Here is a 43605-nt window from a genome sequence, read left to right as displayed (position 1 = left end):
CTGCCGCGGCAGCGACGTGGCGAGTCACCACGTGCCGGCTATGCGCAACAGTGGGAACGCGCGGGCGTGGATGCTCGGCTCGACCCATGCGCCGCCGGGTGGGCAGCCTCGATGCGTTTGCTCGGTGCATCGGCGTCAAGGTATGAAGTCGAACCCTCTTCCGGTAGTGGGTCTTCCCGTTCTGACGACTACGGCCGCAATGGTGGCTGTAGAGCGCGGACTCCGGTATCGCCCCGCACCCGGCGTGTGACACATGAAAGCTGCCGCCGTTCGGCGAGGAGAAGACTCGATTCGATTCGTCCGACAGGCGTTTTCGCCGGTCCTTCACCATGCCCGATTCTCGGACCCGGTTGTCGAAGATGAGCCGACATTCGCCGGTCATCTTCCACACCGTCGTATCGGTTGACACAGCCATCCTGGTGTCGACGTAGTACCGGGTGGGCCGCTCGGGAATCGCCATGGGGCTGGCAGATTCGTGCGTACCTGCCAGCCCCATGGCGTCGTCGACATCAGATCGCGCCCCTGGACGCGGCGAACACTCACCAGGGCACCGATCTCGTGCTCGAACAATTGTCAATACCTGTGGATGGAGCTATTCGACTTTCAGTCGCCACTGCGTCTCTCCGTCGTGGCATTGGTCGGTGAGCTTGAGCACGGCGGCGGTGGCAACGGCGGCCGATGCCTGGTGGGTGGGGTGGATATGGGCGATCACGGTCTGGACTGGTTGGCGTCTGAGCCAGGCGATGAGTCCACGGATGGCTTCGGTGGCGATTCCTCAGCGTTGCCAGGGGTCCTCACGACCCAGGCGATCTCGGCGGTAGGTCCGTGGATGGTGGAGCTGACCGGTGTCTGGGCGGTTCCGACGAGGCTGTCCTCGTTGCGAAGGCTGACGACCCAGTTGCACAATGAGACCGAGGGATCGGGTGAGCTGGCGACCAGACGTTGGTAGCGGGGCAATGCCATTCGATGGCCAGCATGAGTACCGCCAGCCCCACTGGGCCGAGGGCCATCGACCGGCGTCAGGGACATGCCCCGCAGAGGGCCGATCAATGAGCTTCCGGCGACGACCCTCGATTCCGACGAGGCAGCACATCTACCTCGAAGGAGATTGCTGGTGTTCGCTGGCTGGGACTGGGGAACCCTCACCCACGACGTGACCGTGATCGACGATGCCGGAGGCAAAGTCGAGCGGTTCGCCGTGCCACACACCGAGGCCGGAATCGCTACGGCCATGCAACGGCTGGCCTGCCATGGTGACCCGGCGCGGCTGCCGGTGACGATCGAAACCACCCGAGGGCTGGTTGTGGACCGGCTTTGGCGGCCGGGCATCCGATCATCCCGGTGCATCCCAACGCTTTCCATGCCGCCAGGCCACGATGGGCGCCGCCAGGGCGAAGAACGATCCGGGTGATTCGTTCAAACTGGCCGACTACTCGCGCACCGACATCCATCGCCTGCCCGCGCTTGCAGCGACCCGTGGAATTGCAGGCACTGGTCCCTCAGCGCGCCGATCACCACGCGACTGCGCGTCAGGGCAGTCAACCAGTTGGCTGCGTTGCTGGATGCGCATTGGCCAGGCGGCAAAGCGATTTTCGCGCGGCTGCATTCGGCGATCGCCCTGGACTTCCTTGATCGCTACTCGACCGCCGGGATCGGCCGCCACGCTCACCGCGGGCCGGATCGGGGCGTTCTGCCGTCGTCGCGGTTACAGCGGACGTCGTTCCGGCGCCGAGCTGCTGGCCCGGCTGCAGGAGGCACCAACTGCGGCCAGTCGACTCCCCAACCCGGTTATCGCGCGACAGTCCGCGCACAGGCCGCACTCGTGCGCTCGATCCAGGCCGGCCTCGATCAGATCGACGCAACGATCGCCGAGGCTGTGAACCGGCATCCCTACGCTCAACTGCTGGCCGATCTGCCGCGAGTCGGGGGGCTCAACCTGGCCCAGATCATCGGCGAGGTCTGTCCGATCCTTGGAGCACGCCAACAGCTTCGACCAACTCGCCGCCGAAACCGGCCTCGTCCCGGTCACCCGAGCCTCTGGGAAATCCCACACCGTCGCGTTCCGCCACGCTGTCAACCATGGGGCCCGGCCAGCTTTGGTTGCCTGGTCGTTTCTGAACCTATGAAACCTGCCGAAGTAGCGGGCTACGACCCATTTCTTCGGTTTCGCGGGGTGGCTGCGGCGAGCCCACCGGTGGGTGAGCGTCCACAAGTGGCTGTCCAGCGAGCTGAATGTCTTGCTGGACACCGCGCAGCCCATGGCAACGCGGCACCAACGAGAACATCAACAAACCGCTACCCCAGTACCTACCGAAGGGCACCAACATCGGCACCTACAGCCAGGCCGACCCCAATGCGATCGCCGACCGCCTCAACAATCGGCCACGCAAGTGGCTCGGCTATCGCACGGCCGCCGAGTGCGTTGCGTTGACAGGTTGAATCTAAGCTGCATTCGTTCATGAACCTTTCGAGAATCGGGCCGATGATGGCCAGCGCATACGGGTGGGTCAACTCGAGGTGACGTGCGTCGATGACCGTGTTGTGAATGTCGCCTGTGATATATGGTCGCCACGTCTGTGCGACAGCGTCGTGGTCGACGCGGTCTTTTCCTGCGGTGAAGAAAACCAGGTCTCCGTCGAAGACTGCCGGCCGATAAGCGTCGGCGATGCCGCTCGCGGTCTCGAAGCTCGCCATCACCCGATCGGTCTGTTCGGCGGTGAACAGTCCGGTTCCGGTCACTTGGTCACGAATGACGGCCCACGCTTGCTCGTGGGTGTCTACTTCCACCTCGTCGCCGAGGTCGAACAGCTCCCGCCAGCCGCCGAGCAGGTCGGCCATCAGTTGTCCCGGCGCAGCGTCGTCCGCAGTGGTGATCGTCGAGGCGACCAGCGACTCCGATGAGCCACCGGCGCTGTCCATCATGGCCAGCATGCCGACCTGCTCACCATCGCGCTGGAGCAGTATCGCCATGGCATGCGCGATTGCACCGCCCAACGACCATCCGAGCAGGTGATACGGCCCGGTCGGCTGTACTCGGCGAATCTCGGCCGCATAGCGTTCGGCCAGTTCGTCCACGGAATCCGCACGTGGTTCGCCCGCTACGACGTGGGGGTCCTGCAAGCCATAGATCGGCCGATCCTTGTTCAGATGTTCGACCACGCCGCCATAGAACCACGCCAACCCGCCTGCGGGGTGCACACCGAATATCGGAGGCATCGGGCCGCTCGCACGCAACGGAAGCAACACTTGCAGCCCGGAGACGCCATCCGCGTGGTCGGCTTTGGCCGCCAGCGCCTTCGGCGTCGCATCGTCGAACATCCACGGCAATGCGATGATCACACCCCGAGCACGCAGCTCGGTCACCACCATCGTAGCCAGCAGCGAATTGCCGCCCAAATCGAAGAACCCGTCTGATGCCCCGACGCGCTGGACTCCCAGGACCTGCGCGTAAACATCGCTGATCACCTTTTCCGTACGGGTCCGCGGCGCGACGAACTCGTGTGCTGATACGTCGAAATCGGGAGCAGGCAGTGCCTTTCGATCGAGCTTGCCGTTGACCGTCAACGGCAGATCGGGCAATACCATGATCGCCGACGGCACCATGTAGCTCGTCAACACCTGAGCAGCGGTCTCCCGGACCTCGCCCGGATCGATCTGCTGCCCATCGACGCCCACGACATAACCGATCAGCTGATCCACGCCACGATCGTGGCGATGCACTGCCACCGCGGCCCGTGTCACGCGCGGATGCCGGAGCAGCGCCGACTCGACTTCACCCATCTCGATCCGGAAACCGCGCAACTGCACCTGTGCGTCGGCCCGGCCGACGTACACCAACTCCAGCCCGCGCGCGGATTTCCGCCACCGGCCGACATCTCCTGACCGATACAACCGGGCGCCGGCCGGATCGAACGGGTTCGCCACGAATCGGCCCGCCGTCAACGCCGGAGCTCCCAGGTAGCCACGCGAGAGTTGCCCACCGGCCACATAGATCTCCCCGGCGACACCGATCGGCGCCGGGTGCAGCCGGTCATCGAGCACATACACCTGCAACCCCGGTAGCGGCGATCCGATCTGGGCCACGCCCGCATGATCGATCTCGGAGAACGTCACATGCACAGTCGTCTCGGTGATCCCGTACATGTTCACCAATCGCGGCGATCCCGACTCGTGCGCGGTAAACCAGCCGGTCAACCGCGACGCATCCAACGCCTCACCACCGAAAACGACATATCGCAAGGCGAGATCACCAGCAGGACAACCGGATTCCCGATACTCGCGCTCTGCATCGACGAACCCGTAGAACGCCGACGGGGTCTGGCTCAACATCGTCACGCGCTCCCGCGCCACGACGTCCACGAACGCCTCCGGCGACCTGGAGGTGTCGTGGCCGACAACGACCAGCCTGCCACCAGACAGCAGTGCGCCCCAGATTTCCCACACCGTGAAATCGAAGGCGTACGAATGGAACATCGTCCACACGTCGTCGGGGCCGACGTCGAATCGTTCGGCCGCGTTGGTGAACAATGTGACCACTTCCCGATGGCTGACCGTCACCCCCTTGGGGCGGCCCGTCGAGCCCGAGGTGTAGATCACGTAGGCAACATTGTCCGGTCGCACGCCCGAGACCACCGGACCGGAACTGCCCGCGACGGCGTCCACGCAATCCTCGACGAGCACCACCGGCGCCGCGTACTCCGGTACCGCCGATACCAAGTCGGCCGACGTCAACACGGCTGTCGGGCTTGCGTCGTCGAGGATGAACCGCAATCGCTCCGGCGGATACGCCACATCCAGCGGCAGATACCCCGCGCCCGCTCGGATAACTCCGAGCAGACCGACGATCAGTTCGATCGACCGCGACAACGCCAGTGCCACCAGCGATTCCGGTCCCACACCGTGCTCGCTCAGCCGAGCAGCCACCAGGGCGGAACACCGATCCAGCTCCGCGTAGGTCAGCTGCGACTCACCATCGGTCACCGCAACCGCATCAGGCTGTGTGACGGCCCTGGCGGTGAACAGCTCCGCGAGCGTCACGTCCGCGACCGCGACGCCGTCGTCCCCGGCCGCGTCCAGCAATGCGCGCCGCTGCACCGGATCCACGATGTCGATATCGCCGACAACGGATTCCGGATTCGCGGTCACCTCCTCCAGAATCCGCACGTACGCTTGCGCGAACCGAGTCATCGTCTCCTCGACGAAGAGGTCGGTGGCGAAGGTCAGTCGGCCCACCATGCCGGCCGGATGCCCCTGGTCACTGAACCGCTCGACAAGCTTGACGCTCAGGTCCGCCTGCGCCTGATCGAAGCCGTTCTCGAGCGGCTCGACGGTGAGCCCAGGCAACTGCAACGCGGCTTTGCTCAGATTCTGGACGTCCAGCGTCACCTGGTACACCGGAAGATGCGCGGTGGACCGGGGCGGATTCAGCGCCTCCACGACCTGTTCGAAGGGCACATCCGCATGTGCGAACGCGGCCAGGTCCGTCTCGCGCGTCGCGGCCAGCAATTCGGCGAACGGCTGATGCGGCAACACCCGCGACCGCAACACGAGCGTATTGACGAACATGCCGATCAGATCGTCGAGTTCGCGCTCCCCACGGCCGGCCACCGGTGTGCCTATCGCGACGTCGTCGACGCCTGCCAGCCTTGACAGCAGGACGGTCAATGCGGCGTGCAGGACCATGAAGACCGTAGCGTTCGCCTCGCGCGCAACCGCCTCGATCCGCGCCCGCAACTGGGCGGAAATCTCGAAATCGACTGCGCGGCCGCGCATGGACGCAACCGGCGGTCGGGGCAGGTCGGTCGGCAACTCGAGCAACTCGGCCAGCCCGCCGAGTGTGTCCTTCCAGAATCGCAACTGTCCGGACATTACCGAGTCGGGATCGTGCTCATCGCCGAGCACCTCACGCCGCCACAACGAGTAGTCCGCGTACTGGACCGGAAGGACCGGCCACATCGGCTCTGTCCCTTGCCTACTCGCCTGGTATGCCGCTGCCACATCCCGCGCGAGCGGCATCATCGACTGTCCGTCGGCACAGATGTGATGCACAGTGATCACCAAAACGTGATCCCGGGCATCGAGGGCGAACAGCTCGGCGCGCAACGGAGGCGCCTGTGTCACATCGAAGCTCGCCGAGACCGCGGCGGCCGCCCGCTCCATCACATGCTCTTCGTCGACCCTGACCGGAGTCAGTACGGGCGCGACCTCCTCGACGGCGACAACGACCTGATGAGGCGTTCCGTCGATCATCGGGAACTTGGTGCGGAGCGACTCGTGCCGGTCGATGACCAGTTCGCACGCGTGTCGCAGCGCGTCGATGTCGAGCTCGCCCTTCAGCCGAATCGCCAGCGGGATGTTGTACGCGCCGACCGAGGTATCGAACTGATTGAGGAACCACATCCGCTGCTGCGCCGGCGAAAGCGGCACAAGAGCAGGCCGAGTTCGCGGTGCCAGCCGCACCTGGATGTTCCGGTCGAAAGTAGCCAGACGCGCGGCGAGCTCGGCGACTGTCGATGCTTCGAACAGGTCCCGGACGCCGATGCTCACTCCGAGTGCCGCGCTCAGCTGGGCAGTCACCCGCGTTGCCGACAGCGAATTGCCACCGAGGTCGAAGAAGCTGTCCGTTGCCCCAATTCTTTCGATGCCCAAGACGTTCCCGAACACTTCCGCGATGTGCCGCTCCGCGTCGGTGTGCGGGGCGATCCACCGACCGTCCGAGAACTCCGGCACGGGAAGCGCCCGGCGGTCGAGTTTGCCGGTGGTGGTGAGGGGCAATTCGGCGAGCGTCATGAACACGTCGGGCACCATGTGCGCAGGCAGTCGCAACCGTGCGGCGGTCCGAACATCGTTCGGATCTACATCCTCGACGCTGACGAAGTAGCCGACGAGTCGGTCGATGCCACGTTCGTCCTTCCGCAGCGCCACGACCGCATGTTCGATCCCGGGATGCCCGGCCAGGACGGATTCGATCTCACCGAGTTCGATGCGTTGACCGCGAATCTTGACCTGGAAATCGCGGCGGCCGAGGTATTCCAGGGTGTGTTCCGGTGTCCAACGGGCCAGGTCGCCGGTGCGGTACATGCGCGAGCCTGCCGCACCGAACGGGTTCGGCACGAACGCCACCGCTGTTGTCACAGGCCGGTTCACGTATCCGCGTGCCAGTTGCACGCCCGCGAGGTACAACTCCCCCGCTACCCCGGCCGGAACCGGCAGCAACCACTCATCCAGCACAACGGCCTCGACACCACGGATCGGATGGCCGATCGTCACCACGTCACCGGGGTACAACTCGCTGATGCCGGCCAGGATCGTGGTTTCGGTCGGACCGTATCCGTTCAACAGAAGCCGGCCCGGCGCCCACATCGCGACCGTTTCCGGCGACACCGCCTCACCACCGGCCGCCAGCACCCGCAATGATTCCAGTCCGGCGGGCGACATCGTCGCCAGCACGCTCGGTGTCAGGAACGCGTGCGAAACCCGCTGCGCCCGAATCAGTTCCCCCAGCGCTTCGCCCGCGAACAGCTCCGGCGGCGCCACCACCAGCACACCACCGTTGGCGTGTGCCAGCAGCACCTCGAGCACTAACACGTCGAAGCCGGGAGCGGCGGCGTGCAGCACTCGTGACGCACTGTCCGCACCGAAGCGGTCACGCTGCACTGCTGCGAAATTCGCCAGCCCCTCGTGGGTGATCGCGACCCCCTTCGGTGTCCCCGTCGACCCCGAGGTGTAGATCACGTATGCCACATCCCGGACGTGCGGGGTACGCACGCATTCCGCGTCGGTCACGGCGGCTGCCGATCGCGAGGCGATCGACTCAGCGGTGTCCGGATCATCGAGAACCAGCAGGCGCACCGCACGGGGAAGCAGGTCCCGCGATGCCGAGACCGTCACCGCCACCTGCACAGTGGAGTCGGCCATCATGAGCGCGACCCGCTCGGCCGGATTCCGAGTATCGACCGGCACGAACCCCGCACCCGCTTTGGTCACCGCCCACAGCGCGACTATGAACTCCACCGACCGCGGCATGACCAGCGCGACCTGATCACCTGGGCCAACGCCCCACCCGATCAAGTATCGCGCCACCTGGTTCGACCAGGCGTCCAGCTCGCCGTACGATACCGTGCGCTCGTCCGAAATCAATGCCGCCGCAGCGGGATTCGCGGCTGCACTGGCCGATAGCAACTCTGCCAGCAGGCGCGGCGCCTCCGCGCTGCCACCTGAAGCGGGCACCAGCTCGCGCCGCTCGCACGTGGACAGCAGATCGATTGCGCCAAGAGGCGTGCGCGGATTGCTCGTGACCGTGCGCAGCACTGTTTCGACACGGGCGGCGAGAGCGGTCGCCGTTACCTCGTCGATGCGGGCCTGCTGGTAACGGATTCTGATGTGCAACTCGTCGGTGTGGTGCGCCTGCACGGTGATCGGGTAGTGCGCGGCGTCACTTCCTTCCGCCGAGACCACCCGCATACCATCGATGTCGGTATCACCCAAGCCGCTGCTGTCGACCGGATACGACTCGAAGACGACCAGGGTGTCGAACAGTTGGTTGCTGCCCGCGGCCGCCATGATCTGCGACAGTTCGAGGTAGTGGTGGTCGAGCATGCGGGTGTTGTCGGCCTGCAACCGATTCAGCGCGTTCTCGATGGTCATGTCCCGGCGCACGTCGGCGGCGACCGGGATCGTGTTGATGAACAGACCGATCATCGACTCGACGCCCGGCAGGTCGGCGGGACGTCCGGAGACCGTGCTGCCGAAGGCCACGCGTTCGACGCCGAGCAGGTTACCCAGCACCACCGCCCAGGCGAACTGCACGATCGTCGCCATCGTCACCGCTCGTGCTCGCGCGAACTCCGCCAACTCGGCCGTCGCGGCACGATCGAGAACGATCGCCAGATCGATCGGGATGTCCGCGGTCGCCGCCGTGTGTGGATCGGCGACCAGCGTGGGCTCGCTGATAGCGTGCAGCGCATTCCGCCACATCTCGACACTGACGGAGCGGTCGCGCCGGTCCAGCCATGCCAGGTAGTCGCGGTACGACGCCCCCGAAGGCAGCAACTCCGGCTGTGTGTCCACCGCGTACAAGCCGATCAGCTCACGCCACAGCAGCGGCAGTGACCAGCCGTCCAGCAGGAGGTGGTGCGCCGTCAGCACCAGCCGGAAGTCTTGCGGCGTTATGGCAACGATCAGGAACCGCAGCAGCGGTGGATCGGCGGGATCGAAGGTGACCGCCCGCTCGGCTGCGATCAGCTCATCCAGTTCGATCGTGCTGTCGGTCAGATCGATTTTGCGCCAGCACACCGCGGTGTCGGCGGGAACAACCTGCGCAGCAACGCCGTCGGCCGTTCGGGTGAAGGCGGCCCGCAGGTTGGGATACCGCTCGAGCAAGGCGTTCGCAGACCGCTCGAGCCGGTTCTCATCGACGACGCCGGCAAGGGCGACTACCGATTGCGCTGTGTAGACGTCGAGTTCGCCTGCGGCGAGTTCGGCGTGGAACAGCAGCCCCGCCTGGAGCGGTGCCAGCGACCATACATCGGTCAGCGGTCCGTACCGGTCGGCGAAGGCGTCCAGGTCAGGCTGCGTGACGTCGACGAGGGGAACGTCTGCTCGGGAGAGTCCCCAGTCATTGTTCGCACGAGCCGCCGTGGCGATCCCGGTCACGGCGTCGATCCATTCGTCGACGAGTTCGGCCACGTCATCGTGGTCGAGCAAGCGCGAGGCGTAGCCGACGTGCGCCGACAGCTGAGGTCCGGCCTCGGCGTCCACGATATTCACATCGATCGTGACGACCGCTGCCGCAGGCATGTCCGGATCGAATGCGGCCCGTCGGTCGAAAGGTTCGTCGGTCGGAATCCACGCGACGTCCGACAGGGTCGTGAGATCGACGCCGACGCGGCCGAGGTTATTGAAACTGATTTGCGGCTCGGGCGACGCTGCGAGCCGGTCCGCCGTGTCGGTGTTCAGATAGCGCAGCAGGCCGTAACCGATTCCCTTGTCCGGGATGTCGCGCAGCTGATCTTTCACAGACTTCACCGCCGCGCGCGGGTCCGCGTCATCGATCCCGTTCAGGTCGAGCGCAACCGGATACGCGTTGGTGAACCAACCCACGGTGCGTGAGACGTCTGCTCCCTCGGCAATCTGCTCCTCACGCCCATGGCCCTCCAGCAGGACTTTCATGCCCTGGTGAGCGAGGCCGCGCCGCCTGCGCCAGCGTGTCACCGCCACGGCCAGACCGGCCAGCAGCGCATCGTCGACGCCGCCGCGAACGGCTTCGGGCACCGCGTCGAGCAACGCCGAGGTGACCTCCGTCGGGATGGACACCGCCAGATGCCGCACAGTCGACTGGATGTCGACGGCGGGATCCAATGCCGCACGGCCGAGCAGCGGATCGGCAGCCGCACTCATCCGGTGCCACAGCTCGAACTCACCAGCGCGACCCGCGGCAGCGGTGGCCAACGCGTGCGCCCATCGACGCATGGACGTGCCCTGCGCGGGCAACTCCACCGGTTGCCCCTGCGTGATCTGTTGCCAGGCAGCCACGAAGTCGGGAACCAGGATCCGCCACGACACCCCGTCGACAGCCAGGTGATGGATCACGATGAGGGCACGGGCGTCGGCATCGACGCCCGGTTCGGGAAGCAGGCACACGACCTGCAGCATCCGGCCCTCGGCCGGATCGAGACCGCCGGATGCCTCGGCCAATGCCGCTTCCACCACGGCGGTGAAACCGTCGCGGCCCGGAGCCTCATGCGCACGGAATGTGCGGGTCAGAACCGAACCCGCGGCATCGGCGGCGCTTGTGGGCAGCACGTCCAGCCGTCGTTCGCGCAGCCTCGAGCGCAACATGTCGTGCCGCTCGAGCACCGCTTGCACGGTCGAGGTCACGTCGTCGACTCGCGCGTCACGCGGCAACCGCACCAGCATCGACTGGGCGAACCGATCAGCGACCCCGACTCGGTCGGCGAACCAGGACACGATCGGCGTCAACGGGATTTCGCCCACACCGCCCCCGGGCAACTCCTCGAGCGACATCCGTTCGGAAGCCGCGGCCACCAGCGCCAACCCGCGAACGGTCCTGCGCTCGAATATATCCCGAGCTGTCACGACGACACCCGCGGATTTCAGTCGGGACGCCAACTGGATCGACATGATGGAATCACCGCCGAGCGCGAAGAACGAGGTCGTCGCGCCGACCGACGTTATCCCGAGTACGTCCGCGAAGACCGCGGCGATGGTGCGTTCCAGGTCGGTCGATGCCGCGACGGCATCATCTCCGGCGGTTTCGAAGACGGGTTCCGGCAGCGCTTTCCGATCCACCTTGCCGGTCGAGGCGAGCGGCATGCGGTCGAGCACCGTTAGCGTCGACGGCACCATGTGTGCGGGCAATACGGCGCCGACATGATCGAGCACGGTGCTCGGTTCGACGACCGTTCCGAGCACCAGCACGATGTACGCGGCGAGCGTAGGTTGCCCGCCGGGTCCGCTGCGACTCACGGTCACAGCGGAGGCCACCCTGGGATGCGCGAGCAGCGCGGCGTCGATCTCGCCGAGTTCGATGCGCTGGCCACGAATCTTGACCTGGAAGTCGATGCGGCCGATGTATTCCAGCGCGCCCTGCGCGGTCCAGCGGACGATGTCACCAGTGCGATACATCCGCGAACCCGGTTCACCGTATGGATTCGCCACGAACGCGCCCGCCGTCGCCGCAGGCCGATTCAGGTACCCGCGCGACAGCTGAGCACCCGAAAGGTACAGCTCCCCCGCTACGCCGACCGGCACCGGCCGCAACCGCGCGTCCAGGACCACGGCCGACGCACCGCGGATCGGACCGCCGATCGTGATCACGTCGGTGGGCTGCACCGGGTCACTCATCGTGATCACGATCGTCGTCTCCGTCGGACCGTAGATATTGTGCAACCGCCGGCCCGGCGCCCAGGCAGCAATCACATCCGTAGCCAGCATCTCACCGCCGACCGCCAGCATCCGCACCGAATCGAGACCGGCAGGCGACATCGTCGCCAACACACTCGGTGTCAGGAACGCATGGGACACCTGATGCGCCTTGATCAACTCGGCCAAATCCGGGCCGCCGAACACCTCCGGTGGCGACACGACCAACGACGCGCAGGCCGCGTGCGCCATCAATGCCTCGAGCAGGACCGCATCGAAGGCGGGCGCCGCCACTTGCAGCACTCGCGACGTGCTGTTCACCCGATAACGATCACGCTGCTCGGCCGCGAAGCCCGCCAACCCCTCGTGCGTGACGACAACGCCCTTGGGCGTTCCTGTCGACCCGGACGTATAGACCACATACGCCGCATCCTGAATCCGCAATACGCGTGGGCGATCTGCGTCCGTGATCGCGCGGCCAGGTTGTGAGGCGATCTCGGCGGCCGAACGTGGGTCGTCGAGCACCAGCCATCGGACACCACCCGGCAACGACGTGCGTGCGGCCGTGAGCGTGATCCCGACTTCGACACCGGAATCGTTGACCATGTGCGCGATCCGGTCCATGGGATACCGCAAATCCACCGGCACGAATGTGGCGCCGGTCTTCGCGATCGCCCACATGGCGATGTGATAGTCGACCGACCGCGGCACGGCGAGGGCGATGAACACTCCCGGTCCGACACCCTGGACGAGCAGGTGACCGGCGAGCTGGTTGGCCCGACGGTCGAGCTCCCCGTAGGTGAGGGTCTCGCTGTCCCCGATCAGGGCAATCGCAGATGGGTCTGCTGCCACGGCCGACGCCAGCAGAACGGGAAGCAGGCACGGGGGTGTGGTGTCGCCGCCACGTGCCGGGAGCAGACGTTCTGCCTCCTCAGCACTCAACAGCCCGATGTCGCCTACCGGCCGGGTCGGATCGAAGGTGACTGCTTCGAGGACACGAATAAACCTCTCGGCAAGCGATTCGGCAGTCGATTCGACGAACAGGTCTGTGGCGTAGATGATCTCGCCGTCGATACCGGCAGGCCGATCGCCCTCGAGGCGTTCGGTCAGCAGCACGGTGAGGTCGGTCTTGGCCTGCGCAATGCCCGGGTCGAGGAATTCGACATCGATATCGGGCAGCTCGAATCGAGCCGTGCGCGTGTTCTGCAACCCGAACATCACCTGATACAGCGGCGAATACGCTGTCGAGCGAGGACGATCGAGGACGTCGACCAGCCGTTCATAGGGCAGATCCGCGTGTGCGAGCGCCTCCAGGTCGACGCCGCGTACCTCCGCCAACAGGTCGCGGAACGACCGGTCGTCGCGAACCTGTGTGCGCAACACCACGGTGTTGACGAACATGCCGACCAGATCGTCCAGGGCCCGCCTGCCGCGACCGGCAACGGGAGTGCCGACCGAGACGTCCTCGCTGTGCGCGGTGCGAGCCAACAGGATCGCCAACGCCGCGTGCAGCACGACGAACACGGTGACGCCCTCACGGTGTGCCAGCCGCACGATATCGTCGTGCAGCCGCGTCGACATGCCGAACCGAACGTTGCCACCGTCCATCGACATCGTGGCGGGCCGAGGCCGATCGGTCGGCAGGCCGAGCAGTTCTGGGGCATCGCCGAGGACCTCGCTCCAGTACGCGATCTGCCGCGCGATCACCGACGCCGGATCGTCCTCGGAGCCGAGCATCTCCTGCTGCCACATCGCGTAGTCGGCATACTGGACTTCCAGCGATTCCCACTGCGGCGCTCGACCATCCACACGTGCCCGGTAGGCGGCGAACACATCACGCGCAAGCGGCGCCATCGACGAGCCGTCGGCCGCGATGTGATGGATCACGAGCACCATCACATGATCGTCGGCGCCGATGTGATAAAGCCGCGCCCGGACGGGCACGGATTCCGCGATATCGAAACCCGTCCCGACGGCCCGCTGGATCCGGTCGGCCAGCTCTGCCTCGTCGACGACCGGCTCCGGATCCAACACCATGTCTGCGGCTATCGCCGCGACATCCTGCACGACCTGACACGGTTCACCGTCGACAGCGGGATACACCGTCCGCAACGGCTCATGCCGGGTCGACACGTCGAGGAACGCCGCTCGCAACGCGTCGACATCCAATGGTCCGGTCAACCGGGCCGCGAAACAGATGTTGTATGCCGCCGAGGCCGTGTCGAACTGGTTGAGGAACCATATGCGTCGTTGAGCCGCCGCCAACGGCACGGCCGCGGGGCGTGGTCGCGGCGCGAGCGGAATCACCGTAGAACGGGTACGCATCGCGATCCGTTCGGCCAATCCGGCAATCGTCGGTTCGTCGAAAATGTCACGGATGCCGACCTCGACACCGAGTGCTGCCTCGGCCCGCGCCGCGATTTGGGCAGCCGAGAGCGAGTTGACACCGATCTCGAAGACGTTCGCCGTCACGCTCACCCGGTCGGCGCTCGTGAGTTCGGCGACAATTCTCGCAAGCGCCACCTCGCGATCGGTTCGAGGCGAGACGAATTCCTCGCCGTCGTCGAACACCGGCTGCGGCAACGCGGCTCGGTCGAGTTTGCCGTTCGCGGTGAGCGGCATCGAATCGAGCACCTGGACACCGGCCGGAACCAGGTACGACGGCAGCGAGCGAGTGAGCTGATCGCGAATCGCGCGGCCATCGATCACCGCACCCGGTACAAGCGTCACATATCCGACGACTCGTTCCGCCGTCACAACGGCCACAGCACGCGCGACTTGCGAAATCGCAAGCAGCGCCGCTTGGATGTCACCCGGTTCCACCCGCTGACCGCGCACCTTCACCTGGAAGTCACTGCGGCCCAAGAACTCCAGCTCCCCGGTTTTCGTCCACCGGACCAGGTCGCCGGTGCGATACAGGCGCTGACCCGCCGCACCGAACGGGTGCGCGACGAAGCCGCCGCAAGTGAGGTCGGCACGCGCGTGATATCCGCGCGCCAGCTGGACGCCCGACACGTACAGTTCGCCGACGACACCGGTCGGCACCGGTCGCAACCGCGAGTCCAGCACGTAGACCTCCATGCCGGACACCGGTGCACCGATCGGGACCGTCGCATGGGTTGTCACACCTGGCAGGCACCGCGCAGCGGTGACGACCTCCGCCTCCGCCGGGCCGTACCAGTTCACCAGATCCGCATTCACGAACACGCGCGCGGCAGCGTCGACAGTGCTCTGCGCCAGCGCCTCACCCGCGACGAATACCCGCCGGATCGACGGCAGCTGCGCAGCGCCCGTGGATTCGAGGAGAACATCCAGCATCGACGGGACAAAGTGGACCGTGGTGACCTGATGACTCGCGATGACGCCTGCCATGTACACCGGGTCGCGGTGCCCGTCGGGTTCAGCGACGACGATGTGCGCACCGGTCTGCAGCGGCCAGAACAACTCCCACATCGCGATGTCGAACGTGATCGGTGTCTTGTACAGCACCGTGTCGGACGCGTCGTGTGGCCACTGCTGCTGTGCCCACGCCAACTGGCTCATGGTCGCGGCATGGGTCAGGGCGACCCCCTTGGGGACGCCGGTGGAGCCGGAGGTGAACAGGACGTAGGCCACGTTGTCCGGCCGGAGCGGCGCGCGCCGCTCCGTGTCCGTGATCGGGGCGTCGGACACACCGGCCAGATCCACGCGATCAACGCGCGCGGATTCGAATCCACCCGGCAGTTGGTCGCCGTCCGCGGATGTCGTGAGCACCACCAGCGGCTGCGCCGCATTCAGCACGCTGGCGATCCGCGCGCTGGGATGATCCGGATCGATCGGAAGGAACGCCGCGCCCGCCTTGGCCACCGCGTACAGCGCTGTAACGAGCTCGGCCGACCGGCGGATAGCCACCGCCACAACGGTTTCCGGCCCGGCACCGCGGGCGATCAGCCACCGGGCCAGACGATTGGCGCGGGCGTCGAAATCCCGGTAGGTCCAAACGCCACCCTCTGGAAGGCAGATCGCCGGAGCGTCCGGGGTGCGTGCGACCTGTTCATCGAAGGCGTCGACAAGGGTCCGGCCCGTCGCGACGGCGCTGCCGGTGTCGTTCCATCGCTCCAGCAGCAGGTGCCGCTCTGTGGCGTCGAGCAGCTCGATCCTGTCGAGGGTCGAGCCGGCGTCGGACGCGGTGGCGTCGAGGACCCGCATGAATTGTTCGGCGAAACGCCGTACGGAGTCCTCGTCGAACAGGTCCGTGGCATACGTCAGGCGCAGCGTCATGCCGGTCGGCTCGTTGTGGGTACCGTGCCCCTCCGTCATCATCATCAGCATGTCGTAGATCGCGGCACTGTCGCCCGGGTCGATGTTCTCGACGGCGAGACCTGGAAGTTCGACGCGTGCTTGCACCATGTTCTGGTAGGCGAGCATGACCTGGAACAGCGGTGTGTGCGCTGTGGACCGCGCGGGCTTGAGTGTCTCCACCAGCTGCTCGAACGGGACGGTGCTGTGGTCGAATGCCTCGAGGTCGGTGCGCCGCACCTGATCGAGCAGGCTGAAGAATGTCTGATCGGGTGTGATCCGGGTGCGCATCACCAAGGTGTTGACGAACATCCCGACGAGGTTGTCGAGTGTTCGGTGGCCACGGCCGGCGTGTGGCACGCCGATGGTGATGTCGTCGCTGCCGGACAACCTCGACAGCAATACCGCTAAGGCCGTGTGCACAACCATGAACGTCGTCGCCCCGGCTCGCCGCGCCAGCGCCTCCACGCGGCCCTGCAGCTCACCCGGGATCGTCACGTGGATGACCGCGCCGCGTTGTGTCTGCACCAGTGGCCGCGGCCGGTCGGTCGGCAGCTCGATCAGGTCGGGTATGCCCGCAAGTTGGGTTCGCCAGTAGACGATGTCACGGGCCACGTGTGAACCCGGGTCGTCCGCCGAGCCGAGCACCTCGCGCTGCCAGAGGGCGTAATCGGCGAACTGCACTGTCAGCGGCGCCCAGTCCGGCGGGTTCCCGTTGGACCGCGCCTGATAGGCCGTGACGATATCGGTGGCCAGCGGCGCCACCGAATAGCCGTCGCAACTGATGTGGTGCACGGCCAATGCCACGGTCCAGATCGTGTCCGACAGCTGGTACAGCGCTATGCGCAGCGGCACACCCTTCGACACATCGAATCCGATGCTCGAGAATTCGGCCAACTGGTGTGACAGCTCGCGCTCACCGATCGGCTGCGGCGTGAGATCGCACCTCGCGACGACATCGGCCGCGTCCAGCACGACCTGAGTGGGCGTACCGTCGACTGCCGGATACACGGTGCGCAAGCTCTCGTGCCGCTCGATGACATCACCGACGGCCGCTGCCAGCGCATCGACATCGAGGACACCGTCGAGCCGAATCGCGAGCGGCACAACGTATCCCGCCGAATCGGTATCGAACTGGTTGAGGAACCACATCCGGGCCTGTGCCTGCGACAGCGGAAGGCGATCCGGCCGCGGCTTCCGAGTCGGCGCGGGAAGACTCGGCACCGCACGCAACTGCGAGATACGCTCCGCCAGGTCAGCAACCGTGGGCGCCTCGAATATCACTCGAACGGGTATGGACACATCGACGACGTCGCCGACGCGGCTCAGTGCGCGAGTCGCGATGAGCGAATTTCCGCCCAAGTCGAAGAAGTTGTCGTCCGCGCCGATCTCGGGAAGGCCGAAAAGCTCGCCGAAAACCCCGGCGATGGTCTGCTCGACGAGCCCCCGCGGCGCCCGGTACTCGGACTCGTAGGCGCTCGGATCCGGCACGGGCAAAGCTCTGTAGTCGACCTTGCCGTTCGCCGTGAGCGGGATCGAGTCGATCCGGACCACCGGTGACGGCACCATATAGGCGGGCAGTCGTTGCAGCAGAAAGCCCCGAATCTCCTTGGCATCGAGCGCTTCTCCGGCCACCACATAGGCGATCAAGCGCTGCTCACCGCGGTCGGCGTGTACCTGCGCGATGGCCGCGCTCACCCGCTCGTTGGCGAGCAACGCGGCTTCGATGTCGCCGAGTTCGATTCGCAGGCCGCGAACCTTCACCTGAGAGTCGGCACGGCCGACATATCGGATGCCTCCGCCCTTGTCCCAGCGCACCAGGTCGCCGGTGCGATACAGGCGAGAACCGCCCGCACCATCGAAGGGGTCGGCGATGAACGCCGCCGCCGTCAGACCGGGACATTCGTGGTACCCGCGGGCCAGCTGAACACCGCCCAGGTACAACTCACCGGTCACTCCGACGGGAGCAGGATGTAGCCGCGAATCCAACACGTGGACAACCACATTCGCCACAGGGACGCCGATCGGCACCGCGATGCCGTCGACCGCGTCGATCCGGTGGGCGGTCACGCTGACCGCTGCCTCGGTCGGCCCGTACAGATTGTCGATGCGCGCATCACTGAGATCCCGGAACCTGCGGACAGTTTCAGCCGGGAGCGCCTCGCCGATGCACAGCACACGACGGAGGTCCAGGAGCTCGCGAGGGGCGGCCACCTCGATAAATGCCGAAAGCAAGGACGGTACGAAATCCACGGTGGTCACCCGATGCTCTGCCATCAGCCGGGCCACGGCCTCGGGGTCACTGTGTGCGTCGGGACCCGCGACAACCAATGATGCGCCACAGATCAACGCGGAGAACAGCTCCCAGACCGACAGGTCGAATGTGACCGGCGTCCGCAGCAGCATGACGTCGTCGTCGCCGAGCTGGTAGTTATCCCGCATCCACCGGAGTTGATTCACCACCGCGGCGTGCGGAATCGCCACGCCCTTCGGCACACCCGTCGAGCCGGAGGTGTAGATGACATACGCCAGATCGTCCGGATTCAGCGGCCGGTTCCGATCGGCATCCGTCACCGTCGACGGATCTGTGTGCTCGGCGTCGAGCTCCTCGAGCGACCACACCCGCACGCCATCGGGCAGACCCACCTTGTCAACCAGACGGGTGAGGACCGCACTCGGCCGGGCAGCAGTGAGGACGGCACGCACGCGGTCGACCGGATGATCCGGATCCAGGGGCAGGTAGGCCGCGCCTGCCGCATGGATCGCATACAGGGTCGTCAGCAGATCGACGGAGCGCCGCATCGCTACCGCCACCACGTTTCCCGGGCCGACCCCACACCCGATCAGCACTCGGGCCAGCGAATTCACCCGCGCCGCGAACTCGCGGTAAGTGAGCCGACCGCCGTTCTGGGCGTCGAGCACCGCTGTGTTCTCGGGCGTCGCCGCTGCCTGCACTGCGAACAAGTCCGCGATCGTCGAACTCGATGCCTGCACCGCCGGCCCCGTCGAACGCACGGTTAGTTCGCGCGCCTCGTGCTCGGTCAACAGGTCGATGTCACCGACGGCGCGAGTGGGATCGGCAGCGGCCGCACGCAGCAGCAGCAGGTAGCGGTCGAACATCGAGGTGATCGTCGCCTCGTCGAAAAGGTCTGTCGCGTAACCGAATTCGACTGCCATGTCGCCCGGTTCGCCGCCCGGCTCCAGAGCGTCGACGAGATTCAGATGCAGATCGTACTTGGCCACGCTCGGATCGACCATCTGGGCCGAAACCGTCAGGCCCTCGAACTTCACCGTGGGGATCTCGATGTTCTGGAACGAGAAACCCACCTGCGTCAACGGTGCGTGTGCGGTAGTGCGCGGTGGATTCAGCACCTCGACGAGGCGCTCGAACGGAATGTCGGCGTTCTCGAACGCTGCCAGATCGGTGGCCCGGACTTGGTCCAGAACGCGAATGAAGGAGGCGTCGGGCTCGATCTGCGACCTCAGGACCAGCGTGTTGACGAACATTCCGATCAGGCCGTCGAGCCCGGGCTCGCCGCGACCGGCGATCGGCGTGCCGACCGCGATGTCACCGGTTCCCGACAGCCGTGCGAGCAGCACCGCGAATGCCGCGTGCGTCACCATGAAGACCGTCGTATTGTGGCGGCGGGCCAGCGCGGCCACGTCACGATGGAGATCGGCAGGCAGTGTCGCCGACACTGTCGCGCCGCGGAAAGACTGCTTCACCGGCCGCGGCCGGTCGGTGGGCAGGTCGATCACCTCGGGCAGGTCGGCGAGAGCCGCCAGCCAATACCCGGTCTGGGCGACAGTCAGGCTGTGCGGGTCGTTCTCGGTGCCGAGCAACTTTCGTTGCCACACTGCGTAATCCGCGTATTGCACCGGCAACGGCGCCCATTGTGGCGGCTGCTGCCGAGCGCGGGCCTGGTAGGCGGTCATCAGGTCTGCGGCGAACGGTGCGAGCGACGACCCGTCGATGCTGATGTGATGGACGACGAGAACCAGGGTGTGATCGTCAGGTGCGCTGCGCAGCAATGTGACCCGGAACGGAACCTCGGATGTGACGTCGAATCCGACCGCCGCTTCGGCGGCGATGCGGGCCTCGACGTCGCTCCCCGCGACGACTACGGGGGCCAGCCTGGGCAAGGCCGCTTCCACCGAGACGATCATTTGGTGCGGTCCGCTATCGCTGTCCGGGTATACGGTCCGGAGTGATTCATGTCGGTCGAGCACATCCGCGATCGCCGCGTGCATGGTGGCCACGTCGAGATCTCCCGACATACGTACGATCAGCGGAACGTTGTACACCGGCGAGCTTGTGTCGAACTGATTGAGGAACCACATGCGGGCTTGTGCGGGCGACAGCGGGATCCGATCCGGGAGCTCTTGCGGCACAAGCGGTTCTCGTTCTACCGCGTTGGCGGTCCGAAGACTCTTCGCCAACGCCGCGATGGTCGGCGCCTCGAATATCGCGCGCAGCGGAACGTCGACGCCGAATGCGCCGCTCAGTCGCGCTGCCGCCCGGGTAGCCGACAGCGAGTTGCCGCCGAGTTCGAAGAAGCTGTCGAGGACGCCGACTCGCTCGGTCCCCAGAACGCCCGCGTAGACGTCTGCGACGACCTGCTCGGCCGCGTCGCGCGGCGCGACGAACTCGGTGGTGGTGATAGCAAACACCGGTTTCGGTAACGCTGCACGATCGACCTTGCCCACCGATGACAGCGGCAGCGTGTCGAGCACCATCACCGTGTCCGGGACCATGTGCGACGGCAGGCGCTGAGCGGCGTATTCCAACAGCTCCGCGTTGTCGATGGCGCCGTTCGTCGGCGTCACGTAGGCAGCCAGTCTCGATCCGCCGTCCGTCGCTACGCCCACTGTCACCGCTGCCGCCACATTGGGGTGTCCAGCGAGGACGGCTTCGATTTCGCCGAGTTCGATGCGTTGACCGCGGATTTTGACTTGGAAGTCGGTGCGTCCGAGGTATTCGAGGGTGCGATCGGGCGTCCAGCGGGCCAGGTCGCCGACGCGGTACATGCGTGAGCCTGCCGGGCCATACGGATTTGCCACGAATGTGGTGGCTGTGGTGGCGGGTTGGTTGAGGTATCCGCGGGCCAGTTGCACACCCGCGACGTACAACTCTCCTTTCCCCCCGACCGGCAGCGGGCGCAGCCAGGCATCCAGCACGAGGGCCTCGACGCCGCGGATCGGGCCGCCGATTGTGACCGGGGCACCGGTCTGCAGCGGGTCGCTGATCGCGACCATGATCGTAGTCTCGGTCGGTCCGTACCCGTTGAACAACTTTCGGCCCGGCGCCCACACCGCCACGGTTTCCGGTGATACCGCTTCGCCACCGGCTATCAGCACCTGCAACGAATCCAATCCGGCAGGCGACATCGTTGCCAACACACTGGGTGTCAGGAACGCGTGCGACACCTCATGCGTCCGAATCAGTTTCGCCAACTCCACACCGGCGAACACCTCTGGTGGCGATACCACCAGTACCGCGCCATTGGCATGCGCGAGCAACAGCTCCAGCACCACCGCGTCGAAACCCGGAGCGGCTACCTGCAACACCCGTGACCGCGAATCGACCCGGTAACGTTCACACTGCTCGGCCGCGAAGTTCGCCAACCCTTCATGCGTGACCGCCACACCCTTCGGCGTCCCCGTCGACCCCGAGGTGTAGACCACGTACGCCGTATCTGCGACACGACAAGTACGCACCCGATCCGCATCCGTCACAACCGCGGCCGATCGCGACATGATCGACATCTCGGTGTCCGGATCATCGAGAACCAACAAACACACCTCACCAGGAAGCAAGCCTCGCGACGCCCCGACCGTGATCGCGACCCGCACATCGGAATCCGCGACCATATGCGCGACCCGCTCGATCGGATTCCGCGGATCGACCGGCACAAACCCGGCGCCCGCCTTCGCCACCGCCCACACCCCTACCGCGAATTCCACCGACCGCGCCATCACCAACGCGACCTGATCACCCGGACCCACACCCCATCCGATCAACTCACGCGCAACACGATTCGACCACTCATCCAATTGCGCGTAGGACACCACCCGCTCACCCGACACCACCGCCACCGCAGCCGGATCCCCCATCACGCCGGCAGACAACAACTCCGCCAGCACCCGCGGCACCTCGGCACTACCACCCGAAGCCGGCACCAACTCCATCAACTCGACCCCCGACAACAACTCCACACCACCCACGCGCATCTGCGGGTCCGACACGAACGCATCGAGGATCCGATTCAATCGCGCGGCAAGCTCCTCGATCGTCCCCCGGTCGAACAGGTCAGTCGCGTAATTGATCCGCAGTGCGACATCGCCGCCCGCGGCCGAGCTTTCGGCGACGGTGACAATGATGTCCACCTTCGCCGGTTCCGGCCCTGAATCCAGCACCTCGACGGTGAGGTCGGGCAGTTCCAAACTCGCACGGTCCATGTTCTCGAAGGCGAGATAGACCTGGCACAGCGGTGCATACGCCATCGACCGTGCCGGATCGAGTTCCTCGACGACGCGTTCGTACGGCACGTCGCTGCAGGCGAAGGCATCGACATCGATGTCTTTGACTCGCGCCAGGAATGCGGTGAACGATTCGTCATCACGCACCTCGGTGCGCAGCGGCACAGTGTTGACGAACATCCCGATGAGCGGTTCGAGCGCGCGCTCACCCCGACCCGCGACCGGGGTCCCGACGGTGATGTCGGAGGAGCCCGACAGCCGGGCGAGCAGCACGGCTAGCGCGGCATGGACGACCATGAATGTCGTGACGTTCGCGGCGCGCGCCAACCGCGCGATTTCGGCGAAGGTCTCGGCCGGGATCACCGTGCTCGCGACGTCGCCGCGCATGGACTGGCGGCTAGGACGTGGACGATCGGCAGGAAGCTCCAGCACCGGCGGCATCCCCGCCAATTGCTCTGTCCAATAACCCAACTGGTGTGCGGCCAGCGAGTTCGGATCGTTCTCGTCGCCGAGCAGTCCATGGTGCCAGATGCTGTAGTCGGCGTACTGCACCGTCAAAGGCTGCCAGTCCGGAGTTTTTCCTTCCGACCTCGCACCGTAGGCGGCTGCCACATCGGCCGCGAGTGGTCGAAGAGATGAGCCGTCGCAGCAGATGTGGTGAAGGACAAGGACCAGTACGTGGCATCGGCGGTCGCCGGTCCCGAGCAGCGCGCCCCGGATCGGCGGACATTCACGCACATCGGTCCCGATCGACGCGAGCTCACGAATCCGATTCGCGATCTCGTCGGGGTCGGTCGGCTTCGGGGTCAGATCGAGCTCCGCGACGACCTGCTCGGCCGACAGAATGACCTGTGTCCCTGCACCGTCCACAGCAGGGTAGAAGGTACGCAGCGACTCGTGCCGATCGATCACGTCCGTCAGGGACGCACGCAGTGCCGCGGTGTTGAGACGTCCGGTCAGCTGCACCACGAGCGGAATGTTGTACGCCGCGGACGCCGGGTCGGCCTGATTGACCAGCCACATCCTGTTCTGCGCAGGCGACAATGGGATCGGCTCGGTCCGCCGCGCCGTGCTCAGCGCCGGCCGATTGGCGCGGTGCCCGTCTTCGATATGCGCGGCGAGTTCAGCGACGGTCGGTTTACCGAACAGGTCGCGGACCGACACGTCGCATCGGGTTATCTCAGCGATGCGCACGGCGGCGCTGATCGCGGTGAGCGAATTGCCGCCGAGTTCGAAGAAGCTGTCCAGCACGCCTACCCGCTCCGTGTCGAGAACCTCGGCGAAGACGTCTGCGATCAACTCCTCGACAACCGTGCGGGGCGCGACGTACGCTGCGGCCGAATCGAATACCGGCTCGGGCAGCGCACGGTGGTCCACCTTGCCGTTGACCGTCAGCGGCAACGCCGCCAACACGACGATCCCCACCGGGACCATGTATTCCGGCAGTCGCGCACCAACGTGCGCGCGAAGGGAATCGGCCTCACAGATGGCGTCGCCGGCGGGCACGACGTATCCGACGAGCCGGGCCGCGTCCGTGCCGGGAAAATGCACAACGACGACGGCCGCCGAGACAGCGCTATGGCTCAACAGCGCGTTGCGGATCTCGTCCAGCTCGATCCGGAACCCGCGCAACTGCACCTGCTGGTCGGCTCGGCCGCGGTATTCCAACTCGCCCTTGTGATTCCATCGTGCCACGTCGCCGCTGCGATACAGGCGCTCGCCCGACTTCCCGAACGGATCAGCAACGAAGCGTCCCGCGGTCAACGCAGGTCGGTTCAAATAGCCGCGCGCGAGTTGGGCTCCCGCGACATAGATCTCGCCCCACGCTCCCAGCGGAACCGGACGCAACCGCTCGTCCAGGACAAACGTCCGCAAACCCGGCAACGCCGGTCCGATTGCGCTCGGCGCGCCCGGCACGGCGATGTCTGGTGTCAGGCCGAGGTAGGTGACGAAGACCGTGGTCTCGGTGATCCCGTAGCTATTGGCCAGCACGGGCAAGTTCGGGTTGTGTTCATACCAGTCCGCCAACCCCGCCGGATGCAGAGCCTCACCCGAGAGAATGACCAGTCGAAGGGAAAGCTCACCTTGCGGCGCAGCTGCGGTCGCGTATCGCTGTTGCGCGGCCGCGAACTGGAAGAACGCCGACGGCGTCTGGTTGAAAATGGTCACCTTCTCGCGTACCGCAAGTCGCACGACATCGTCCGGCGAACGCGTGGTGAGGCTGTCCACGACGACGACACGGCCACCGGTGACCAGCGCGCCGAATATTTCCCATACCGAGTAGTCGAACGCGATCGAGTGGAAGAACGTCCAGACGTCCTCGGACCGGACTCCGATCTCGGCACACGCGTTCACCAAGTAGGTGGCGACGGCGCGATGGCTTATCGACACGCCCTTCGGTCGACCGGTCGAACCGGACGTGTAGATGACATAGGCGACGTGGTCGGAACACAGCGAGCCCCTCCGATCGGCATCGGTGATCGGATCCGAAGCATCGTCACGGGCAGCACCGGGAACGTCGTCGAACAGCACGACGCGGCCGGGATCACCCGGAACGTGCTCGCGCATACTCCGGTTCGTCACGACAACGATCGGATCGGCATCGCTCAGTACGTATTCGAGCCGCTCGGTCGGGTGGGCCACGTCCAACGGCAGATACCCGGCGCCCGACTTCAGCACGGCCAGCAGAACGACGATCAGATCGGCATCCCGTGGCATCGCGATGGCCACCAGTGATTCCGGCCCCGCACCGAGGGCGATAAGCCTGCGAGCGAACCGGTTGGACAGCTCGTCGAGCTCGCGGTAGGTGAGGGCGGTCTCACTCGACGTGACGGCCACCGCGGACGGCGTCGCGGCAGCCTGTCGCGCCAGCAGATCCACCAGTGTCGCGGAGGGCGATTCGCCGTCGCCGCCCGCGAGTTCACCGACGATTCGCAGCTCCTCGGCGGGGTCGACGAGCGGGATGTCGACAATGGGGGTGCCGGGAGGCGAATCGATCAGCCGATGCAGGAACTCGATGAACCGACGTGCGTGCGATTCGAGTTCATCCTGGCCATACAGGTTCGCGTTGCCGTGCAGTTCGATGAGCCGCGGCGCATCGGCCCCGGAACGGTACATGTTGAGCTGCAGGTCGTCGAGCACCCCCGAGGTCAGTGCGCGGTATCGGCCGACGGCTGACCCGAGACGAATCTCGGAGTCGAAGAACAGGATGTTGACGATCGGACCGAACGAGTTCGCGGCCGCGTCCAGCGCGTTCGAGTCGCGGCGCAGATCCTCGAATCGGTAGAGCTGGTGCCGCATCGCCGAGACGAGTTCGGACACCGACGCACCGACCAACTCTTCCACGGTGGTCGTCGCGTCCACGGTGAATCGAATCGGCACCATATTCGCCAACATCGCGGCGGCATTGCGCAGCCGCATCGTGACACGCCCGCTCACCGGCATCGACAACACCACATCGTCGGTACGTGTCATCCGGCTGAGGAACGCGCCGAATGCGGCGATCACCACCTGCGCGGGCGAGGCTTCCAGGTTATCGGCGAAGCAATCGAGCATGTCGGACAACCGCAACGGAAGCTTCAGGCCGGCTACGCGGTCGTCTGCGCTCCACCGTGCGGTGCGACCGGACAGACTCGCCGGCGTCGGAAGGTCGGCAACCTTGTCGAGCCAGTATGCCTTGTCGTTCTCGAACCGCGAGCTGGCGCGATAAGTGCGCTCCGCCTCGACGATGTCTCGCAACTTGGCCGCCACTACCCGTGCGGGCGGCCTGTTTTCGAGGATGGCGTTGTAGTGCTCGGCGATTCGGGTGACGGCATTGAACGCGCCGTAACCGTCGATCACGAGATGATGAGCGCGCCCGTACCAGAGATACCGGTCTTCGCCGAGTCGGATGAGCCGCGTCGCGGTGAGCCGGTCACGGCTCATGTCGACAGCCTTGGTGTGGTAGTCGCGGCGCATCCATTCCATCGCCGCCGCGAACGGATCATCCTCATCACTGACATCCAGCACGGGCTCGTCGAAGGTGATGCTGCGGTCGACGAATTGATATGGGCGACCGTCTAACTCGATCACCCGTACCGCCAGAGACTCGGTTTCCAGCGAGGCGCTGGTCACCGCCTGAGCGAACACATCCGCGTCTATCGGGCCTTCGATCTCGACGTACTGTGCGATGTTGACAGGCGGACCGCCGGGCATACTGTCTGCGAACCACATACCGTATTGCGCCCTAGACAGCGGAATCAGACCCAGATCGCCGTCGGCAGTTCCTGCTGACTTCGGATTCATTCTGTAACCCCTCGCTCAGACTCGCCGGCACCGCGGCGCGACGGAACCACGCCGTGCCACCTGTCCGAAATTTCCCCTTGTATTTACTTTTTCCAATTTCGAACCGGCACTACCCCTGCTCCCGAATGCGCGGATCGCATACGGCGTGTAGCTCGACACGCCCTCGCTCCCAAAACAAAAACCGAAGCAAAATGGAATTCCACTGCAGCAGTAGTACTTTCCTGCGGATCGAGCCACCGGCACCCGAACAGCGCAACAGGTGGCGCGAGGGCGACAGGGAGCAGTTCCGCCGCACCGGAACCTCGCATTGAGGAAACTAGCGACGGGTCACGCTGGCGAGCGGACTAGCCACCAACGTGCCGACAAGACTCAGCAGCATTCGATCTCCTTGCGTTGTCGATGGATTCCCCATTGTCGGTCGCTTGCCAGTCGATCAGCAGGCGGCACCAGCCCTGCCGGGACCGAGACGCACGGCCGCGAAATCGCACTCACACGGAGCGTCTGCCCGTCGGTGTCACCGCCCGCGATATGGCATCACGACCTATTCGAAGCCGCGGAGATCGTGGATCGGAACAATCTTTCGTAGTCTCGTTTGCCATTGCGTGCACGGTATGAGGCAAATCGGCGATTCGTCCGATTCGGGTCGAACAGGTTCCGACCCGCACACCTCGGTACTGCCGAGTAGTACTTGATGACTTCTTGTTTCACGCCGGGAGGTAGCATTTCGCTCCCATCCGCACGTCGCGCTGCCTCGAATACCGTGCAGTTCGCAACCTGCACTTGCCAGGAACGGTCGGCCACAGTATGAAGGAGAACCCGAAAGTGTTGCAGCGCATCGGTCATCTGGTCGGAGAAATCGCCGATGTGCTCGAGACTCTGCTCACCACGTGATCGCGAATCCCCAATCCCTCGGTTGCGTGCCACCGATACAGATACACCCGGGGATTTTTCTGCTCGCTATTTCCTGCTCGTGGCGAACAAGGTCCTATTCTTCTTCCGAGCCGAGGTAACCGCCCTTTTACAAGGGTTCATTGCCAGGCCGATGCAACGCTCGGGGGATCCGATCCGGATGAGACGGACTACGAGCGTTGCCTGTCCGTGCACAATGCCCAGTGAGGTGAAATGAGCACCAATCCCTTCGACGACGAAGACGGCCGGTTCTTGGTTCTGGTCAACGACGAGGAGCAGTATTCCGTCTGGCCAACCTTTGCCGAGATCCCAGACGGGTGGAGAGTCGTGTTCGGCGAAGGCAGCCGGGCCGCCTGCATCGAGTACATCGACAAGAACTGGACAGACATGCGGCCGAAGAGTCTGCGCGATGAAATGGCCGCCGACAACGCGGCACGCAAGGCCGCCAGGCCCAGGTCCTTAACCGGCGATAGCAGATAGTGCGCAGCGACGGTTCGGCCTGAGATACGGCTGTGTGACGCCGCCGGCGTCACACAGCCGCCCGCACCCGCCCGCTCACTTCGGCGGCACGCTCTCCAATATCAGGAAGCCGACATATACCAGCTCGCCGGGTGCAGCGTGCTCGTTTGTGAGGGGCAGTACCCGTACTCACGACGTGAATATGCTGGTCAGGTCGTTGCTTCCTGGTGGCGGGGGAATATAGCCTAGTGCATTGCGCCTGAACTTCGTTGAAGATATCGAGCCAGTGATTCGAGGATTTCCTCGGTGGTTTTGCGACAGACGAACGGTTTCGGGTCGACGTTCCATTGCTCGATCCATGCCGTGATGTCTTTGTCCAGTGCCGCAACCCTTTTGTGGACTCCGCGGCGCAGGAGTTGGCCGGTGAGGAACCCGAACCAGCGCTCGACCTCGTTGAGCCATGACGAGCCGGTCGGAGTGAAATGCATATGGAAGCGGGGCTGTTTGGCCAGCCAGGCGTTGATCACCAGCGTCTTGTGGGTGGACAGATGGTCGCAGATCAGGTGCACATCCAGTTCCGCGGGCACGGCCTTGTCGATCGCGACAAGGAACTTCTTGAACTCCGCGGCGCGGCGACGCTGATAGAGCTTGGAGATCACGGCTCCGTCCGCGATGTCGAACGCCGCGAACAAGCTGGTCACGCCGTGATGGACGTAGTCGTGGGAGTATCGCTCGGGCATACCGGGCATCATCGGCAACACCGGCGGGGAGCGGTCCAGCGCCTGGATTCCCGACTTCTCATCCACACACAGCACAACCCGCCTTCTCGGGCGGATTGTGATACAGACCGACCACATCGACAACCTTGTCCACGAACGACGGATCGGTCGACAGCTTGAAACCGTCGGCGAGATGCGGTTTCAGCTCGAACTTGCTCCAGATCCGGTCAATCGTCGACGGCGACGCCACTTCGTTTGGCCATCGAGGCCCGCGACCAATGCGTCGCGTCCGCCGGCTTCTGTTCGAGGGTCATCGTGACCACTTCTTCAACCTTGTCCAGCAGGATCGACGGCGGACGTCCCGGACGCGGCTCGTCAGACGTCCCCTCCAAACGCTTCTCGGTAAAACGGGTCCGCCACTTACCCACCGTCTGCGTTACAGCTGAATCAACACCTCGATCAGGAGCATTGTATTGGACTTCACCATGAACGAGAGCCAGGATACTGTTGCTGAAGTTGTCGTAAGTTTGCTGGAACGTGAGAGCGCTCGCGATATCGCACTGTGGCCCATACTCATGGGCAGCGGGTTACTGTCGGCAGCCCTGCCGCAGCGCTACGGCGGAGACGGTCTGGGTTTGCTCGAGGTGTCGGCGATGCTGACCGAGTTAGCAACCGACGCCGTACAGGTGCCGGCGCTGTCAACGCTCGGTTTCGGGGTCCTGCCCCTGGTGCGAGCCGCATCGGATACCTTGGCAGAGAAGGTCTTTCCAGCTGTCGCCAAGGGTGCGGTACTCACGGCGGCGTTCAACGAACCTGGTGCGCCATTCTCCATGAAGCCGGAAACCACCGCGGTCACCGTCGGCAACACGGTGCAGATAAGCGGCCATAAGGTCGGCGTGCCATTCGCGGACCTGGCAAGGTGGATTCTAGTGCCGACCGATTCCGGGCTCGCTGTCGTGGATGCGGAGGTGCCGGGTATCGGCCGCGTCGAGAGCCCATCCTCCACCAGAGTGCCGGAATTTTCGCTGTATTTGGACAATGTGTCCATCCCAGCGGAGCAGTTGCTTCCCGGCGGTGTCCCGGAACTCAATCGTTTGGCGCTGGCGGTGATCGGTTCAGTGGCAGATGGCCTGCTGAAGGGCGTGCTGACACTGACTGCCGAACAAGTGCGCACCCGATATCAACTCGGGCTGCCCCCCGCACAGTTTCAGGCGGTGTCCCAGCAGATCGCCGATATCTACATCACCTCTCGCGTCTTGCACTCGATCACACTGTCGGCGAATTGGGCGCTGGCGCAGGATGACGACAGCGCAGAACATCGCGAGCGCGTCGACACCAACCTCGACGTGCTGGCCTATTGGGTCGCCTCGGCGCTGCCGGCGGCCATGCAGAAGTGCTATCGCATCAACAGCGACATCGGCACCGAGATCGCCTATCCGCTGCACCGCTATTACTCACAAGCCGAGGACATAGCCCGCATGCTCGGCGGCACGTCGTTCCGACTGGATTGTCTCGGGGCCAGATGTCCTTCGGCTCAACTTCAATACCAGTGACTTAGCCTCGATCCGTGGACTGACGTTGGCGGTGGTGTCGCGGCCGGATTCGGCCGTGCCGCGATGCTGGTGGGCTGGTTGGGGCAGGGAGTAGCCGTTGGTCTGCCCAGCTTTTCCACTTCGGTGTAGGTTCGGCCCCGCGGTCGGGGCCGGTTGGTCAGGTGGTTGTGTTTTCGAACACCGCTCGAGCACCAACTTCAGCGACGCCTGGACCACCCCGGTCCCGGATCGTGGCGATCCTCAGATAGCGAACCTTACCGCCCGCCTTGGGAATCGCTCGCTGCCGGACCGGAAGAGGCTGGAAACTACGGGCTTTCACATCAACTCGCAGCTGGGCCAGGAACTCTTCGACCCCGCGTTCGGCTTCGACATAGCGGGCGGTTTCCCCGTCCACTCCGGCCGTGCATGCGCCCCTGTTGTTCCGCACCCGATCCCACGCCACCAGAAGGAACGCGGGATCGGCGACGAGATTGAACAGATCATCGAACCTGCGATGAGGATCATCACCGGCTCAACGGTGCAGCTCGGTTTGGATCCCCAGTACCCGACGCTCGGCTCTTGCGAACTCGAACGCCAGCTCGTCGGTATTCACCAACGGCCTCCCGGCATTCCAATCTCGTCCCTGCCGACTTGCTGGCTCCCCTTCGCCATGCACGCGACTCTCGCGCGCCCGGACTACTGCCGGGCGCGCCGCCTCGCCCCACCTCTTCGACGAACGACGCGTCTATCCTGCCCGCCCGGATGGGTCCCGGGCCGCGGGGACGGCAGCACAGTCTTCGGCCACCATCAGCACACGGCCCGCGACCGGACCCAACCCAGCCTCATGGTCATACCTAACCGGTGGTCCCTTCAGGCTGGCAGGCGACAGATGATTTGCCGGCCTCCTCTATAGGAGCTCGCGCTTCGACACCACGATAACCGACATGGCTCCGACTGCTGCGGCTATCGGCGGCGCGCTCTTATACCCCACCAGCCGGCGCTGTTCGAGGCCGAGTTTGTGGACCCGGCAAGAAAGCTGGATCCGTCAGCGCCAGCGGTGAGCCGATGTCGAAGCAGTCGACGCAAACCCGCGAACATCAGGAGCATCCAAAGGCAATCCCACATAATGATGTTGGCTGGGTCGCTAAGGGCGTTTCCGCTGTCTTTCCGCAGTGCGTGCCGTGCGGGAGCAGCCTCGGGCGCAGATTTGGCCGTAACTGGTTGGGCGCCCTGGCTCTCCGATGGAGACGCATCGCCTCGCGCTACAGCTTGATCTGGACCCATTGGCCGATCAGGAGCACTCGGTACAGCGGAAGCCTTGGCGACGGAGCCTGTCCGGGTGGCGAGACTGCGCGCCAGCGCCGCAAACCAGCCCGCGACGAATTGGGTAGACGTCTGGCCGGTTTCGGTGACGGATTCCCATACATAGGCGCCATGGCGTGCGACAACATCCTGATATCTCGCCCACGTTGCGGGTTCGAGGAGCGCGGCGTTGTCTGCGACGGCAAAGGCGACCGCGTCGAATGCTTGTATCACCAGGTTCCCGGCGGGTTCGATCGGCACCGATGGGAATCGCGGGCCAGCAATCTTTTCCGTAAGGAGGGCAATGCCGTCCATAGGTTGATTCTCACCCACGCTGAGAATGTCGGCGACTTCGCTCGGTTCGAGTGTCACGCCTACTACGGCGAGCAAAATATTGAGCGCGACTGTAGCCACTTTGAGCAATGCCGCCTGCGCGTCGGGACCATGAACCGGCACCCGAGGGTCCGAGGCTTCCGCAAGGCGCTGACTGAGCGTCCTTTCGGACGTCAGCGTCAGTGTTCCGACCGTGTTGCCGACCACATCATTGCTTACGACGGCGGCGGCGGTCTTCACAGTTGTCGCGACAACGGCTTGAATGATAGAGGACAGTACGGTAATTGGGTCGAGCGGGGACAGCAGCGCCTGGCCGATGATGTTCGTCAACGCGTGCAGTATCGGTGCGCCGGTGGGTGCGTCGCAGGCGAGGTCTTCTGCAATGCATAACGAAGCCACGCGTCCGGTGAGCGCGCCGAAGTCTGCGGCAATGTCTTGTTGCGGTCCGATGCCACCGCCCGCTGGCATCGTCTGTGCAACTGGTGGCAGCCCCGCTAATGCTGTTCGGTCGGTGCCGGGTGCGGGTGCGGGTGTGTGCTGTCCCGGCGCGCCAGGGAACACTGGTGCCCCCGGGTCACGGGTCGGGTCGGCGAAGAGTGCGGCGCCGGCTATCTTGTCCGGTGCCACCACGCCGTATCCGAGCCCTACTTCGCGAAGGAACAACGAAACAACGTGCGCCCCTTGTGAATACCCCAGCAAAGCCAGGCTGGTGTTCTCGCATTTACTTGTGATCGCGCGGGTCATGCTCCGCAGCTCGTCGAGTCCGGCGAAGACGGATTGTGCGTACGGCGGCGTGGCAGCGCCGGGCACGATCCCGCCGAACGCCGCGGGATAGGGCACGTATGCGCGATCGACCGCTCCGGGCTTCGAAACGCTGGCCAGCAATGGCGCGAAAACGCCCGACAGCATGCCGGTGTCGACGGTGGGCGATGCGCTGAGGGAGGACTGCCCTGTGCCCTGAACGCCGAGGGTGTACAAGGCCGGGCAGTCGGTCGGATCGAATTCCGGAGCGGCGGTAGAGGGTTGGGCTACGACGGCGCCTGTGGCTGCGATGACGGCACACGCGCCGGTTACGGCGACTGCTCGAGCTAGCTTCCTCGACACAACGATCCGACCTCTCTGCGACTCGAGCTTTACTTGGACTTGCCGCACTTCACGTTCATCCCGGTGGGGTTGTCATAGCCCCCTAGAGCAGGCCGCCGGTCAGAAAATGGATTGTGTTTCCCGCGACGGCGAGAAGTCCTGTGACGAGGTCGATTACGGGCTGGAGGATCATTCGGACAGCCTTTCGGTTGATCGTCTTTGTATCGGTTCGGCGTAGTGAATTGTTTGCGGCCCGACCCCCGACGGACTGTTTTGAGATGTCGGGGGTCGGGCCGCAAACCAAGCATTCGTGTCAGAGCAGCGAGTGGACCAGAACGCTGACGACACCGGTGAGAAGGTTGCCTACGACCGGCAGCAGACCGCTGAGAAGACCGCCCATGTTTGTTTAACCTCTTCTTGTTTGGTGAGTGGTGGTGCCCCCGAGGACCGTCCTCGAGAGGACGTCCTCGGGGGCGCTTGCTTGGTCGCCCGCCAGAAGAGGGATCGCGCACTAGTTGCGAACCACTGCTACTTCCGTGGCGAGACTCGACCGTGACACCGCATGCCGCTGCAGCGGCCAACGTTGTTTGCCGCTGCAGCGGCAAACAACGCGCGCGAGCATGTCGCACCAGTTGTTTACTGCTGCAGCAGCAAACAACGCGCGCGAGCGTGTCGCGCCAGTTAGATCGGCATCGGAAGGTACTTCGTAGGCCGCGCAAACCTGGATGGGTTAATTTCTGGCTTCGGACTGTCGTTGGGCTCGAGCCGGTTTGGAGTGCGGCCAAGGGGCGTATGAAATTCGCGTCTGGATCGACCCATCCACTCCTACCGATTGGATCGAAGACGGACAGTGACATTCATACGTGTGCCGTTCAACGGCGAAGGGAAACCAGTGACATTTCCGTCCAACTCGCCCCGGCGGCGTCCGATCAAACGATTGATCGTTGCCGGGGCGACGGTTGTGACCGCCACGGTCCTGCTGATATTCAATGGGGTAGCGTCAGCGGCCCAGCCCCCGGTCGGGTTAGGGACGGCAACGTCATTCGCGGTATTGGCGGGCCAGACGGTCACCAACACGGGACCTTCGATTATCACCGGTGATCTGGGGGTCAGCCCGGGTTCCGCGGTCACCGGCTTTCCGCCGGGATCAGTGGTCGGAACCATTCACGCTGCCGACGCGGTGGCGTTGCAAGCGCAATCAGATCTGACTACGGCATATAACGATGCTGCGGGTCGGACTCCTGCCACCGCTGCTCCCCCTGATCTCGGCGGCCTCACACTGGTCGCGGGGGTGTACAACACGGCGGGCCCCATGGGCCTAACCGGGACAGTCACCCTCGATGCGCAGGGCGATCCCAACGCGGTCTGGATCTTCCAAGCGGGATCTACGTTGATCACGGCATCGAGCAGCACGGTCAGCCTCATCAACGGGGCCTCACCGTGCAACGTCTTCTGGCAGGTGGGTAGCTCCGCGACACTGGGCACCAACTCCACCTTCGTCGGAACCATCATGGCGTTGACCTCGATCTCGGTGCAGACCGGAACCATCGTGGAGGGACGGGTACTGGCACGCAACGGCCAGGTCAGCCTGGACAACAACAGGATCACCCGACCCAACTGCACTATTCCACCGACGTCCACGACGACAGCGCCGCCGACCACGACAACGACGACAGCGCCGCCGACAACGACGACAGGCCCGCCGACAACGACGACAGGCCCGCCGACAACGACGACAGGGCCGCCGACAACGTTGCCGACCATCCCCATCCCCCCTGGCGGAGTTGTCCCCGTCATCCCCGGCGGCATCCCCGGCGGCATCCCCGGCGGTGGTGGCGGAGTCGGAGTTCTCCCCATCCCCATCCCGATCCCCATTCCCATTCCGATTCCCCCTGGCGTTATTCCCGGTGGTCCCGGTGGACCGGGTGGACCGGGCGAGCAAGGGCCCGGCGAGCAAGGACCCGGCGAGGAAGGGCCCGGCGAGCAAGGACCGGGCGGTGGCGGGGACGTTCCCGAGGGGTCTCCGGAAACGGGTGGCGGTGGTACTGCCTAGCCCGGACAATTCACCGTTTTCCGGCATTGTGTACCGGTAGAGAGCGAAAGGTGCTCTAGCAGGCGGCCGGGAGGGTTCACCTCCCGGCGCTCTCAGAGCCGTGTGTGACAGTCTCCCGTCACACACGGCTCCCATCATCGAGCGTTCACGGTTGCGGGGTTCCCGATTGCCCAGTCGGAGAAGAATTTCGGGTAGGCCTCCGCGGCCTTCGGAAGCGCTTCACGTGCTCGTTTCCAACGGCCCCGGAACCGCCTACCTTTCTGCACGAGCCACCGCACCAGGTAGTCATTGATCCGTTCGACGACCAATGGGCATACCTGTCCAGCATCGCGCGACTATCCCGAAACAGGTTGCCGCACTGGCCACCTCGCTATAGAAAGCCGAAAGCCGGGTACTGGGCATCCCATGGACCGGCGACCGGCTGATAGCCGTCCACGAAGACGGCGCACCCTCCGACCCGAGTGGTGCAGCGACGAGTTCCAGCGGCTCCGTACACGGGCCGCCCTTCGGTGGATCCCGTTGAGCATCTTCGCAATACCTCGGTGTCCCTCATGCTCGCGCGGCATTCCCCCACACGTCGTCGCCGCCTGGCACGGCCACGACCCCGCAGTCTCACTGTCCACTCCTCGAGTCGCCAGTTCACCAGGCGCAAGGATCGGTGGGCTAACCCGGTTCAGGCGAGATGTCTCGACCGCACGGTTCAGGCAAGACCTTTCGCCTACGCGTCGCCCGCTGGGGCAGCTGGCCATCTCGCGCACAGCGGCAGTCGACTTTAGGCTTCACCAGTGGAAACGTACGCCCATCAGGGGTGGTTTTTAGTACTTGCCGGCCTCGAGTACACGACCGGCCCCATATTGGTGTCGGGCCCTGACGAGCCGGAATCTCACATCAGTTCGTAAGAACGGCCCATTTCGACCCGGTCATACGGCACGACTACTTCCAGAGCCCGTGCTTCATCGACCGCGCCCGCGCGGAGTTGGACTGCATTGGATGTAGGACGGGCTCCTGCTTCTCGAAGACCTCCGGGGTCTGCGTCAAACGTCCCCGCCGTGCCGGATTCGGCGACCCCGTTCCTGGACCCCCTATGCCAGGAGGCCGACCGGTCGAGTCGCTCGACTTCCTTGCACTGAAACTATCCCGCGAAAAGTGTTGTGCCACGGGCTTGATGAGCCACGTAGTTGTGGGTGAAAAGTTGGGAGCCCGGAGGAAGAAAAGAAGAAGGAACCGGTAACCCAAAGAAATAGCCGACGAATAATTGTCGGGCTTCAGGTGATGCTTGATGTTTTGGCTTCACGGGATGTTTGACGTCACCAATTCTCGGTGGGCGGATCGGCCGCACCCGACGTCACCACCAGAAATCCCTGATCTCGGCCCTACTCGGCTCTCTAAAACCAACCGGTCACCTGATCTAATGCGAGTCCGACAGAGCGGGGCCTCGCCACTTTCTCCCGATCCCCCACCCATGGCTGCTACGGCAGCCTAATAGATTCATTACATTCAGTTTCGGTACAACACCCAAACTCAAAGTTTAATTAGGAGACATAGTCTTGAAGCGTAATATCGCAGTAACACGTGTTGAGTTCAATAAGCACTTCGTTGGCTACCGAGGCAATAGACCGATCCGCTCGCATTCACGATTGCATGTGAGCCTTGTGGACGAATTCTATGTGTCGAGGAGTTCCTATGAGGTCGTCATTTTGTGCTGTACCGGTCATTCCAGGGGTGCCCGGCGGTCCCGGCCCACCGATTCCGGAATCACCACCGCAAGACCCCGGCGGTTCAGGTGGACCCGGTGGTGGTCAGGGCGGCGCCGATACGCCCGAGACAGCACCGCCTGTGACGCCTGGCCCCGGAGTTCCGCCAAAGGGTCCGCCAGGTACCGGCGAGGGCGGCACCGCCGGTAGTCCGCACCCAGTTGATGACCTTGGGTGTGCTGGCGGTACCCGGACTCAGCCTCCCGCTCGAGCGGACCACTCGCCGACGTCAGGGACCGACCGCAGCACGGCCGGAACCGGAATGACTGAAGCACGAGCGCGCACTCCGCGCAGTACAGGACGCAGTTCACCGGTGTCGTCGAAGCACCTACGATTAGCGGCGAGCATTCTGCTATTTCTTGCGGCACTGAGTCCGATCGCTCGACTGTGCCCGGGTGGGAACCTGGTCCCGGCCACCGATGCCGCCGTGACCGCGTTCGGTAGCGTGGCCCCGGCCGCGCTTCCAGAATCGCTCCCTGTGGAACTACACATCCCAGCTATCGCGGTGGATGGACCACTCTCCGAGCTCGGCCTGAATCCTGATCGCACCGTAGAACTTCCGACGGACTTTCAGGTGGCGGGCTGGTACCGAAACGGCCCCCCACCCGGAGACATGGGCTCCGCGGTCATCCTGGGACACGTAGACTCCTACACCGGACCTGCGGTCTTCTACCGACTATCGTCACTGCGCCCCGGGGACCAGGTCGACGTGACAAGAGCGGACCGATCGGTTGCTCACTTCCTCGTTCAGGAAGTAGCCACCTATCTGAAGTCAGAGTTCCCAACTCATGAGGTCTACGACTCGCGCGGATACAGCGCGCTGCAACTGGTGACGTGTGGTGGCGAATTCGACCACACCATAAGAAGCTATCTGTCCAACGTGGTGGCCTACACCGTGCTCGTGGGCATCACCCCGCAGCCCGCTGGCACACCATGGCCCTGAAGAGACCCGGGCTCGCAGCATCAACCTCGGTCGATGAGGGCGGTTTGACCGCGAATACTGCGCGCCAGGTTGTCGCGAGAGCGGGAGACGGTGTTGATCTTGTCGTGGTGGGCCCACTTTGCACGACGGCACGCATTACGCGGATGAAAACCGCTCACATTTACCGCCTCGACGCCGACCAGCCAATGACATTCCAACAGCCCCTCACGTCCGTTGAGCCGCTCACCGTAGAGCCGCTCACTGCTACACCCGTGACTGCCGCCGACGAGGTGGTGTTGGTGGAGTCCCAGCTGCACGAGGACGCGACATTGGCCAGATTCGATCCGATCAAAGTCCTGACCACCAAGTTGTGGTTCGGTGGGGCTGGCCTGGCAGTTCCCCTCCCGAGGCGGATGTTCAAGAACCGAAAGTTTTAGAGGCAGTGGTCCGCGCGTAGCTTCGGCGAGCGGGTCCACGCATGGGGGTTGAGGCGCCTCTTTATCTGTAGACAGCACATCGCCCAGACGAGGAAGACCTCATGACTTCGATTGTCGCTACTGCGATCACAGCACTCGGCATCCACGTGTTCGCCTTCGGCGGACTGTGGCTACGCCTACGGTGGCAGGCGAAGCAGCAGCATGTGCACCGCCGGTACGTCGTTGACTACGGCGACCCCGCAACGGTGGCGCAACACGTTTGGCGATACAGCCCCTCAGCTGCAGCGGCTGTCTAGAGTCGTCGGCTATGACTTGGAATCGTAAGGGGCGCAACCGCAGATCACTCGACGTCGCAGGTAGTAACAGTTCGAAGACCCCCATCGTGGTCACCTTCGCGGCCGTCCTGTCCGCAGCCCTCGGCCTGTTGGCCGGCCCCGCAGGCCAGGCGCTGGCGGCCCCCGCCGTCGCACTCCCCACAATCGTGCGGCACCAGGCCGCCAACGCCGAGCAGTGTCAAATCTGGCTGCGTAATTACGAGTCTTCGAACAACGCCAATCAATGGCTCAAGGACAACGTGTGCTGGAACGACGACTCGCAGACCGTACACATAACGTCCACCGCTGGAGGTGACAACCAGTCGGAGCCCAACAGCACGTGCACGCTCAGCACGTCACAAACGTCCTGCATAACCAGTACCTGGATCAATTCACGTTTCGTCGCGGACTTCAGCTCCAAGCGGGTCACCGAAACCAGCCGCGCGTGCAACCACGGCGACTGCGTGCCCGACCAGTACGTCTACAACTTCCAGTAGCTGGGTCTGATCAGCAGCTCACGGTGAAAGGGGCAGCGGTCTCGAACTGCTGCCCCTTCATTCATCCCTGGAACCGGTCCGACCTGGGCACTGCCTTTCGATATATACGAAAGTCGCTGGGGGGTGTCCCTATGGTTTTCGTCAAGCTCGGCGGCCCGCTGATTGATGAGACCGGGTTGGTCGGCGAGGATGACGGAATGTCTGGTGTGAAGTTCGTGCGACGCGTCGATGGGTTGACCTATGAGTTCGCCCGTGACGGGGAAGCGCATGGGTTCCCGTCGTATAAGCGGGTCGACCTCGATATCTGGTGCCGCCGGCTGCCCGACTTCGGTTGGGTGGTGTGCGACGCGGCCGGTGAGGTGTCGAGTCGCCCGTTCGACGAGGCAGGGCAAGGCGTGCTTCCGCCAGAGGGTGTGTGGGTGAGCCGCAAGGACGAACGATCCTATGTCTATGACCTCGTGCGCGCCGATCCTCAAGCAGCAACCGGTTCTGGGACGCGGTAGGGCTGCTTGGTTTTCAGCATCGCGTAGAGGACGTCGCAGCGTCGCCTGGCCAGGCAGATGAGCGCGGCGTTGTGTTTCTTGCCCTCGGCGCGTTTGCGGTCGTAGTAGGTGCGCGAGGCTGGGTCGTGCAGGGCTGCGAATGCGGACAGGAACAACGCCCGTTTCAGCTTGTGGTTGCCTGATCGGGATGGGAACTCGCCGCGGATCGAGCTGCCTGATCGGTGGGTGATCGGGGCGATGCCGGCGTAGGAGGCGAGGTGGCCGGCCGAGGCGAAAGCGGTGCCGTCGCCGACTTCGAGCAGAATGCGGGCGCCGGTCCTGACTCCGATGCCCGGCATCGAGGTCAGGACCTGGGAAAGAGGGTGATCGGCCAACATCTCCTCGATATCGACGGCGACTTGTTTGCGTTGCAGTAGTACCGTTTTCAGTGAGTCGGCGAGTTTCGGCAGAACGGTCTCGGCGGCGTGTGAGCCGGGAACGACGAAGGTTTGTGCGGGCAGCGCAGCCAGGATTTCCTCGACCAGCCGCGATCCCATCCGGGGTGCGTGTTTGGTGGCGATGGTGGTGAGTTTGCGTCGACCAGCGGCCCGGATTCCTTCGGGGCCGCCGCAGCGGGACAGGATTTCCAGTACGGCCGGGTGGGCGACGCGGGGGCCGAGGACTCGTTCGAGGGCCGGGTGGATGCTGGTGAGCAGGCCGCGGATGCGATTGCTGGTGCGGGTCGCTTCTCCGGCGAGGTCGTCGTCGAATCCGACGAGAACACCAAGCTCAGTGAGGGTTTCATCGCCGGTGTCGACCTGGCGCAGGGTGTGGGGCATCGTGCGGGCGGCGTCGGCGATGATGTGGGCGTCGCGGGCGTCGGTTTTGGACTGGCCTGGATAGAGGTCGGCGATGCGGCGCATCGACAACCCGGGCAGGTAGGCGATGTCGTGGCCGCAGGCGCGCGCGACGGTGACCGGCAGAGCGCCGATGGTGTTGGGTTGATCGACCACGATCAACAGTCGCCCACGTGTGGCCAGCTGGTCAAATACCGCCCGCAGGCGGGCTTCATCGTTGGGCAGGGCCTTGTCGAAGAGTCGTTTGCCGGTCGGGTCCAACCCGACCGCGTGGTGTTCGCCCTTGCCCACGTCGATGCCGCAGAACACGGCATATGCCTGTGTCACTCGCTGTTCCTCATAGGGTTCGAAACGCTGCGGGGCGGTCGCCGATCGAAGCGTCAACGCCCGGCACCCACGTTACGAAGAGACCTGTGTAGCGGCCCTGTCCCCATCAGCGGTCCGTCGACGCCACCGGGTACCCGGCGACACCACCCCCCGGATCATGCGTGCGACAGGGGGAAGAAGTCATACCGGGCCCGGCGACCGTGGGCCCGGTGTCGGGCCCACGAACAAGGTAACGAGGGGTGTCACTCTCGCGTTGACATCGATCACGCGGTGGCGGACTCGGTGATCGACTTTCGATCGTGAAACTGGGTCGCCCGTAGCTGACGCGAAACCACAAAGGAACCCGAACGCTGCGCGGTCCGGTGCCCGCGGAACTCGCCCCCCAGATCCGGACGGATCCGGCGTTCTGACTGCCGACAAGCTTCACTTATCGGCGGTCGGGAGTCAGAGAAGTAGAGGTCCTGCCGAGGGCGGTGACATCGTTCATGTCAATGCCATCACCCTTGGAGAGACGTACTGAAATCGGCTACTTAATACTGGTGCCAGGGCCCGATCCCGGCCAGGATCAGGTCCAGGTACTCGGTGAGAAGCTCCCTAATCGGCTGCCCACCTGTGTCATTGGTGTGGCTCTCATCTGGCTTGCCTCTCACCGGGTGCCGTGCAGGGAGTGGCTGAAGAGACCTCCGATGGTTCTAAGAGTCAAGCTGCAGCGGGTTGGTGCGGTGTTTCTGCTGGATGGCCGAAGGCTTTTTTGGGATCGAACGATTCGCGAGTGTGGAGGCAGTGATGGAGTTGGCCGAGCATCTTGTTGAATAGGTGACGTAGGGCTGCGGGGTGGCGGTCACCCTGGGCTCGGCGGTTGAGGTAGTGCGCTCGGGCGGGTCCGTTGGTGGCGGCTGCGGCGAACGACCAAACCCAGCCGGCAGCGGCGAGTCGGTCGTTCTTGATTTTGCGGTGTGTGATCGAGATGGTTTTGCCAGATGCTCGAGTGACTGGTGCGGATCCGGCGTAAGCCTTCAGGGCGCGGGGGTCAGTGAATCGTGTTGGGTCGTCGCCGATTTCGGCGAGCACTCGGGCGCCGGCGAGGTCGGCCAGGCCGGGGAAGCTGGTGATGATGTCGTGGTCGGGGTGTTTGCGGAATTGTTCGGCGGTGGCCTGTTCGAGGTCGTTGGCGCCGCGGCAGGCGGCGTCGAGGGTGGCCAGCAAGGCGAGGGCTTGGTGGCCCATCGCCTGTTCCACCAGTTGCGGTTGGCGCATCTGTGGGACGCGCAGGCGTTGGAAGATGTCGGTGGCGAGGTCATCGATTCCGCGCTGGCGGCCTGCTCGGCGCAGTGCGGTGGCGATGCGTGCCTTGGTGAGCTTGGCGGCGTGAGCTGGGGTGGGTGCGATGGCGAGGATGGCGCGGGTTTCGGGTCTGGCGAGGTTGGTGCCTGATTTGGAGGTTCGGGCGACAAATGTGTCGAGAAAAGCTGGATAGTATTCGCGCAGTAGAGATCTGAGCTCATTACTGGCTTTGGTGCGGCGCCAGACTGCGTCTTGTTGAGCGCGCGCCAAGACCGCGATCGCCTGGACGAGTTCGCTGTCGTCGGGGAGTTGTGGGTGCAGATGAGCGTCGACGCGAAGGATATTGGCCAAGGTCAATGCATCGGCATGGTCGGACTTGGCGCGTGCCATGCTGTGGCGTTCCCTATATCGGGCGACGGCCATCGGATTGATCGCGAACACTGGTCGGCCGCTGGCGCGTAGCGTCGAGACCAGCAGCCCACGGGGGGTTTCGATCGCAATGGGGATCGGCTCACCGGCGTTGTCACCGGCCTCGGTGAGTAGGTCGATCAATTCGGTGAAACCCGTTGGGTCATCAACGATCCGCTTCTTGGTCACCAGTGTGCCTTCGCGATTGACGATCGCGATGTCGTGATGTCCTTCGGCCCAGTCGATCCCGCAGTATCGATACAATCCAGCCTCCATCTACTTCAGTGTTTCCGCTGGTCCAACCCTGATGGGAACGCGCAGCGCCCTACTTACGAGCCTCTCGGGCTTGCCTCCGATGAGCTGTTCGCGATCCCAGCGCACCCGCGCGACATCAGTCTTCTCGAGAGCTCGAAAGGCTCCGGGTTGGCGAGATGTCAGCTCGCGCAGGCGGGCTCGAACCACGACAATTTCACCGCCGACTCCGGACTGGTCCGAGTCGACACACCGGCTCGTTCATAGATCCGGCCTGACCCGGCACTCGCCGCCTTTTCAAAGAGCTCACGGCTCAGGGGTTTGCCAGGAGTTACCGGGCCATGCCGTGCAACGAATCACCGAGGTAACCGTTGCCGGCTAAGTAGGCTCCGGGTTGGCGAGATGTCAGCTCGCGCAGGCGGGCTCGAACCACGACAATTTCACCGCCGACTCCGGACTGGTCCGAGTCGACACACCGGCTCGTTCATAGATCCGGCCTGACCCGGCACTCGCCGCCTTTTCAAAGAGCTCACGGCTCAGGGGTTTGCCAGGAGTTACCGGGCCATGCCGTGCAACGAATCACCGAGGTAACCGTTGCCGGCTAAGTAGGGGTCTGCCCCAAGCTCGAACTAGGTTCTGTCTCGAAGTGAGTGAATGGGGTGGCTCCGCGCAGCGGTGCCACCCCATCAGCGTGCTCGATGGAAGCTGTTGCCCGCGTTGGTATATGGGTGAGGTCTCCGGTATTTCGGATTAGCG

15 protein-coding genes and 2 pseudogenes are annotated in these 43605 nt (G+C 64.5%); 9 read left to right on the top strand and 8 right to left on the bottom strand.

The window, feature by feature from the left end:
* Nucleotides 1-592: 592 nt before the first annotated feature.
* Nucleotides 593-772, bottom strand: a complete 180-nt coding sequence (locus ACLMAL_RS35960; RefSeq protein WP_412003130.1) for a hypothetical protein — start codon at nucleotides 770-772, stop codon at nucleotides 593-595.
* Nucleotides 773-1114: 342 nt separating this feature from the next.
* On the opposite strand from ACLMAL_RS35960, the gene ACLMAL_RS35955 reads away from it, so the two are divergent.
* On the top strand, nucleotides 1115-1411 hold the full coding sequence (locus ACLMAL_RS35955; protein WP_412003128.1) for an IS110 family transposase: 297 nt from the start codon (nucleotides 1115-1117) through the stop codon (nucleotides 1409-1411).
* A 294-nt stretch (nucleotides 1412-1705) separates the two neighbouring features.
* Here ACLMAL_RS35955 and ACLMAL_RS35950 read toward each other — a convergent pair whose 3' ends face one another.
* A complete protein-coding gene (locus tag ACLMAL_RS35950) occupies nucleotides 1706-2260 on the bottom strand; it encodes a group II intron maturase-specific domain-containing protein (RefSeq protein WP_412003127.1) in 555 nt (184 codons plus the stop codon).
* On the opposite strand from ACLMAL_RS35950, the pseudogene ACLMAL_RS35945 reads away from it, so the two are divergent.
* Nucleotides 2248-2439: pseudogene (locus tag ACLMAL_RS35945) on the top strand (transposase); the annotation flags it as partial. The gene ACLMAL_RS35950 and the pseudogene ACLMAL_RS35945 sit on opposite strands and share 13 nt — an antisense overlap.
* Before the next feature lie 78 nt (nucleotides 2440-2517).
* On the opposite strand, the pseudogene ACLMAL_RS35940 reads toward ACLMAL_RS35945, so the two are convergent.
* Nucleotides 2518-26925 (bottom strand): annotated as a pseudogene (locus ACLMAL_RS35940) (non-ribosomal peptide synthase/polyketide synthase); the annotation flags it as partial.
* A gap of 1122 nt (nucleotides 26926-28047) precedes the next feature.
* Between ACLMAL_RS35940 and ACLMAL_RS35935 the strand changes: the two are divergent.
* Complete coding sequence (locus ACLMAL_RS35935) at nucleotides 28048-28314, top strand: MbtH family protein (RefSeq protein WP_412003126.1); 267 nt, start codon at nucleotides 28048-28050, stop codon at nucleotides 28312-28314.
* 224 nt (nucleotides 28315-28538) lie between these two features.
* Here ACLMAL_RS35935 and ACLMAL_RS35930 read toward each other — a convergent pair whose 3' ends face one another.
* Together ACLMAL_RS35930 and ACLMAL_RS35925 are read right to left on the bottom strand one after the other, a co-directional pair.
* Entirely contained in the window at nucleotides 28539-29099 is a 561-nt protein-coding gene (locus tag ACLMAL_RS35930) for an IS630 family transposase (protein WP_412003125.1), read from the bottom strand.
* Between the two features lie 140 nt (nucleotides 29100-29239).
* Nucleotides 29240-29440, bottom strand: a complete 201-nt coding sequence (locus tag ACLMAL_RS35925; protein ID WP_412003124.1) for a helix-turn-helix domain-containing protein — start codon at nucleotides 29438-29440, stop codon at nucleotides 29240-29242.
* 18 nt (nucleotides 29441-29458) lie between these two features.
* Here ACLMAL_RS35925 and ACLMAL_RS35920 point away from each other — a divergent pair, with 18 nt between their 5' ends.
* Entirely contained in the window at nucleotides 29459-30565 is a 1107-nt protein-coding gene (locus ACLMAL_RS35920; RefSeq protein WP_412003129.1) for an acyl-CoA dehydrogenase family protein, read from the top strand.
* Between the two features lie 942 nt (nucleotides 30566-31507).
* Here the strand turns inward: ACLMAL_RS35920 and ACLMAL_RS35915 are convergent.
* Nucleotides 31508-33088: a cutinase family protein gene (locus tag ACLMAL_RS35915; protein ID WP_412003123.1), complete on the bottom strand. Its 1581-nt coding sequence runs from the start codon at nucleotides 33086-33088 to the stop codon at nucleotides 31508-31510.
* Between the two features lie 1135 nt (nucleotides 33089-34223).
* Here ACLMAL_RS35915 and ACLMAL_RS35910 point away from each other — a divergent pair.
* The 5 genes from ACLMAL_RS35910 to ACLMAL_RS35890 all read left to right on the top strand — a co-directional run bounded on the left by ACLMAL_RS35910 (nucleotide 34224) and on the right by ACLMAL_RS35890 (nucleotide 39742).
* Nucleotides 34224-35315 (top strand): ice-binding family protein, encoded by a 1092-nt coding sequence (locus ACLMAL_RS35910; protein ID WP_412003122.1) that lies wholly within the window; start codon nucleotides 34224-34226, stop codon nucleotides 35313-35315.
* A 1665-nt stretch (nucleotides 35316-36980) separates the two neighbouring features.
* Entirely contained in the window at nucleotides 36981-38012 is a 1032-nt protein-coding gene (locus tag ACLMAL_RS35905; protein ID WP_412003121.1) for a class F sortase, read from the top strand.
* 517 nt (nucleotides 38013-38529) lie between these two features.
* Nucleotides 38530-38724 (top strand): hypothetical protein, encoded by a 195-nt coding sequence (locus tag ACLMAL_RS35900; RefSeq protein ID WP_412003120.1) that lies wholly within the window; start codon nucleotides 38530-38532, stop codon nucleotides 38722-38724.
* An 11-nt stretch (nucleotides 38725-38735) separates the two neighbouring features.
* Nucleotides 38736-39239, top strand: coding sequence for a hypothetical protein (locus tag ACLMAL_RS35895; protein WP_412003119.1), 504 nt, complete (start codon nucleotides 38736-38738; stop codon nucleotides 39237-39239).
* A gap of 131 nt (nucleotides 39240-39370) precedes the next feature.
* Nucleotides 39371-39742 (top strand): hypothetical protein, encoded by a 372-nt coding sequence (locus ACLMAL_RS35890; protein WP_412003118.1) that lies wholly within the window; start codon nucleotides 39371-39373, stop codon nucleotides 39740-39742.
* On the opposite strand, the gene ACLMAL_RS35885 is transcribed toward ACLMAL_RS35890, so the two are convergent.
* Nucleotides 39712-40905 (bottom strand): IS110 family transposase, encoded by a 1194-nt coding sequence (locus ACLMAL_RS35885; RefSeq protein ID WP_412003117.1) that lies wholly within the window; start codon nucleotides 40903-40905, stop codon nucleotides 39712-39714. The genes ACLMAL_RS35890 and ACLMAL_RS35885 overlap by 31 nt on opposite strands.
* 699 nt (nucleotides 40906-41604) lie before the next feature.
* Nucleotides 41605-42873 (bottom strand): IS110 family transposase, encoded by a 1269-nt coding sequence (locus ACLMAL_RS35880; RefSeq protein ID WP_412003116.1) that lies wholly within the window; start codon nucleotides 42871-42873, stop codon nucleotides 41605-41607.
* Nucleotides 42874-43605 lie beyond the last annotated feature (732 nt).

It is taken from the genome of Nocardia sp. CWNU-33 (assembly GCF_046764895.1).
Taxonomy (GTDB): domain Bacteria; phylum Actinomycetota; class Actinomycetes; order Mycobacteriales; family Mycobacteriaceae; genus Nocardia.
The sequence above is the reverse complement of the archived record's forward strand: the minus strand, read 5'-3'. Positions and strand labels throughout refer to the sequence as shown.

Coding starts and splice junctions, on each gene's coding strand:
- ACLMAL_RS35950 (WP_412003127.1), bottom strand. CDS start 2,260: ATGGGCTGCGCGGTGTCCAGCAAGACATTCAGCTCGCTGGACAGCCAC.
- ACLMAL_RS35935 (WP_412003126.1), top strand. CDS start 28,048: ATGAGCACCAATCCCTTCGACGACGAAGACGGCCGGTTCTTGGTTCTG.
- ACLMAL_RS35915 (WP_412003123.1), bottom strand. CDS start 33,088: ATGCTGTCGGGCGTTTTCGCGCCATTGCTGGCCAGCGTTTCGAAGCCC.
- ACLMAL_RS35905 (WP_412003121.1), top strand. CDS start 36,981: ATGTGTCGAGGAGTTCCTATGAGGTCGTCATTTTGTGCTGTACCGGTC.
- ACLMAL_RS35900 (WP_412003120.1), top strand. CDS start 38,530: ATGACTTCGATTGTCGCTACTGCGATCACAGCACTCGGCATCCACGTG.
- ACLMAL_RS35895 (WP_412003119.1), top strand. CDS start 38,736: ATGACTTGGAATCGTAAGGGGCGCAACCGCAGATCACTCGACGTCGCA.
- ACLMAL_RS35890 (WP_412003118.1), top strand. CDS start 39,371: ATGGTTTTCGTCAAGCTCGGCGGCCCGCTGATTGATGAGACCGGGTTG.
- ACLMAL_RS35880 (WP_412003116.1), bottom strand. CDS start 42,873: ATGGAGGCTGGATTGTATCGATACTGCGGGATCGACTGGGCCGAAGGA.